A 57,671-nucleotide genomic window follows, 5' to 3' on the forward strand; every position below is an offset into this window, starting at 1 on the left:
GAGTGCAGCCAACAAAGAGGCAACTTGAAAGATGACGGATATAGATATTAGTGGTAATAATGTTCGGTTACTGGCCTTTATCAAGTTTTCAATGGAGCACCATTATATTAAACATATCGTATCTCACGCAGAATACGACAAGCTAACCAATGACTACCGGAGAAACAGAGAATGATCAATTTTTCAGTCGTTCAGGTACGGGCTCGCGCTCTGTTTTCAGAGATCCCTTGGCTGTCCTACATCGATACCTCAGAACAGTACAAAGAAGCGCTGGATTTGATTGATGAGCTTTTCAAAGACTATGACAATAACAAAGGGTTAATTGATATTCTAACTACAACAATTGAACGCTATGAAGATACCGCCCCTGAATTTGCAGAATTTAACCAAGCTATTGAAAATATCCCTACGGGGGTTGCAGTCCTACGAGTTCTGATGGATCAATACGGTCTTACACAAGCCGACCTCAAAAACGAAATCGGAGAAGCTTCTCTGGTATCACAAATTCTGAATGGAACAAAGTCACTAACAGTAACCCATATAAAAGCCTTGAGTACACGTTTCAAAGTTTCTAGTACAGTTTTTATCGATTAACTTTATCTATTTCTACAACTGATTGAGTAAAAAAAGATTTTTTAAGATCTTTCATATTGCTGTCTTAGGCTGGGTTTAATACCGACCTATCCGACTCTAAGACTAATACGCCATAGAGAGTTTTTTACTATACCCTATGAATTTAAAGATGAATCACGACGGCAAGGGAGCGAATCCCCGGGAACATAGAGAACTATGTGACCGGGTGAGTGAGTACAGCCAACAAAGAGGCAACTTGAAAGATAACGGGTATATATCAAGCCCGATGTTCCCTGCGCCTACGAAGTGCTTCTTCGGGGACCATTTTTCTACCTTCTATAATGTCTTTCTTAGACAGCATAGCGATTTTAAACAACGCTATCGCCTGTTGTTCTGCGTTTATATCTGCTTGATCTTTCCCACGTTCCAATTTAGATATCCCATTTTTCACAATAAACATCCTACACTCCAAATACTCTGAATTACCAAGCAGATCTCTGACTTTCTTCTGAGAAATAGTATTTTCTGAAAAATAGTATTTATGGCCTTTTTTCTCTACTTCTGCACGTTTGTGTTTATATTATCAAAATTAAAAGGGAGACAATTCACACTCAATAGTCTCCCTCCAGATTATTGCTAATAACCAAACAACTAAATAGCAACCGGTGCCTTTATTCCCGGGTACGGGTCATAATCGACTATTTCAAAGTCATCAAATTTATAATCAAAAAGTGATGCCGGTTTACGTTTTATCACCAGTTTTGGCAATGAACGCGGTTCACGGCTGAGTTGTAATTTTGTCTGTTCCATATGGTTGCTATAAAGATGGGTGTCGCCACCGGTCCAGACAAAATCGCCCACTTCCAAATCACATTGCTGCGCCATCATATAAACTAGCAACGCATAGCTCGCAATATTGAACGGTAAGCCAAGGAATACGTCACAAGAGCGCTGGTAAAGCTGACAGGAAAGTTTGCCATCCGCGACATAAAACTGGAAGAAAGCGTGGCATGGCGCTAATGCCATGTTATCCAATTCACCAACGTTCCAAGCCGAAACAATGATCCTACGTGAATCTGGATCGCTTTTAAGCTGTTCCAGTACGGTTTTCAATTGGTCAATCTGGCGGCCATCTGCGGTGCCCCATGCACGCCATTGCTTACCATACACAGGCCCCAAATCACCATTGTCATCCGCCCATTCATCCCAAATGGTCACCCCATTTTCATGCAGGTATTTAATATTCGTATCACCATTCAGAAACCAAAGAAGTTCATGAATAATTGAACGGATATGGCAACGTTTAGTTGTCACTAGCGGAAAGCCATCCTGCAAATTGAAACGCATCTGATGCCCGAAAATGGAGAGAGTTCCCGTCCCGGTGCGGTCTGCCTTCGGAGTGCCCTCTGCAAGCACTCTTGTCATTAAATCCAGATACTGTTTCATTTTACCTCTTGTACCTTATTACCTTGGTGTTTATATGCCCATATCACCATTAAAATTCCCGCCAGGATCATGGGCATAGAAAGAATTTGTCCCATGCTGATCCCGTCGAATAAACCCAATTGTGCATCCGGTTGACGGAAAAATTCGACTATTACCCGGAAAATACCGTAACCAATTAAGAATAAACCAGATACACTGCCCATCGGCCGAGGTTTACGGATATATAAATTCAAAATAATGAACAGAACGATCCCTTCTAACGCCATTTCATAAAGCTGCGAAGGGTGACGCGGCAGAACACCATATTGTTCAAGTACCGATAGCAATGAAGGCTCCGTTGCAGCCAGTGCAATATCTTCACTGCGGGAGCTTGGGAACAGCATCGCCCACGGCGTATCCAATGTGACACGTCCCCACAACTCGCCGTTAATAAAATTACCAATTCTCCCCATGCCTAAGCCAAAAGGGACTAACGGTGCAATGAAGTCAGCAACTTGTAAGAAATGGCGTTTCGTTCTGCGACCAAACAACCACATTGCGCAGATAACCCCCACCAAACCACCGTGGAAAGACATTCCACCGTCCCAAACTTTAAACAAATAAAGCGGGTTGTCGAGAAAGGCAGGGAAGTTATAAAACAGGACATAGCCCAGACGGCCACCAACAAATACGCCAGCAAAACCTGCATAAAGCAAGTTCTCTACTTCGTTTTTTGTCCAACCACTATTGGGTTTCGCTGCCCTGCGTGTTGCTAGCCACATGGCGAATACAAACCCAACCAAGTACATGAAACCATACCAATGGAGGGCTATTGGACCTATTGAAAAAATAACCGGGTCAATATTAGGAAATGCCAGATAGCTGTTACTCATCTTTCCCCACTTAATATTTAGCGTTAATGCCCTAAGGCAAGTGATTGAGAATCATAGCACAGGCCGTTAAACGGATTAAATGCCGCCTCTGACCAAACCGCCAACCCCATGCTGTTCCATAAACGTTGCTGACAGCTCCTTTACTCTTAGGCTGGTTTCAGCTTGTAGTATTTCGGCCATTAATTTTTCAACCTGAGCCATCTCCAGATGGCGCAATAAATACTTAATCCTTGGCACACTACAACCACTCATACTCAGATTACGATAGCCAAGACCAATCAATAATAACGCACCCATCGGGGTTCCTGCCATTTCACCACAAATACTGACGGTAAGACCTGCTCGTTGGCTATTTTCAAATACCAGTTTTAATGCCCGAATTACCGCCGGATGCAAGCAATCATAAAGAGAAGCGACGTGAGTATTATTCCGATCCACAGCCAATAGATATTGTGTTAGGTCATTGGTGCCAATAGACACAAAATCGACTCTCTTTTTGAGTTGTAGCAACAAGAAAATCATCGAAGGAACTTCAATCATTACACCAAGTTGAGGCATAGGTATTTGACGCGCCAACATTTGCTCGACTTCCTCTTTCGCCCTGTCTACTAATCGTTTAGCTTCATCAATTTCTTCTACACTCGTTACCATTGGCAGCAAGATTTTCAGATTACCCGTCTCAGCGTTAGCTCTGAGCATTGCCCTAAGCTGAATAAGAAAAATCTCCGGTTGATCCAACATCACCCGTATACCACGCCATCCCAAGCAAGGGTTCTCTTCGCTAATCGGCATATAAGGCAGTTGTTTGTCTGCACCGATATCAAGTGTACGTAGTACCACCGGTTTATCGGGAAATAATTGCAACATCTCCTGATAACGCGCTTTTTGTTCATCTTCTGATGGGAAACCACAGTGCAGCATAAAGGGTATTTCAGTGCGATAGAGTCCAACACCATCAATACTATTACTGATCTGCAACTCATATTTCAGGCTCAAACCTGCATTAAGCTGAACCAGAATGCGTTCACCACTTTTGAGCCGTGCTTCCTGATCAACATCCCCCTCAGCCAGTTTACTAAGCGCTTTTTCTTCTTCGATAATCTGTTTATATTCCTGCGAAATCAGTGGTTCAGGTTCAATAAATACTTCTCCACGGAAACCATCAAGAATCAGCATACGATTGTGCAGAAGTTCCGGCTGGATATCTGCTCCCATAATAGCCGGGATACCCATTGCACGTACCAATATGGCAGAGTGTGAATGGGTAGCGCCATCACGAACAATAACTCCTGCTAATCTTTCTTGCGGCACTTCTGCCAATAGGTTGGCACTCAGTTCATCTGCAACCAGAATAAACCATTCAGGCCATTGATGGCTGGCAGTCAGTGAATCATCAAGATGAAATAGTAATCGCTGCCCAAGCGCCCGTAGATCTGATGCCCTTTCCCGCATATAAGCATCCTGCAAGCTGGCAAATTGTTCTGCGTATTTCTCAATAACTTGTTTAACCGCCCATTGCGCAACAGATCCCTGTTCAACACAGGAGAACAGATCTTGTTTCAATTGAGGATCATTCAAAAGGTAGGAATAAAGATTAAAAATTGCAGCACTCTCTTTTTGAGAGCCAGCGGTAAAACGTTTACTGAGCCGACGACATTCTGCTGTTGCATCTTCAAGCGCCTGAATCAAACGAGAACGTTCTGCTGCATGATCAAGGGTTGAAGCTTCAAAAATTTGGTCAAGTGAGGGTTGGGAACAATCTTGCCATCCCTGAGCCATCACGATGCCATTGGAAATTGCCAGCGCTTTAATTCTGGTTTGCCGATACTGACCAAACAATCCCTTAGTCTGAGCTTGAACAAGGATCACCGCCAGTTGTGTCGCAAGCGTCACCATAAAGGACTCTTCGGTTTCATTAAACAGGCGTTGTTCCTGCTGCTGAACGACTAAAACACCTTGCAACTGGCGGCGATAGACCACCGGAACGCCCAAAAACGCGCGGAAGCTATCCTCTTTCACTTGAGGCAAATATTTGAAACTTGGATGGCTGCGAATATCAGCCAGATTAATCAGTTCAGACAATTGACCAACTTGTCCGACGACTCCCTCACCAAAAGCCAAACTGACAGCCCTTCCCCGGGGTTTCCTCAACCCTCGGGTTGCCATCAGGTAATAACACCGCCGTTGATGATCAGCAAGATAGATAGAACAGACATCCGTGTTCATCGCCAGACAGGTCTCGTTCACCAATAGCTCAAGCGCTTCGGCCAGATTGGTTGCCATAGCAACTTTTTCAACAATTTCCCGTAAGCGCATGAGCATAGAACTCACCTAACTTCTTTTGCGACGATAAGAATACGAAGAACGTGGCAGGGATGAGCTTTCCTGCATTGGCATGACAACCGAAGCAAACTCTTTCATCACGCGCCGATAAACATCACGTTTAAAAGAGACAACCTGCCGGACAGGATACCAATAGCTGACCCAACGCCAACCATCGAACTCCGGGGTATTACTGTGTTGCACATTAATATCTTCTTCATTACAGAGCAGTTGTAATAAAAACCACCGCTGTTTTTGACCGATACAGACAGGTCGAGTATCCCAACGCACCAAACGCTTGGGTAATTTGTAACGCAACCAATTACGAGTAGAAGCCAGAACGCGTACATCTTTCCGACCTAACCCCACTTCTTCATACAGTTCCCGGTACATAGCCTGTTCTGGTGATTCCCCCGGATTAATGCCCCCTTGAGGAAATTGCCAGGAATGCTGCCCATAACGCCGCGCCCACAAAACCTGGCCTTGCCGATTACAAATTACAATTCCTACATTCGGGCGGTAGCCATCATCATCGATCACCAGACTACCTCGATAAACTAAATTTGAAAGATGACTAATTGTTTCACACTACCCTCAAGTGGTAAACCTCTATCATTGGACTTTGCAGTCGCTAGCTAAATCTCTACAATAGCGCCATCTCAACGGGGTGCTGGCTGTTTAAAACAGCCTTGCTGAGAGTAAACCCGCCGAACCTGATCCGGCTAATACCGGCGTAGGGATTTGAGCTGCTAACTATTTCACAGACATTATCTTGCCGTTTAGCGCCACCTCAAATCCTTTGCCAATCCTCTTAATGTAAGGAGAGCAAAGTGTTTAAGACGTTATTTTCCAAATTAATCGCACTGACGGCCCTATCAGCTTCTACGTTGCTATTGAGTCAGGTTGTACAAGCTAAACCGGTATTAACGGTTTATACCTATGATTCTTTTGCCGCAGAATGGGGACCCGGGCCAGCAATTAAAAAAGCCTTCGAAGCTGAATGTGACTGTGAACTGAAACTGGTTGCTCTGGAAGATGGTGTTTCTTTGCTCAATCGCCTAAGAATGGAAGGCAAACGCACTGCTGCCGATATTATTCTTGGGTTGGATAACAACTTGATTCAAGCAGCTCAACAAACGGGGTTGTTCACTGAAAGTCAAGTGGATATCAGCAAGCTGGCACTGCCGGTGTCATGGCATAACCAGATATTTATTCCTTATGACTATGGCTATTTTGCCTTCATTTACAACAAAAAGAGTTTGCCAAACCCACCCAAAAGCATGGATGAGCTAATTAATAGCCCCAATAACTGGAAAGTGATCTATCAAGATCCTCGCACCAGCACACCGGGGCAAGGTTTGCTGCTATGGATGCAGAAAATTTATGGTGATGATGCCCCACAAGCCTGGAAAAAACTGGCAAAGAAAACACTAACTGTTACCAAAGGCTGGAGTGAAGCTTACGGTCTGTTCCTGAAAGGAGAAGGCGATCTGGTACTAAGCTATACCTCTTCACCGGGCTACCACCTCTTATCTGAGAAGACAGACGATTATGCTGCCGCTACCTTTAATGAAGGTCATTACCTGCAAATCGAAGTGGCCGCACAACTGGCCTCCAGTAAGCAACCAGAGCTTGCCCAGAAATTTATGCAGTTTATGCTGACCCCAGCTTTCCAACAGGAAATTCCAACCACTAACTGGATGTATCCGGTCATTGATATCCCACTCCCGGAAGTGTATTCACAACTTTCAATACCTGAAAAATCGCTGCAATATCCCGCAGAAGAAGTCGCAAAATACCGTAACCAATGGATTCGTGCATGGCAAAGCGCTGTCAGCCGCTGATGGCCGGATGGCTGTTACCGGGGGCCATTGCCTCCGGTCTTTTACTATTGGTCGCCTTACTAGCGTTCGGTGCACTTTGGTTTAATGCACCTGAACGTAATTGGTCTTTACTGGCGGAAGATAGCTATCTGTGGCATGTGGTGCGTTTTACATTCTGGCAGGCTTTTTTATCGGCGCTGTTTTCTGTTATCCCGGCTATTTTTCTTTCCAGAGCCCTCTATCGCCGTCATTTTCCAGGCCGAACTCTATTTCTCCGCCTATGTGCTATGACGCTGGTTTTGCCTGTATTGGTCGCTCTATTCGGCATTCTGACGGTCTATGGCAGAGCCGGCTGGCTGGCTCAGTTCTGTGAATGGATCAGCATCGATTACCATTTCACCCCTTATGGTCTACCAGGAATTTTGCTGGCACATATCTTCTTTAATATGCCACTAGCGACACGGCTTTTACTGCAATCACTGGAAAACATCGCGGTGGAACAACGGCAATTAGCGGCTCAGCTAGGTATGAATGAATGGCAACATTTCCGTTTTGTTGAATGGCCTTATCTACGCCGCCAAATCCTGCCCACTGGCGCACTGATTTTTATGCTCTGTTTCGCCAGTTTTGCTACCGTGCTGGCGTTAGGTGGCGGACCTGCTGCAACAACTGTCGAACTGGCAATCTATCAGGCGTTAAGCTATGACTACGATCTCAACCGCGCCGCATTACTGGCGTTGATTCAGATCACCTGCTGCCTTGGCCTTGTGCTCCTCAGCCAGAAGCTTAACAGTGCTCTATCTGTCGGCTACAGCAACCAACAGCAATGGCGTAATCCACAGGACACTTTGTTGAGAAAAATCTGCGACAGCCTGTTAATTATCGCAGCATTATTACTGCTCGTGCCGCCATTATTGGCGGTTATCTTGGATGGACTGAACAGCGGGTTGCTTAACGTATTGCGCCAGCCTGCATTGTGGCAGGCATTTATCACCTCAGTGGTGATTGCTTTAGGCGCGGGGTTATTATGTGTTTTATTCACTATGATGCTGCTGTGGAGCAGCCGTGAGTTGTACCTGCGTCATTCCCCCCATTGGGGACAAGCAATGGAAATGAGTGGTTTGTTGATCCTTTCTATGCCGGGCATTGTATTGGCAACAGGATTCTTTCTGTTGCTCAACGATACCGTCGGCCTGCCCCGTTCACCCTATGGTCTGGTAATTTTAACCAACGCACTGATGGCAATTCCCTATGCGCTGAAAGTTCTGGATAATCCAATGAAAGATCTGGCGGCCCGCTATAATCCACTGTGTCGCTCCCTGAATATTCAAGGTATTAACCGACTGCGCTGGATTGAACTAAAAGCACTGAAAGTTCCGCTGGCACAAGCGCTGGCCTTTGCGTGTGTTCTCTCTATTGGAGATTTTGGCGTTGTCGCGCTATTTGGCAATGAAGATTTCCGTACTCTGCCCTTCTATCTCTACCAGCAAATCGGAGCTTACCGGAGTCAGGATGGCGCTATCACTGCTTTATTGCTGTTATTGTTATGTTTTATGCTGTTTAGTTTACTTGAACGCTTACCGAGACCACGTAATGCTTAAACTTGAAAATCTGACTTACCGCTATGAACATCTGGTGATGCGCTTTGACTTGCAAATTAAAGCCGGAGAACGTATCGCAATCCTAGGCCCTAGCGGGGCGGGTAAAAGTACACTCCTAAGCCTGATCGCCGGTTTTCAAACAGCAGAACGAGGTTCCCTATGGCTGAATGGGAAAAATCATACCAGCACGTCACCTGCTCAACGCCCAGTCTCCATGCTGTTTCAAGAAAATAATCTCTTCTCTCATTTGACAATTGAGCAAAATATTGGGCTAGGCTTACACCCCGGATTACACCTTAATAGCACGCAGAAACAGATATTACAGCAAATAGTCTCTCAAGTTTCGTTGGAAGATTGCCTGACCCGTCTGCCCGCTCAACTTTCTGGTGGACAACGGCAGCGGGCAGCATTAGCCCGTTGCCTAGTACGCCAACAGCCAATTTTATTACTTGACGAGCCATTTTCTGCCCTAGATCCGGCACTGCGTAATGAAATGCTGGTATTACTGGAACAAATTTGCCACGAACGCCAGCTTACATTACTGATGGTTTCCCATAATCTGGATGATGCCGCTCGTATAGCTGATCGCGCTTTATTAATCGTTGATGGCAATATCCATTATGACGGCTTAACAAATACACTGGTTGCCGGCACTGTTCCTGAAGCAGCTATTTTGGGGAAGAAGGTCGCTTCCATTTAGGCGTTATTAATGTCATTGCTATCAGAATAAACGGGAACAGGATATAGCTTAGTATTTAGATTATTTCCTTCTGTGACCAAAGTCTATATTTTAAAAATAAAACTGGGCAATATAAATCTTTTTTGTTATAAGTGTTTTTTATGTGTTAATTTTTCATAAAGGATTTAATAATGTCTAATTTGATTTATGCGACCATAAAAGGAAAGAACCAAGGGTTAATTTCAGCAGGCTGTTCTACTTTTGATTCTATTGGTAATAAATATCAAGAAAACCACCGGGATCAAATACTAGTTTACTCCGCTACCCATTCTTTAACGCGAGTACAACACGTAAGCCATCACCCTTTTAATATCATAAAACCCATCGATAAATCCTCTCCTTTACTTGGACTAGCAATTTCAAACAACGAAGAACTTCATATCCTGTTAGATTTTTATAGAACTTCATCAGAAGGTGCTCAAGAAAAGTTTTATTCAATAGAATTAACAAAAGCAAAAATAAATGCTTTTAATACTAATTACCCCCACTCTTTAACTCATGCAGAAAATCAACCAGAAGAGAGTATCTCTGTCATTTATCAAAATATAACGTGGAGTCATCACATTGCTGGTACTTCTGCTTATAGCATCAGAGATGATGAGGTTTATTAAGAATGAATCAATTGCGTGACAGGGTATTAAGTAATAATTTTTGTACATATAACCCAAATTCCAGGCCATCTTTTAGGCGATGGGATGAAATAGATGCTTCAATTTATCTTCTTAATCAATTTATTCCAGGCTCAGTAAATTATCTGGATGGTTATAAAGATGCATATGTGAAATATAACAGAAACCTAATTTTAAAATATGCCCATATAGAACAAATCCCGCCAAATCTTTTGGCTGGTGTTGCCAGAATAGAAGCGGGCGGTAAACCAGATATGTGGAAGTTAAACACTATTGCAATGAGGCAATGGCGTGAACAGGCTTTTAATCTTGATAAAACTCGCTCAAAAGGCTCAAATGAAACTTCTACGGGTATAGTTGCAATACAGATAAGACATGTAGCAGATATGATGGGTTTCGACTCAAATACATTAACAACAACAGACCAGTTAGAAATTGCAACTTGCCTTCAAATTGATGAATTTAATATTAAAATGGTTGCTCGTCATTTAAGAGATTTAATTCTCTATGATTATCCTAATGCAGATACCAAGAATTTAACAAAAGAACAATATATCATGGCTGGTTCTAGATATAACCGTGGTATAACAAGAAAAAAGGGAGATTTCATAAGAATAATGAACACTCCGCCTGAATTAAGCACTACTGATGAAAAAAAATGGATTTCTTACGGAGTAAGTATATATAAGCGGCTAGATTATTTAGATAATTTACTTAAAGGATAAAAAATGAAAACATCAGATATATTTACATTTTTTATGTTAAGTTTTTTATCCTTTGGATTAATTAACTCATTCGCTTTTCCTAGGGTTACAGACTTTTTTGACTTCAACTCAATTGATTGTGATATATGGCAATATGAAGATGGAGGCATTGATATAATCACTTCCATATTTATATTAATCCCACTTAGTCCTTTTTATATAGCCTGTTTTTACAAGTCATATGTTTTATTTAAAAGCAATAAAATTAGATCAATAAGCTATTTTATTTTTGCCTCCATTTTTATTCTTTATTGGTTCTATACTTACTACGTTAGATTTATGTTTTATTGCTAGATAAGATAAGAAAAATAGCTCTGGTTAAGTTATGAAATATAAAAATCTATCTCAATAGCAATTATCCATAGTAGATTATCATCCATAACTCATCTCTGGCGAATTTTTGTAAAATGGAACAATTTATTATTCCTACCCATAAAGCCAGCCGCTCTCTCAAACGTTACCGGATGGGTTACTCGTCAGATAAAATCTAAATATTCTCAAACAATTTTTTCTACTAATAATAACCAAATTTTAATAACCATGATTTTTAACAATTTAAATAAATAGTTATTTAGAGTATTAAATATTTAGGTTCGTCAGGCGTGCCTGCGAATATTGCTATTCTATATTCCGCCGTACCTTGTGCCGGAAATTATTATATATTAGCCAGACAAATGGGTGGTGATTATGAGGCAATGGTATCTATTATACCCTATGGATTTCAAGATGCATCGCGACGGCAAGGGAGTGAATCCCCGGGAGCATAGATAACTATGTGACCGGGGTGAGCGAGTGCAGCCAACAAAGAGGCAACTTGAAAGATAACGGGTATATCACATGGAATACGTTATTATCCATCATTACTGTAACTTTAATTATTGGTAGTATTGGATTATATAAATACACTTAAGAATAAAGCTAGATAATATTAAAATAGCAATACTAATAACGAATACAATACGTTTTATACGACTATATTCTTATAGATATATTCAATAATACCTGCCTATCTCACTTAATTTTCCATTCTTTGCAATAAAGAGATAGTTTCGGCAATGTTTCGATTATCATTTATGCACCACATCACAATATAGTGAGATTAGGCAACTGTATAAATAACCATGACTCAATGCTATAATTGTAGTTATTTTCAACAAATATAAGCGCCTGCCTCTATATGCAACAGAATCATGCTGAACAAGGTTTTATACTGACACGCCATTGGCGGGATACTCCCTCAGGTATTGAGGTGGAATACTGGCTGGCGACAGATCAGGGGCCACGTCATATAAAAATTCTTCACCAACAAGCTGTTGCTTTTATCTTGCAAGCTAATATGCCGCAGGTGGAAAAAATTCTGGCGCAAGAGCGCAACTACCATCTCCGCCCACTGTCATTGAAAGATTTCAATCGCCAGCCTGTCGCCGCGCTTTATTGCCAGCAATATCGCCAATTACAACGGATTGAGAAAGTGCTACAGCAACAGGAAATTCAAGTTTATGAAGCAGATATCCGTCCACCAGACAGGTTTATGATGGAACGTTTTATCACTGCTCCCATCTGGTTCAGTCAGGCGCCTAATGGTAGCTATCAGATGAAGCCTAACCCGGCTTATCGCCCAACATTGAAATGGGTATCCCTGGATATTGAAACCAGTCGGCATGGAGAACTCTATTCCATTGGATTAGCAGGATGTGATCAGCAAAAAGTATTTATGCTTGGCCCTGCTAACAGTAATGAGCACCCGGTAAATTTTGATTTGGAATATGTAGCAAGTCGTCCGCAAATGCTGGAAAGACTCAACGAGTGGCTGGAAAAATATGACCCTGACGCCATTATTGGCTGGAACCTGATTCAGTTCGATCTGCGGATTTTACAAAAACATGCTGAGCGCTACGGTGTTCCACTGAAATTTGGACGGGCTGGAGGGTCACTGGAGTGGCGGGAGCACGGCTTTAAACCGGGGCACTTTTTCGCTTCTACGGCCGGTCGGTTGATTATTGATGGTATTGAAGCACTGAAAACCGCTACCTGGAATTTTCCTTCTTTCAGTCTGGAATATGTCTCGCAAGAGCTATTGGGCGAAGGCAAAGCCATTGATACACCCTATCAGCGTATGGATGAGATTGACCGCCGTTTCCAGCAAGATAAGCCCGCACTGGCACAATATAATCTGCAAGACTGTATTCTGGTAAACCAGATTTTCGATAAAACCCACTTAATGAAGTTCCTGTTGGAAAGGGCAACAGTTACCGGTCTCGCCGTAGATCGCAGCGGCGGTTCAGTCACCGCTTTCACCCATCTTTACATGCCCAAAATGCACCGCATCGGTTATGTCGCCCCAAATCCAGGCGGGAAGCCTGAAGATAGCAGCCCCGGTGGTTTCGTGATGGATTCTCGCCCCGGCTTGTATGATTCAGTGCTAGTGTTGGATTATAAAAGTCTGTATCCCTCGATTATCCGCACTTTTCTTATCGATCCTGTCGGTATGGTGGAAGGTCTGGCACAGCCGGACAGCAAGCATGCGGTTCCCGGTTTTCGCAATGCCTTCTTTTCCCGTACTCAGCACTGTCTGCCTGATATCGTGACGCAAATCTGGCATGAACGTGACGCAGCAAAAAAACAGCATAACGCCCCATTATCACAAGCATTGAAGATCATCATGAACGCTTTCTACGGTGTTCTTGGGGCGGAAGGCTGTCGTTTCTTCGACCCGCGCCTAACGTCTTCCATTACTATGCGAGGCCACGAAATTATGCTCCAGACCAGAAAGCTGATTGAATCTCAAAACTATCAAGTTATCTACGGTGATACAGATTCTATCTTTATTTGGCTGAAACAGGCGCATGAAGAAGAATTGGCTCTCAGTATCGGCAAAGAACTTGCACGATTCGTTAACCAATGGTGGCAAAAACACCTGCAAGAACATTTTGGGCTTAAAAGCACCCTTGAGTTGGAATTTGAAACTCACTATCGCCGTTTTCTGATGCCAACCATCCGTGGGACTGAACAAGGCAGTAAAAAACGTTATGCCGGTCTGAGTGGCGACCGCATGGTCTATAAAGGTCTGGAAACGGTACGCACTGACTGGACGCCTCTGGCGCAAAATTTCCAGAAGCAACTGTATTCACTGATTTTTCATGAACAGCCTTATCAAGAGTTTATCCGTGGTTATGTTACCAGTACCCTAAAAGGAAAATTTGATGATAAACTAATCTACCGTAAAAGGTTGGGCCGGAAGTTGTCTGACTATCAGCGCAATGTACCACCCCATGTAAGGGCAGCAAGGCTGGCAGATGAATACAATCTGCAACATAACCGGCCCTTGCAGTACCAAAATGGGGGTTGGATAAGCTATGTCATGACACAATCCGGGCCGGAACCACTGGAAAATCTGCATTCATCACCAGACTATGATCACTATATCAATAAGCAACTTCAGCCTATCGCTGATGCTATCCTGCCGTTTTTACGGGATGATTTTATAACTTTACTCACCGGACAGATGGTAATGCCTTTTGACTGATTACTATTTTTTGCAGGTGACGACCGGCTTTGCTTCCATTAACATATCGCCCCTTTGACGAGTGATAAGGGAATTAACGGGGTGTTTTGCTGTTGCCCATTATCTCCGTTAGACCAAATAAAAAGCTGTCGTCCTCCACCTATGAATAACATTATCTAACAGAAACTGAGTTAAAATTTATGCCATTTACCCTCGGTCAACGCTGGATCAGCGATACAGAAAGCGAACTTGGATTAGGAACCGTTGTTGCACTGGACGCACGAATGGTCACTTTGCTCTTTCCTGCCAGCGGCGAAAACCGCCTCTATGCACGCAATGATTCCCCTATTACCCGTGTTATGTTTAACTCGGGGGATGTTGTCACCAGCCATGAAGGCTGGCAACTCAAAGTGGATGAAGTCCAACTAGAAAATGGCCTGCTGATTTATACAGGCACACGACTTGATACTCTGGAAGAGAATATCAGTCTGCGCGAAGTGCTCCTTGACAGTAAACTTACCTTCAACAAACCACAGGATCGCCTGTTTGCTGGTCAGATTGACCGTATGGACCGCTTTGCCTTGCGTTTTCGCGCCCGTAAATATCAAAGCGAACAATTTAAACTGGCTGAAAGCGGCTTGCGGGGTATCCGCGCCAGCCTGATCCCTCATCAACTTCATATCGCTAATGAAGTCGGCAAACGCTACGCGCCAAGGGTTCTATTGGCCGATGAAGTCGGTTTAGGTAAAACCATCGAAGCCGGGATGATCATCCACCAGCAATTGCTGGCCGGTCGTGCTGAACGCGTTCTGGTGATTGTGCCGGAGAGCCTTCAACATCAATGGCTGGTAGAAATGCTACGCCGTTTCAATCTGCGTTTTGCCCTGTTTGACGATAGCCGCTATACCGAAGCACGACACGACAGTGATAATCCATTTGAAACAGAACAATTGATACTCTGTTCACTGGATTTTGTCCGCCGTAATAAACAGCGTTTTGAGCATATGCTTGAAGCTAGCTGGGATTTGATGGTAGTGGATGAAGCTCACCATCTGGCCTGGAGCGAGGATGCTCCTAGCCGTGAATATCAGGTTGTCGAACAGTTATCTGAACAGATCCCCAGTGTATTGCTATTGACTGCAACACCAGAACAGCTAGGGCAGGAAAGCCATTTTGCTCGTCTACGCCTACTTGATCCAAACCGCTTCCACGATTATCAAGCTTTTATTGACGAACAACAAAAATACCGTCCAGTTGCCGATGCTGTCACACTGCTATTATCCGGTGAACAGCTTAATAATAATCAATTAAACCTAATGGGTGAGTTGATTAGTGAGCAGGATATTGAGCCTCTGCTGAAAGCCGCCAATAGTAACAGTGATGAAAGTGAAACTGCACGCCGTGAACTGATTTCCATGCTGATGGATCGTCATGGCACCAGCCGTATTCTGTTCCGTAATACCCGTAATGGCGTAAAAGGCTTCCCCCGTCGCGAACTGCACCAGATCAAGTTGCCTCTGCCATCCCAATATCAGACCGCTATTAAAGTCTCCGATATTATGGGTGCTAAAAAATCACTGGAAGCTCGCGCATGGGATATGCTCTACCCAGAACAAATTTATCAGGAGTTTGAAGGCGAAAACGCTACCTGGTGGAACTTTGATCCCCGCGTAGAGTGGCTACTTGGTTTTCTGATGGCAAATCGTCATGAGAAAGTGCTGGTAATTTGTGCTAAAGCAACCACTGCTCTGCAACTGGAACAGGTACTACGTGAGCGCGAAGGGATTCGTGGCGCTGTTTTCCATGAAGGTCTATCACTGATTGAACGTGATCGCGCCGCAGCCTATTTTGCTTCCGAAGAAGAAGGAGCTCAGGTATTACTGTGTTCCGAAATTGGCTCAGAAGGCCGCAACTTCCAGTTCGCTAACCAATTAGTGATGTTTGATTTACCATTCAATCCAGATTTACTAGAACAACGTATCGGACGCCTGGATCGTATCGGCCAAAGCCGTGATATCCAGATTAGTGTGCCTTATCTGGAAAATACCGCCCAAGCTGTCCTGATTCGTTGGTATCACGAAGGTTTGGATGCATTCGAGTATACCTGCCCAACCGGTCGTACTATTTATGATCACTATTATGAAACTCTGCTGAACTATCTTGCCAAACCCAATAGTCAGGAAAAATTTGGTGAATTTATTGATCAGTGCCGCCAGCAACATGAGCAACTCAAACAGCAACTGGAGCAAGGCCGTGACCGGCTGCTGGAAATGAACTCCAACGGTGGCGAACATGGTTTGCAACTGGCAGAAAAAATTTCAGAGTATGATAATGATACTGATTTGGTGAACTTCTCACTCAACTTATTTGATATCGTTGGTATTAATCAGGAAGATCGCAATGACAACATGATAGTGCTGACACCATCCGATCATATGCTGGTCCCAGATTTCCCTGGGTTACCCAAAGATGGTTGTACTATCACCTTTAATCGTGAACAGTCCCTGTCTCGTGAAGATGCTCAGTTTATCAGTTGGGAGCACCCAATTATCCGTAATGGATTGGATCTGATCCTTTCCGGCGATACGGGTAGCTGTGCGGTATCCCTTTTGAAAAATAAAGCATTACCTGTTGGAACCCTGCTGGTAGAACTGATCTACGTAGTTGAAGCTCAAGCTCCGAAACACCTGCAATTGACCCGTTTCCTTCCACCAACGCCATTGCGGATACTGATGGACCTGAAAGGCAATAATCTGGCTGGTCAGGTGGAGTTTGAAAGCTTTAACCGCCAACTTAATGCAGTGAATCGTCATACTGCAAGTAAACTAGTCAATGCGGTACAAAAAGAAGTTCACGCTATTTTGCAACAGGCCGAAGGTTTAGTAGAAACTCAGGCTCAATCATTGATTGAACAAGCGAAACAGCAAGCAGATGAAAATCTCACTGCTGAACTTTCCCGTTTGGAAGCATTGAAGGCCGTCAATCCAAATATTCGTGATGATGAATTGGAAGCCATTGAATCCAATCGCCAACAGTTGCTGCTTAACTTAAATCAGGCAGGCTGGCGTCTGGATGCTATTCGCCTTGTTGTCGTTACGCATCAGTAAATATTAGCAATACCCGGAGGCTAAACCGGAATGGGGTAAACTTTACTAAGCACCCTATTCCATGCCTCCCCTAATATTCAGCTACCGGAGCCTCAATGGAAGCTTATAACCCTCCTACCGATCCTTGGTTACATGTGCTTTATCAGGATCAACATATCATCGTAGTCAATAAACCCAGCGGGTTACTTTCTGTTCCCGGTCGGGCAGAAGAACATAAAGACAGTATTATGACGCGGATACAACTACAGTTTCCCACAGCAGAATCTGTTCACCGGCTAGATATGGCAACCAGCGGCGTGATGGTAGTTGCATTAACCAAAAACGCAGAGCGTGAATTGAAACGCCAATTCCGTGAACGAGAACCGGAAAAAACCTATATTGCGCGGGTTTGGGGACGTCTGGAACCAAAAACTGGTCTTGTCGATTTACCGCTGATTTGTGACTGGCCGAACCGACCAAAGCAGAAAGTGTGTTTTGAAACCGGGAAATCGGCTCAAACTGAATACGAAGTACTCGCTTACGAAGATGAGGCAACTCGAGTAAAACTCTCACCGATAACCGGTCGTTCACATCAGCTCAGAGTACATATGCTAGCACTTGAACATCCGATTCTGGGAGATCGGTTTTATGCTCACCAGCAGGCAAGAGCAATGGCGCCTCGCCTGCAATTACATGCACAAGAGTTATATATCACACATCCGGCCTATGGAACGCCAATGCATTTTCAGTGTAAAGCCGATTTTTGATTAATAGACAAATACAGTAACCGAATCCAATGAAGCCAATATCAAACATAAGGCCAAGCCACAACAAGCCAAAAGAACACGGATATTTGCCATTTTTTGCCTTCCTCCTAAATTAAAACAAAATAAAACATAAAATATTCTAATATTTTAGAGAAATAAAAAATAAACTCAACAGCCGTAGGGGATGTTATTCCCCTATATATTTAGTGGCATGTTTTTAAAGATAAAAAAATAGCCTATTTAAAACCCTTCTCTTTTTTAATGAGATCATAGGCAGCCTGAATTGATTGGGCCTTTTGTTTAGCAATCTCCATCATTTCCGGTGGTAAACCTTTTGCCACCAGCTTATCCGGATGGTGTTCACTCATCAATCTACGATAGGCACGTTTAATTGTCGTCGCGTCATCCTTTTCACGCACACCTAACACCTTACAAGCGTCCGCAAGTGTTGGCCCCTGTGCGGCCCTCTGATAACCGCCATACTGCCGTTGCCGCCACTCTCCTCCATCACCGAAATTGCGGCCACCTTCCATCATGGCAAGGAATTGTTCAAATTGGTTACGAGAGATCCCAAGTTCATCAGCAATAATAAACAGCACCTTCCTCTCATTCGGATGCAATTGCCCATCAGAAAATGCAGCCTGTAATTGGATCTCCAAAAACATGCGAACTAAGTCAGACCGGCCAAAACAGGCACGACGCAATTGTCTTAGTGTCTCACGCAAAGGAAAATTGGGCTCTTTACCTTCACGAAAAGCCTGCTGTGCTGCTATCCTGGCTTGTCCGTGAAGTTGCATGCGATCCATTAACTGGCTCGCAAGACGAATATCTGTTTCAGTCACCCGCCCTTTTGATTTAGTAATATGCCCCAGCACCTGAAAAGTACTACTGAAAAATAGCAATTGACGAGACTGATTATTTGCAAAAAAACCTTGGTTTCTCCGTGCACTCGCCCTATCAAGCATATGACCAATAAACAGACCAATGACAATACCCCAAAAGCCGGCCCCAGACACAACACCAAAAATCAGCCCAAGCAATTTTCCCCAATAATGCATATACTCCTCAATTCACCAATGCTCTGAGTGTAGTTTTGCATTATCATACTATTCATTCAGCTCCGTGCCTAACGGCAAGATAAGTAAAGGCATGACTTTACACTGGCGCATATTCATCGAGTGCGCTAGTCTCTTGAGGTTTGCCCGGCATAATGCCACTGATGATGGAACCGCATAAATATCTATGAAGAAATGTTATCCAACTTTGCTGGCCACAACGGTATGGGCCGCACTTTATGGTCAGCATGCGCATGCTGATCTCGCAGCACAGTGTATGCTGGGTATACCTGTTTATGATCAGCCAATAATTAATGGCGATCTCAATCAACTTCCTATCAATATTCTGGCAGATGATTCACACGCAGATTATCCACGTTCTGCTAAATTTATCGGTAATGTTAATATTAAACAGGGTAATAAGACCCTAACCGCAGATAAAGTACAACTTGATCAAACAGAAGATGAAGTTCCGTTAAGAACCGTGACTGCAACGGGTAATGTTCATTATGATGACCCTCTGATTATTCTAAAAGGGCCACGTGCCTGGTCTAATTTAAATAATAAAGATACCGATATGTATCAGGGTGATTATCAGATGGTCGGGCGTCAAGGACGCGGCACCGCAGACAAAATGAAACTGCGTGGTGAAAACCGTTATGCCATTCTGGATAATGGTACCTTTACTTCCTGCCTGCCGGGTAATGATAGCTGGAGCGTTGTCGGTTCCGAAGTCATTCTCGATCGCGAAGAAGAAGTGGCCGAAATATGGAATGCCCGTTTCAGAATGGCTAACATTCCCGTATTTTATAGCCCGTATCTTCAATTACCGATCGGTAATAAACGCCGTTCAGGGTTTCTTATTCCTAACGCCAGCTATTCCAAAAAAGCCGGCTTTGAATTTCAGCTGCCTTATTACTGGAATATCGCACCGAATTATGATGCGACGATTACACCGCACTATCTCAGTAATCGTGGTTTAAAACTGGATAATGAATTCCGCTACTTAACCAAAGCTGGCACCGGTACCCTTGCTCTCGACTGGCTGAATAACGATGAGCAATATGTCAAAGACAAAAAGACAAACACACGTACCGCCAGAGAGAGTGATAATCGCTGGTTATTCTACTGGAGACACAGTGGTGTGATGGATAGAGTATGGCGTTTTAATATCGACTATACCAAAGTCAGTGATCCCGAATATTTTTCTGATTTCAGCTCTCAATATGGTTCCACCACCGATGGCTACGCTACGCAAAAATTCAGTCTGGGCTATGCTCAACAGAACTGGAATGCCACGCTATCAACTAAACAATTCCAGATTTTTTCTAAAGATACCAGTAGAAAAGCCTACAGAGCTGAACCACAGTTAGATTTGAACTATTACAAAAACGATCTGGGGCCATTTGACCTGAAAGTCTATGGTCAGGCGGCAAAATTCACCAGTGTAGGTAAAAACAACCCGGAAACAACCCGCTGGCATCTGGAACCCTCCATTAACCTGCCACTCTCCAATGGCTGGGCCAGTATGAATAATGAAGTTAAGCTGATGGCGACTCACTATCAGCAGGATATTCCCAAGGCTCTTGAGAATGCTGAATATAAAGAATCTGTTAACCGGGTTCTGCCACAGTTCAAAAGCGAAGCCAAAATGGTGTTTGAGCGTTCAACATACCTGAACAGCAATTACACTCAAACGCTAGAACCGCAGGTTCAGTATCTGTATGTGCCATACAAAGACCAAGATAATATCAACAACTTCGACTCATCTTTACTACAAACCGACTATACCGGCCTGTTCCGTGACCGCTTTTATGGTGGCCTGGACCGTATTTCATCTGCCAATCAAGTGACTACCGGTCTCACTACCCGCCTTTATGATGAAGGTTTAGTTGAACGTTTTAACCTGTCATTAGGTCAAATCTATTACTTTGAACGTCCACGCACCGGTAAAGAAACCATCATCAACAGTAAAGATAATACAGGTATGATGACCTGGGCAGGTGATACTTACTGGAAAATTAATGATTCCTGGGGCTTGAAAGGTGGCATGCAATACGATACTCGCCTAGGTAGCGTAACGATGGGAAATGCAGTGCTAGAATATCGCCGTGATGAAGACCGACTTGTGCAATTGAACTATCGTTTTGTTGACAGAGATTATATCCAAGCTACAGCTAAGAGCGCTCCGGCTTTCCAGCAAGGGATTTCTCAAGTCGGTCTGGTTACAAGTTGGCCGTTAAGTGATCGCTGGGGTTTCGTAGGCGCTTACTACTACGATACTAAAGAACAGCAACCGGCAAGTCAGTTAGTGGGTTTGCAGTACAACACTTGTTGCTGGGCAATCAACGTTGGCTATGAACGCAAGATCATTGGTTGGAAAGACAGCGATAGCGAATATGACAACAAATGGTCATTTAACTTTGAACTTCGTGGCTTAAGTAACAATCATAGTTTGGGTAGCCAGAAAATGTTGAAGTCTGGCATCATGCCATACCAACGAGCATTCTGACGCCAAGAACATTTTGATATTAAACACGATAAATCCGCTATTGCGGAACCTACATATGATGGGAAAAGTATGAAGAACTGGAGAACTCTCATTTTCGGATTGATGTTTTCAGTGAGTACTGCCTTCGCTGCACCTCAGCAAATGGATAAAATTGCTGCGGTCGTTAATAACGGAGTGGTACTGGAAAGCGACATCAACAACCGCTTACAATCTGTCAAACTGGATGCGCAACATGCCGGCCAGCAAATACCGGATGAACAAACGCTACGTCATCAGATCCTTGAACGTCTGATTATGGATAATATCCTGCTACAAATGGCAAAACAGATGGGAATCACCATTCCTGATCAAGCATTGGATTCTACAATTGCCAATATTGCAGCTCAGAACCACATCACTGTGGAACAAATGAAACATCGCATTACTGCTGACGGAATGAGTTTCGATACTTACCGTGATCAAATCCGTAAAGAGATGATGATAGCAGAGGTGCGCAATAATGAAGTTCGCCGTCGTGTCACCATTTTGCCTCAAGAGATCGACGCCTTAGTTAAACAAATTAGCAACCAGAATACTAACGATACAGAACTGAATATCAGCCATATTCTGATCCCATTGCCAGAAAACCCAGATCAGGCGCAAATGGAAAAAGCCATGACGGTAGTGCAGAAAATTATGTCTGAACTTAAACATGGCGTTGATTTCGGTAAATTGGCTATCGCCTACTCTGCTGATCCACAAGCGCTGAAAGGCGGCAACATGGGTTGGAGTCGGCTTGAGGAATTACCAACCCTGTTTGCTGAACAACTACAATCCGCTCCAAAAGGAGCCATCGTTGGCCCAATCCGTTCCGGTGTTGGTTTCCATATTCTCAAAGTCAATGATATCCGTGGCGGTACCCCAACTATCGCCGTCACTGAAGTTCACGCCCGCCATATTCTATTAAGAACTTCTCCTGTCATGACCGATGATCAAGCGCGCACCAAGTTGCAGCAAATCGCCAGTGATATTCGCAGCGGAAAAACTGATTTTGCCGATGCCGCAAAAGAGTTTTCAGACGACCCTGGCTCAGCCCTACGTGGTGGTGATCTCGGCTGGACTACCCCTGATATCTATGATCCTGCTTTCCGCGACGCGTTAATGCGCCTGAATAAAGGTGAAATCAGTCAACCTGTTCACTCATCTTTTGGCTGGCATCTAATCCAACTATTGGATACCCGCAAAGTTGATAAAACAGACGCCGCTCAGAAAGATCGCGCTTACCGTATGTTGTTCAACCGTAAATTCACCGAAGAAGCACAAAGCTGGATGCAGGAACAACGCGCCTCAGCTTATGTGAAAATTTTAGATGGCAGCGATGCACAACAATAAACCGATTATTATCAATAAACCAATTGTTATTACCCCCGGCGAGCCTGCCGGGGTTGGACCCGACTTAACGGTTGCTCTCGCTCAACAAAGTTGGCCAATGCAATTGGTCGCTTGCGCAGACCCCAGCCTGCTTCTCGACAGAGCCAGACAACTTAATTTACCTTTGCAATTACAAGAATACTCTGCTGACAAAATCCCCGAGCCACAGGCTGCCGGGACGTTGACAATATTGCCAGTTCCTCTTCATGCTCCCGCAATCGCCGGTGAATTGAATCAAGAAAACGGCAGATATGTCACCGAAACACTGGCGCGAGCCTGTGACGGCTGTTTAAACGGAGAATTCTCAGCATTAGTCACAGGACCGGTTCATAAAGGGAATATCAATGATGCCGGCGTGCCTTTTATCGGCCATACCGAATTCTTTGCCGATCGCAGTGGATGCCAGCGAGTCGTCATGATGCTTGCAACAGAAGAACTTCGGGTTGCCCTGGCTACGACTCATCTGCCGATTGTTGATGTACCAAAGTCCATCACTTTCGATAGTCTGCGGGAAGTGATTACTATTCTTAACCATGATTTGAAAACAAAGTTCGGCCTGGCAAAACCCTGTATTTATGTCTGTGGTCTGAATCCCCATGCGGGAGAGGGCGGCCATATGGGACGGGAAGAGATTGATGTTATTATTCCTGCGTTAGCCAGCCTGAGAGCAGAAGGCATCGTGCTGGAAGGCCCTTTACCGGCAGATACCCTGTTTCAACCTAAATATCTTCAACATGCAGACGCCGTACTCTCGATGTATCACGACCAAGGATTACCCGTGTTAAAATACCAAGGTTTTGGCAGAGCAGTGAATATTACATTAGGTCTGCCATTTATCCGTACTTCGGTCGATCATGGCACAGCACTGGAACTGGCTGGAACAGGTCAAGCTGATGTGGGAAGTTTCATCACCGCATTAAATTTAGCAATTAAAATGATACAAAACAGTAATGAATAACAGAGTCCACCAAGGGCACTTTGCCCGTAAACGTTTCGGGCAAAACTTCTTAACCGATCAATTTGTCATTGATAGTATTGTTGCCGCTATCAATCCACAACCTGGCCAGGCAGTATTGGAAATTGGCCCCGGTCTTGGAGCATTGACAGAACCGGTCGGCGAGCGCATGGATAAAATGACCGTAGTTGAACTCGACCGCGATTTAGCCGCTCGTCTACAAATTCATCCAAAATTAAAAGATAAACTTACCATTATCCAGCAAGATGCCATGACGGTTAATTTTGGCGAATTATCTCAGCAAATAGGGGAGCCGCTGCGCGTCTTTGGTAATTTACCTTATAATATTTCCACGCCGTTAATGTTCCACCTTTTCAGCTATACTAATGCTATTGCTGATATGCATTTTATGTTACAAAAAGAGGTGGTAAACCGTCTGGTAGCCGGCCCCGGAAGTAAAGCTTTCGGGCGTTTGAGCGTCATGGCCCAATATTATTGTCAGGTTATCCCTGTGCTGGAAGTACCGCCAACCGCGTTTACTCCCGCACCTAAAGTCGATTCAGCCGTTGTACGTCTGATACCGCACAAAAGCATACCTCGCCCCGTCAAAAATATTCGTATGCTGAGCCGGATCACGACTCAAGCTTTCAACCAACGGCGTAAAACCATCCGTAACAGCCTCGGTGATCTTTTTACTGTAGAACAGCTAACAGAACTTGGTATCGATCCAGGTACTCGTGCAGAAAATATTTCTGTTGAGCAGTACTGTAAAATGGCAAACTGGCTATCAGAACAACCTGAAATGCAGTCATAGCAGGAGTCAATTATGATTAATACGCCCAGGGTTTCTATTCAGGTACAAAGTGTTTATGTAGAAAGTCAATCGTGTCCCGATCAACAGCGTTTCGTTTTTGCCTATACAATCACTATCCGAAATCTTGGGCGCGAACGGGTCCAGTTAATTAATCGTTACTGGCTGATTACCAACAGTAATAACCATCAAACAGAAGTTCAGGGGGAAGGCGTTGTTGGTGAGCAACCCATAATCCAGCCAGGGACCGAATACCGTTACACCAGCGGCGCGATATTGGAAACACCGTTGGGTACTATGGAAGGCCATTATGAAATGATCGACCACAATGGTGAGCCATTTCGCGTTGCCATTCCGGTTTTCCGTCTGGCTATCCCAACGTTGATTAATTGATTATGTCTACATATCTCATTGGTGATATTCATGGCTGCTATCGTGAATTACGAGCTTTATTAACTAAAGTCGATTTTGATCCTAAAAAAGACACATTGTGGTTAACGGGAGATTTAGTTGCCCGTGGTCCGGACTCTCTTAAAGTTCTCCGGTATGTTAAACAGTTAGGTTCAGCCGCAAAAATAGTATTAGGCAATCACGATCTCCATTTATTAGGAGTTTATGCCGGGATCAGCCGTAATAAACCTAAAGATAAAATTGATACGTTACTGTCTGCGCCAGATGCCGACGAATTAATTAATTGGCTACGCAAACAACCGTTACTACAGTGCGATGATGATCTAAAACTGCTCATGACACATGCTGGTATTACGCCTCAATGGGATTTAGAAACAGCCAAAATGTGCGCCAGCGAAGTTGAAACCATGCTCAACAGTAGCAGTTACCCTCTGTTTCTCAATTCCATGTATGGCGATATGCCAAACAACTGGTCGCCAGAACTCTCTGGACTGGCACGTTTGCGTTTCAGTACTAATGCATTGACACGTATGCGTTACTGTTTTCCAAATGGTCAGTTGGACATGTTGTGCAAAGATAAGCCCGAAAACGCCTCTGCGCCGCTAAAACCCTGGTTTGAACTGCCACGCCAGATCCCATCAGAGTACGCCATCATTTTCGGTCACTGGGCATCATTAGAAGGCCAGGGAACACCCGACGGATTTTATGCATTGGATACAGGTTGTTGTTGGGGAGGACAACTGACGATGCTACGTTGGGAAGATAAACAATACTTCACACAATCATCGTTACCGCAGTAAAACAGCATTAAAGCCAGACACGCCGTGAAAAAAGCTCATCGGCGTGTTCTATCAATTAGAGGCGACGTTGTAAAATCTCAAAACAGTAGCTGTGAGAATTTAATTCATCGGCATCATGGTATTCAGTAAATTCAGAATCCCATTCATCCGGTTCATAGTCAGGAAAATGCGTATCACCGATCACTTCTGCATCAATGTGCGTCAGGTACATACGACTCGCTTGTGAAATAAATTGGTCATAAACTTTACCGCCACCCATGACCATAACCTCTTCTGCATCACCCGCCACAGCCAGTGCTTCATCAACTGAACTGACCCAAGTTACACGTTCATCATTACCCGGCTGATTACTCAATACAATATTGAGCCTTCCCGGTAACGGGCGACCTATAGATTCATAAGTGACTCGCCCCATAATAACGGGTTTATTCAATGTATTACGTTTAAACCAGGCTAAATCCCCCGGCAGATTCCACGGCATTTTACTCTCCATGCCGATAACCCGATCCATAGCTAAAGCAGCGATCAAGCTGATATTCATTAAGCCACCTTATAGGCAAATAGTATAAAAATTGATGACACTATACGGAAAGGGATGTACCCAGTCGATAGGCTCAACACCTTCTTAAGTACAAAAAATTAATTTATACTTGGTTTATTACTTAAGACATTTATTGATCAAAATAATAACAAAACTAATATTAACTATAGGGTACATTATGCTGGAAACATCACTAATCGTCATCACTATCTCAACGTTAGGTATGCTCTCTCCCGGTCCTGATTTCTTTCTGGTAGTCAAAAATGCCATACGTTACCAACGTTCTGCCGCTATGATGACAGTTATGGGCTTAATCGCCGCTATCGCTTGCCATATGGTTTACTGTGTCGCCGGGTTGGCGATTGTTATCACCACAACACCGTGGCTATTTAATCTGATGAAATATGCTGGAGCGGCTTATCTTATTTGGATTGGGATCAATAGCTTGTTTTCTCGCGGAGGGAATACTCTCACTCTCGATGCTCAACCACGACAGATCATCACTTTCAAAAAAGCGTTTATGCAGGGGTTTTTATGTAATTTGCTCAATCCCAAAGCAACGTTGTTCTTCCTGGCAATATTTACTCAGTTACTAAATATCAATTCTAGTGTTGGTGAGAAATTGTGGTATGCCTCTATTATCTGGGGACTGGCGGTTATCTATTGGCCACTGTTAGTCATATTAATTCAAAGCGCACCAGTACGCCGCGGATTAGCTAAAACTCAGAAAGTTATTGATAAACTACTAGGTATTGTTTTGATTGGCTTAGGTGTCAAAGTAGCTCTGGGATAACAGACAGTGATTCTTTCTCTTTAATTTTTCAATAAACATAAAAAGTGCGCCTAATAAAGCGCACTTTTTTATTACTTCAATTAATCAAAATACAGACTAACTTTTAATTGCCGCATGCATTTCCTGTACAGAAATCACCTGCTCAGTTGGATCTGCACTCAGTGCCATCGTTGTCGCAAATCCACCATTCAATGTGGTGTCATAATGCACTTTATATTGCAGTGCACTACGGCGAATAAGTTTGGAATCCTCAATTGCCTGACGACCGGCAGTCGTATTTACAATATAGCTATATTCACCATTTTTGATTCTATCCTGAATATGCGGACGCCCTTCGTGAACTTTGTTCACCAGACGAGGGTTAATCCCCGCTTCACCGAGCACAACCGCAGTACCATGAGTCGCATCCAGTTCAAAGCCCTGTTTCAGCAACTTAGCGGCCAAATCCACGACTCGGCCTTTATCACCTTCACGCACTGACAGAAGCGCTCTACCACTTTGTGGCATTTTGGCGCTACACCCCAATAGTGCTTTTGAGAAAGCTTCGGCAAATGTACGCCCAACGCCCATTACTTCTCCAGTTGACCGCATTTCAGGCCCAAGAATCGGATCTACACCTGGAAATTTGTTGAAAGGCAATACAACCTCTTTCACCGAATAGTATGGAGGTATGATCTCTTGAGTTGCACCTTGCTCAGCCAGAGATTGACCAACCATCACTCGAGCTGCAACTTTCGCTAGTGGTAAACCGGTCGCTTTAGAAACAAATGGCACAGTACGAGCTGCACGCGGGTTAACTTCAATCAGATAAACCTCGTCATTCTTGACGGCAAACTGGACATTCATCAAACCACGCACACCTAATTCAAATGCCAGTTTTTCTACCTGCTTACGCATAACATCCTGAATTTCCTGACTTAAGGTGTAAGCAGGCAGTGAGCAAGCTGAGTCGCCGGAATGCACACCTGCCTGCTCAATATGTTCCATAATGCCGCCGATCAAGACACGCTCACCGTCACAGATAGCGTCAACGTCCACTTCCACGGCATCATCAAGGAAACAATCAAGCAATACCGGGGCATCATTAGAGACACTAACCGCAGTCTGGAAGTAACGGCGTAAGTCAACTTCGTCATATACGATTTCCATCGCGCGGCCACCCAAAACATAAGATGGACGAACCACCAACGGATAACCGAGAATGTTTGCCTTCTCAACTGCGCGTTCTATCGTGGTTACTGTGGCATTTTCAGGCTGTTTCAGGCCAAGACGATTTACTGCCTGTTTGAAACGTTCACGATCTTCCGCACGATCAATCGCATCCGGGCTGGTACCAATAATAGGAACACCGGCGATTTCTAGTTCACGAGCCAATTTCAGCGGAGTCTGCCCACCATAATGCACAATCACCCCTTTTGGCTGTTCAACACGTACAATCTCAAGAACATCTTCCAAAGTCACCGGTTCGAAATAGAGACGGTCCGAAGTATCATAATCTGTTGAAACGGTTTCTGGGTTACAGTTCACCATGATGGTTTCATACCCATCTTCACGCAGTGCCAGGGCTGCATGAACACAACAATAGTCGAATTCAATCCCTTGCCCGATACGATTAGGGCCACCACCCAATACCATGATTTTTGGCCTATCACTATTCGGATTAGCCTCACACTCATCTTCATAAGTGGAATACATGTATGCAGTATCAGTCGCAAATTCTGCCGCACAGGTATCAACGCGCTTATAAACCGGATACAGATTATATTTGTGGCGCAGCTTGCGGATCTCTTTTTCGGCCACACCGACCAGTTTTGCCAAACGCGCATCAGCAAAACCTTTGCGTTTCAGATGACGCAGGAAGTCGGCCGTCAAGCTGTTAATGCCCTGCTCTGCCACCTGCTCTTCCAATCGCACCAGTTCTTCAATTTGTACTAAGAACCAGCGATCAATATCAGTCAGGTTAAACACACCATCAACAGACATACCCGCACGGAAAGCATCGGCGATATACCAGATACGTTCAGCACCTGCATCTTTTAATTCGCGACGAATTCTAGTCAGTGCTTCTGGATCATCTAAATTGACTTTCGGATCAAAACCGGTTGCCCCAATTTCCAAACCACGCAATGCTTTTTGCAAAGATTCTTGCTGAGTACGGCCAATCGCCATCACCTCACCAACAGATTTCATCTGGGTTGTCAGCCGATCATTAGCGCCAGCAAATTTCTCGAAATTAAAGCGAGGAACTTTAGTGACTACGTAGTCGATAGAAGGTTCAAAGGAAGCTGGCGTGCGACCACCGGTGATATCATTCATCAATTCGTCAAGGGTATAACCCACCGCCAATTTAGCGGCAATTTTAGCGATCGGGAAACCTGTCGCTTTCGAAGCCAGCGCAGAAGAGCGGGAAACACGTGGATTCATTTCGATGATAACTAAACGGCCATTTTTTGGGTTCACTGCAAACTGTACGTTAGATCCCCCAGTTTCCACACCGATTTCACGCAATACCGCCATCGAAGCGTTACGCATGATTTGATACTCTTTATCCGTCAGTGTTTGCGCCGGAGCAACCGTGATGGAATCACCGGTGTGAATCCCCATCGCATCAAAGTTTTCAATCGAGCAGACGATAATGCAGTTATCATTTTTATCCCGCACAACCTCCATTTCATACTCTTTCCAACCAATCAGAGATTCATCAATCAAGAGTTCGTTGGTTGGTGAAAGATCCAAGCCACGCTCACAAATTTCTTCGAATTCTTCACGGTTATAAGCAATACCTCCTCCGCTTCCTCCCATAGTAAAGGAAGGACGGATAATACAAGGAAAGCCAACTTTATCAGCAACCGCCAGCGCTTCTTCCATTGAATGGGCGATACCAGAACGCGGAGTTTCCAATCCAATCTTTTTCATTGCTATATCGAAACGGCGACGATCTTCTGCTTTATCAATCGCATCGGCGGTAGCTCCAATCATGGTAACGCCGAACTCTTCCAGTACTCCCTGACGCTCCAGTTCTAGCGCACAGTTGAGTGCAGTTTGTCCGCCCATTGTTGGCAGAATCGCATCAGGACGCTCTTTTTCAATGATTTTACGCACCACTTCCCAGTGGATCGGCTCAATATAAGTGGCATCGGCCATCTCTGGATCAGTCATAATGGTAGCAGGGTTCGAGTTCACCAGAACAACACGATAACCTTCTTCTCGTAACGCCTTACAGGCTTGTGCTCCTGAATAGTCGAATTCACAAGCCTGACCAATAACAATTGGGCCAGCACCCAGAATCAGGATACTTTTAATATCAGTACGTTTTGCCATTTTATTTTCTCCTGATTACTTGGTGTTATGACGATTATTTTTCTGACAATACTGTTCAATTAGGTCAATAAAGTGATCAAATAACGATGCTGTTTCATGTGGGCCAGGGCTGGCTTCTGGATGCCCCTGGAAACTGAATGCGGGTTTATCCGTGCGATGAATCCCTTGCAACGTACCGTCAAACAGAGATTTATGAGTAACGTTCAGATTTGACGGTAGTGATTCTTCATCTACAGCAAAACCGTGGTTTTGGGCAGTGATCATGACAACATTACATTCAAGATCCTTTACCGGATGGTTAGCACCATGATGGCCGAATTTCATTTTCATGGTTTCCGCGCCACTCGCTAATGCCAGCAATTGGTGTCCAAGACAGATACCAAAGATTGGAATCTCTGTCTCAAGTAGGGTTTTAATTGCTTCGATTGCATAGTCACAAGGTGCTGGATCCCCCGGTCCATTAGATAAGAAAATACCATCTGGATTCAGTTTCAGTACATCTTCAGCCGGTGTCTGGGCAGGAACAACTGTCAAGCGGCAGCCACGATCCACCAACATTCGCAAAATATTTCGTTTTGCACCAAAGTCATAAGCAACAACATGATAAGGCAGATCCTGCTCTTGCTTATCTTCCGGTAATCCCCCCGCCAGTGTCCAGCTCCCCTGTAACCACGGATAAATCTGTTTAGTCGTCACCTCTTTTGCTAAATCCATCCCCTCCAGTCCCGGAAACGCCTGCGCTTTTTCCAGTGCAACCTGAGCATCAATCTGTTTACCTGCTATAATACAACCATTCTGTGAACCCTTTTCTCTTAACAAACGCGTAAGTTTACGGGTATCAATATCTGCTATCGCAACAATATTATGGCGTTTAAGGTAATCGGAAAGCGTTTCTTCACAGCGAAAGTTACTGGTCAACAGTGGTAGATCACGAATCACCAGCCCTTGGGCCTGTACTTTGAGTGATTCTTTATCGACTGAGTTAACACCGATATTACCAATATGAGGATAAGTAAGAGTGACAATTTGGCGGGAATAGGAAGGGTCTGTGAGAATTTCTTGATATCCGGTCATCGAGGTATTGAAAACCACTTCCCCAACTGCCGCCCCTTCCGCACCGATGGCACGACCGTGGAATTGGGTTCCGTCTTCCAGAACCAATATAGCTGACTTAATCAAAACACCCTCCAAAGAATAATTACTCGCAATTAGTGCATATTAATTCAGATTTGTTCCTCAAAATCAATGCAAAAGCTGCTTTTTAGGCAAAATTTTGGCAAATTGCGCGCATTCTAATGATGAGAGGGGGAGTTGTCTACAAAAAATGTTACTTTTCTTATTTTTTTACACATTTCACTGAGTGAGTTAATGAAATAAGACTAAAAACAGCACCAAAACTAATTCAGAAAACGGTAATCAGCATAGAAAACTTGATTCTCAGATGAAAAGTTAAAAATAATCATAAAAAGGAGAAAAAAACAAAAAATCAAGGTTGGAAATAAGACAAAAATAGAAAAAATAGACCAAAAAATAATAAAATTAAATAAAGAAATTAAAAATCGCACAATGAAATTTTTAATTATGCGATATCAATAAGTTATAAAAATGTTTTTTCAAAGCAAGTCGAGATTCAGCACATCTTTCATATCAAAAAGACCACTATTTTTACCACTTAACCATAAAGCAGCCTTTACAGCGCCATTTGCAAACGTCATCCGACTGGAAGCCTTATGCGTTATCTCTACTCTCTCCCCAATATCGGCAAACATAGCGGTATGCTCACCCACAATATCCCCGGCACGGACAGTCGCAAAACCAATACTTTTCGCATCACGTTCACCGGTATAACCTTCACGGGCATAGACAGCACACGACTTAAGATCCCGCCCCAAAGCATGCGCAATAGATTCTCCCATTGCTAAAGCTGTTCCTGATGGCGCATCCACTTTATGGCGGTGATGCGCTTCGATAATTTCGATATCGCTATACTCCCCCATCACTTTCGCTGCTTTTTCTAATAACTTAAGTACCAGATTCACACCCACGCTGAAATTCGCAGCAAAAACAATCGGGATATCAGCAGAAGCCTCTTTAATTGTCTGCTTACCAGCCTCATCAAAGCCAGTTGTACCAATCACTATCGCTTTACCGTTCTGGCGACAAATTTCAAGATGAGCCAACGTTCCCTCCGGACGGGTAAAATCGATAAGGACATCAAAATTATCAATGATACTTTTCAGATCATCACAAACAGTCACACCTGTATGACCAATACCCGCCAACTCTCCGGCATCAGCGCCAATCAGAGAAGAACCTGAGCGTTCCAATGCTGCCCCAAGAGCCACACCATCTAATTGATAAATAGCCTGAATCAACTGACGTCCCATACGCCCACCAGCGCCAACAATAGCAACACGAATATCTGTATCAGCCATAAGCCCTCACTATGAAGTTAGTCCTTTTCCTGATTTAACATGATGATCAGTCAGATGAATGTTTTAAATAAAGAGTATATACACTACTTTATTATTATTTATCTTGATAAATTAGATTATTTATCTAACTTCTTTGACTTCAACACGTAACTCTTTCGGTACTTCAAACACAATATTTTCTTCCCTACCATGTAATTCCCTGACAGAATCAGCCCCAAGATTTTTCAGGCGTTCAATAACTTGCTGAACTAAAATATCCGGTGCCGAAGCGCCAGCGGTTACACCAATCAGGGAGGTACCGGTAATCCACTCTTCTTTAATATCTTCAGCAGAGTCTATCAGATAAGCAGGCTTACCAACTCGCTGAGCTAACTCAGCAAGACGATTAGAGTTAGATGAATTCTTCGAACCGACAACCAAAACAATATCGGCATCAGACGCTAGATCCCGCACCGCTTCCTGACGGTTAGTCGTCGCATAGCAGATATCATCTTTACGAGGACCAACAATGTTTGGGAATCGCGCATTAAGTGCATCAATCACTTCTGAAGTATCATCAACGGATAACGTGGTTTGAGTCATAAAACACAAGTTGTCTTCATCTTTGACTTTCAAGTTCCATACGTCTTCCGGAGATTCGACCAAATACATTCCACCTTCCGCATTGTTGTACTGCCCCATTGTACCTTCAACTTCGGGATGTCCAGCATGACCAATCAGAATAGCTTCTTTGCCCTTACGGCTGGCTCTTGCTACCTCCATATGGACTTTAGTCACTAAAGGACAAGTCGCATCGAACAACATGGTCAAATTGCGGGAACGCGCTTCTGCACGAATAGCCTGTGAAACACCGTGTGCCGAAAAAATCAGAATCGCATCATCCGGTACTTCTGAAATTTCTTCAATAAAGACAGCCCCTCGCTTGCGCAGGTTATCTACAACATAACGATTATGCACAACTTCATGACGAACATAGATCGGCGCACCATATAATTCCAGTGCGCGTTCTACGATACTGATAGCACGGTCAACGCCGGCACAAAAACCGCGAGGGTTAGCCAGCAATATCTGCATGGTTTTCCTCCAATTGTGGTTCAATTTCCAACACTTCGACTTCAAACGTAACATTCTGATCAGCTAACGGATGATTGAAATCAACAGTCACAGATTCTTCTGTTACGGCTTTGACTATGCCTGGCATTTCACTGCCATTCATCGCCGTAAATAACATTATAGTGCCAATTTCAGGCATCCCCGTTTCAGCAAAATCACGCGGAGTAAAATATTGGATTAGATCAGGATTCGGTTTACCAAATACAGCCTCACCAGCCAGAGTAAAGGTATGTTTATCTCCCTCTTTTAGCCCAGTAAGCTGCTGTTCCAAAGGTGAGGAAAGGGTTCCATCACCTAAACGAAATAATGCAGGTTTACCCTGAGTGTAAGTGGAGTCGGCAATGGAGCCATCTTGCAGTTTTAAAATGAAATGCAATAAAACTGCACTATCCTCCTGCACCTGGTTTGACATATTACTTATCCCACTTTGATTGTCTTTTCATCAGGGTTTAAAAAGCTATCAATGATAACCAATCCAGCCCCGATACATATCGCCATATCGGCGATATTAAAAGTTGGAAAGTGCCAATCACCGACATAAAAATCAATAAAATCGATGACAAAACCATGAACCAACCGGTCAAACAGATTACCCAATGCTCCACCAATAATCAGGGCATAAGCGATATTATTCAGTTTCTTCTTTGCACTGGCACGATACATCATCACCATCAATACAACTGAAATAGCAACAGCAATGAATGCAAATAGCCAACGCTGCCAACCGTCTTTCTCTGCAAGGAAACTGAAAGCCGCCCCAAAATTCTGGGCATAAGTCAGATTAAAATAAGGTATCAATGGAACGGATTTATACAGATGAAAGTGTTGCAACACTAACTGTTTACTACCCAGATCCAGAATCAATACCACAACAACTAACCAAAGCCAGCGAAGGCCGGTGGAGCAAATGGGTTTATTCATCAGGCAAACTTACGTTCTTCGCCGTTACCGGCAACATTAGTTACACAGCGGCCACAAAGTTCTGCGTGTTCCGCCACCAATCCCACATCTTTAGCGTAATGCCAGCAACGAGGGCATTTTTCGCCATCCGCTTTGCGGAAAGCAATTTTCAAACCATTGATTTCGCTTTGTTGCGCATCTTCACCAGCCTGCTCATAATCTGCAACAACAGCCTGAGATGTTAGCAGAACGAAACGCAATTCATCTCCGAGGCTATTGAGTTTGTCCGCCAGTTCATTATCGGCGTACAACGTCACTGCGGCTTCTAATGAACTACGGATATGTTTGTCTGCCCGGGCCTGCTCCAGCACTTTGTTAACTTCACCACGCACTGCCAACAAATCAGCCCAGAAAGCATCATTCATTGCTTCGCCCGCGGCCAGACCAAACAAACCGTCATACCACTCTTCGGTAAATACATATTGAGTACGTTTGCCAGGCAACTCATTCCAAACTTCATCGGCAGTAAAGGAGAGGATAGGCGCCATCCAGCGAACCAACGCTTCCGCAATATGATACAACGCAGTCTGACAACTACGACGCGCCACACTGTCGCTCTTAGCGGTGTACTGACGGTCTTTAATGATATCGAGATAGAACGATCCCATCTCCACAGAACAGAATTGCATCATACGCTGAACAACGGTATGGAAATCATATTCATCGTAGCATTTTGCAATGTCTGCCTGCGCTGCCTGAGCTCTGCCTACAGCCCAACGATCCAGCACCGCCATCTCTTCTGGTTCAACCTTATGCTGTTCAGGATCAAAACCATTCAAGTTTGCCAACAAGAAACGCGCCGTGTTACGGATACGACGATATGCATCAGCAGAGCGTTTCAAGATCTCATCAGATACCGCAATTTCACCGGTGTAATCAGTAGAAGCAACCCATAGACGCAGAATATCTGCCCCTAATTTATTTATGACATCCTGAGGACTGATGGTGTTACCGATAGATTTAGACATCTTACGGCCCTGACCATCGACAGTGAAACCATGCGTTAACACCTGACGGTAAGGCGCTTTACCTTTTATTGCCGTTGAGATCATCAGGGAAGACATAAACCAGCCACGGTGCTGATCTGAACCTTCAAGATAGATATCCGCAGCGTTACCCTGGAATTCAGGGCGAGCATCAACCACCGTTGCGTGAGTTGATCCCGAATCGAACCATACATCCAACGTATCAAAAATTTTGGCATAGTTAGCCGCGTCATCACCAAGCAGTTCGGCGGGTTCCAGATCCCACCACGCCTGAATGCCGTCAACTTCAACACGTTTCGCAACTTCTTCCATCAATTCGATAGTACGTGGATGAAGTTCTTCTGTCTCTTTATGGACAAAAAGAGACATCGGCGTGCCCCAAGTACGTTGACGTGAAATACACCAGTCAGGGCGGTTTTCAACCATTGCCTCAATACGGGCCTGACCCCAACCCGGAATCCACTGAACTCCTTTGATCTCTTGCAACGATTGTTTGCGCAGACCCTTTTGATCCATGCTGACAAACCACTGCGGCGTAGCCCGGAAAATAATAGGCGTCTTATGGCGCCAGCAACAAGGATAACTGTGCTGTAATTTTTCCAAATGCAACAAAGCATTGTTTTCACTCAGGATATTCAGCACAACATCATTCGCCTTAAAGACAAACATGCCATCCAGTGAAGGATAAGTGCCGGGCAGATAGCAACCATTAGGACCAACCGGATTTGCAACTTCCAAGCCATATTTCTGACCAAGAACAAAGTCGTCCGGGCCGTGACCTGGCGCCGTGTGCACAGCACCGGTACCTGCATCCAGAGTCACATGATCACCTAGCACAACCGGTGACTCAAAATCCATAAACGGATGTTTGAAGCGCAGCAGCTCCAGAGCGGACCCCGCACAATGCCCTAGCACTGCCCACGAAGTTATACCCGCACGCTGCATCACACTTTCTACCAAATCAGCAGCCAGAATCAGACATTCGCCCTCAATCTGCACTAATTGATAGCTAAATTCAGCATGCAAAGCGATCGCCCGGTTAGCTGGCAACGTCCACGGCGTGGTTGTCCAGATAACCAGAGAGACTGGTTGATCTGGTGCCTGCACCCCAAATTTCTCACAAACGGCGGCTGCATCAACTGCCTTAAAACGCACGTCAATCGACGGCGAAGTCTTATCGTAATACTCAACTTCCGCTTCGGCCAATGATGAACCACAATCAGCACACCAGTGAACAGGTTTAGCGCCTTTCAACAAATGACCATTAGCGATAATACGGCTCAATGCGCGAATAATGTTGGCTTCGGTCTTAAAGTCCATCGTCAGATAGGGACGTTCCCAGTCACCTAATACGCCCAGACGAATAAAGTCTTTCTTCTGACCTTCAATCTGCTCTTTGGCATATTTACGGCACTCGGCACGAAATTCAGCGGCGGAAAATTTTTCCCCGGGTTTACCAATAATCTGCTCAACCTTAAGCTCAATAGGTAAACCGTGGCAATCCCAACCAGGAATATATGGCGAGTCATATCCCGCCATCCCTTTGGATTTAATAATAATATCTTTGAGAATCTTATTGACTGAGTGACCAATATGAATATTGCCATTCGCGTAAGGAGGGCCGTCATGCAGAATAAATGTTTTTTTACCGGCTTTGGCTTTACGAATTACCTGATACAACTCATCTTTGTACCAACGTTTTAACATATCTGGTTCGCGCTTTGCTAAATCTCCACGCATTGGAAACCCTGTTTCTGGCAGATTCAGGGTATTTTTATAGTCACTCATTCGATTCTCAATTCCAATTTTCCGCTAGATACATGACACAGGCCGCTGTTTAAAAAACTCCCTCGCAGCGACCAAATCATTAGCAATTTGCTGCTTGAGTGCATCAAGAGAAGCAAACCGCTGCTCATTACGCAATTTTTTGCGTAACACCACATCAATATAACGCCCATAGAGATCCATTTGGGTATCAATTAGATGTACTTCAAGTTGTTGACCCTGACCAGAAACTGTTGGACGTGTACCAATATTGGCAACACCCGGTAAGGGCTTATCTCCTACACCATAGACTTCAACAACATAAACGCCTTGTACAGGAACCACTAATCGTTTTAACGGCAAATTAGCTGTTGGAAAACCAATAGTGCTTCCTAATCGTTTACCGTGAACGACCCGGCCGCAAATACTATATGGATGCCCCAATAATGTTTCGGCTAATACCAAATCATCATTTTGCAATGCTTGACGGATAGCTGTACTGCTGATCCGCAAACCATTATCACAAAAACTCTCACTGTTAGTCACATCAAAGCCGTATGTTTCACCGGCTCGTTGCAAAAAGGCAAAATCACCACTGCGAGCTTGACCAAAACGAAAGTCGTCTCCTACAGCGAGAAACTTAACACCCAATTTTTCCACCAGCAACCGTGAAACAAAAGCTTCTGGCGTATTTGCCGCAAAATTTCTGTCAAATTTCACGCATAATAAATAATCCACGCCACATTGGGCGAGATATTTAGCCTTATCCCTCAATCTCGTCAGACGCGCAGGAGCATTGCCCTTAGCAAAAAACTCCAAGGGTTGTGGCTCAAAAATCATGACCATTACTGGTAATCCAAGACGCTGCCCTTCGTGTTTTAAGTGTTTCAGTAGTGCCTGATGACCTCGGTGAACGCCATCAAAATTACCAATCGTCAACACGCAACCGCGGTGACATGTCCGGATATTACGTATACCGCGAATTAGCTCCATAGCTGGCTCAATACCCTGGAAATTGCCAAATTATACCTTGTACAAAGCTCAAGGTTAACCCACCATCATAAGATGATTTAAATCAATAGCCCTGATTCATACAACAAAAACGAGCAGGAATCCCGAAAAATATTCATTTTATTTCTATCTGGACTATTCAATGAGATTTTTATTGTGAAAGACTGTATTCCCGCTAAGTAAGCTGATAAAATCCTGCGCCATCACAACGAAACAAGTTGCCGCGGTACAACGGCGCTTATTTGCACAAATCCATTGACAAAAGAAGGTTGAACAGGCATATTCCTCGGCCTTTGAATTGTCCTCGATAGAATATATTTGGGAGTTGGACCTTGGCTAATATCAAATCAGCTAAGAAACGCGCCATACAGTCTGAAAAACGTCGTCAGCACAACGCTAGCCGTCGTTCTATGGTGCGTACCTTCATCAAGAAGGTATATGCTGCTATCGCTACTGGCGATAAAGAAGCTGCACAGAAAGCATTTAATGACATGCAACCTATTGTCGATCGTCACGCCTGTAAAGGTCTGATCCACAAAAACAAAGCAGCACGTCATAAATCTAATCTGACGGCTCAAATCAACGCAATGCAATAATTTGCGTTTGGATTACTGAAAAACCGGCCTGCGCCGGTTTTTTTGTGTTTGCAGTTATTATCAATTATTTTTTAAGCGCGCTTCTTAGGTGGCACATTAAACAACGCAGAAAAATCTTTATTACATACCCTTTGAACAGCCGGGTGTTGAATCATTCGTTCAGCAAAAATCACATAATACTCTTCCTGCACCGCATCCAACCGACCAATTTCAGCAATATCATTATCTGCAAAAATATCATTGGTATACAAAGATGGCGCTACAAAAATCGCATTATGATACATACCAAACGCTTTCATTAACGCGGCATCATCAAATTCACCCAATACTTCAACCTGAAGATTTTTATTACGTATCCAAGTCAACAGCTTACGCCCCAACATAGAGCGGCGTCCTGGAACCAATAAGCGACGTTCCTCCAAACATTCCGGGAAAGGTTTTCCCGGGATAGGTTGTCGGCAGAAAAAACTCACATTACATTCACCCAGTTTTACTGAAAATAGCCCTTCCTGCTGGGAAGAATCCACCGGACAATCAGACAATATCATATCGAGTTTGTGCTGGCTGAGTTGTTCCAGCAACAATTCATGAGTTGATTCAAAACAACGTAGATGGATCTGTTCATGCTCCACAACCGCCGTTTCCAATACCTGACTAACCAGACGTTTGGACAGTGCATCAGCAACACCAACATCAAATAAAAGGTTAGATTCACGGCTGTAGTTAACGATATCCAACATCTCCTGGCTCAGCATAAACATCTTATCCGCATAGCGGAAGATAAGCTGCCCTAGTTCCGATGGTACTAAACCCCGACCTTGACGTTTGAACAGCTTGCCTCCCAGACGCTCCTCCAGCGCCTTTATCTGTCCAGTAATCGTCTGAGGTGTTAGATAAAGCGCCTCTGCCGCCCCAACCACAGATCCTTCCTTGCAAACATGCCAGAAATAATAGAGATGATTAAAATTCAGATGTGACACCCGCATATATTTTTCCTTATGTATCGCTTTCGTCTAACAGACTACCTAGCCATACATCTCTAATTTACCGTTTTACGGCGATTTCCTGTTTTCCACTACATAAAATATCCGCGATACCATTTTATTATTGTACCGCGAGTACAAAAATGAGAGTCAGTTCGGAAATTCTTTCTGAAACTACCGGCTAAATTAATGAATTTACCACGGCACTGCCATCACTTTTTCTTTGGTAAGACCATTCGTAACAAGCCATAACCCATAAACGCAGCGATGGTTGAACCCATCAGAATGCCAAGACGAGAATAGATACTGAAAGATTCATCTACCCCTTCAAAGGCCAATCCTGAAATAAAGATAGACATAGTAAAACCGATTCCACAAAGAACGGAAACCGCAAATATCTGTTTAAGATTAATCTGCTGTGGCAATTTAGCAAATCCGATCTTAATAGAAATATAGCTAAACAGAAAAATTCCCAATGGCTTACCAATAAACAGAGCCACAGCAATACCTAGCGGTAATATATCGGTCAAACCACTTAACGTAACGCCATTCAGGACGACGCCTGCATTGGCAAAGGCAAATAATGGCAAAATAAGATACGCCACCCAAGGGTGCAAACCATGCTCAAGTGATTCAGATGGTGAATGACCATTCTGGCTACGCAGAGGAATCAGAAAACCAATGATGACGCCAGCCAGTGTTGCATGAACACCTGATTTCAGGATGCAAACCCAAAGAATAGCGCCAACAACCAGATAAGCCGATGTTTTTTCGACACCACGCCAATTCATCCAAACCAGCAAAGCAATCATCGCGGCTGACAATCCAAGCGCCACAAAAGAAACTGTTTTGGTATAAAACAGAGCGATAATCACGATAACGCCCAGATCATCAATAATCGCTAGCGCCAACAAGAAAACTTTGAGTTCTGTTGGTACTCGTTTAGACAATAGCGCCATCACACCCAAGGCAAAAGCAATATCGGTTGCCGCAGGAATAGCCCACCCCTGACGGGTAAACTCATCATTACCATTAAATAACAGATATATTAGTGCCGGAGCGACCATACCACCTATCGCCGCTATCACCGGAAATACTGCCTTATCACGCCCTGCCAAAGAGCCTTCCAGAAGTTCCCGCTTTACTTCCAGACCAACAATCAAGAAAAAGACCGCCATTAAGCCGTCATTAATCCACAACAATAAGGGCTTATTGATCTCCAGTGCAGCGAATTGCACTACCACCGGAAGATTAAGAAATTGCTGATAAATATCTTGTAGTGGTGAGTTTGCCATTATCAGCGCAATAATGGCAGCAATGATAAGAAGGAGCCCTCCAGCCGCTTCTAATTTCAGGAATTGACGAATAATTGCTGTCACGATGATTAACCTCTGAAATTGATCGGACTTAAATGGTACTCTAGCGATGGTTTCGAAAAAAATCGATTTTATAACCAGAATGATTCGCTATAACCGATCTATTCATGATCTACATCTCAATAAAATAGATTATCAATCAGAGGAAATCGTTAAGTGGGAGAGGCCCTATTTATCTTACATTAGCACCAATTTCCCGCATTTTAACCAAAATGCGGTTTAAATCATCTTCTGATAGCGTTAACTGTGTTGCTATATAGAATAGAATATGCGAAGAAATAACGCGTGGCATTTTCCCACCCGTGTATTTTCTCCATTGGTTGTTACCGGAAACTCCCGCTAAATCGGCCATTTGTTCTCCGGTGAAGCCTAATTCTTCTTTGAGTTTAATGAGATCTTCTGTAGTAGGAGGAGAATAATTGCCGATCAGTCGCATAAGTATTCCAGAACAAAGCCCCTTACGGGGCCAATTAATTAAATGAATTTGAGCAATAGAGTTGTGATGGTAGCTACCGCACCAATAAGGCTAGAAGCCACAACAATCGGATACCATGTAGCCTCACGATTTATCTTTGTCGTTTCTGCCATTAATTTTGCTATTTCAGCGTGGATTTTTTCGAGTTCAGCAGTAGTCATTTCAGTAGTACTCATCGTTCTTCCTTTTTAGGGATGCCAGGCTGCGGCCATTCCGCTACCTTATATTATTACACAATAAAAAGTAGCCCTTTTAGGGCTAATTGTCAATGTAGATGGTTTAATTTTTCATCTCAAAATATTAGTATTCAATATGACTTCATATTATGAAAAATATATTTTTTCATAATTTATATAACGAGATAATATCTAAAAATTCAGCAGATAAAATAAAAAATACAATAACAACGAGAAAACAGAACAAATAATTAACGGATATAAAAACTGGTTATATGCAATCTTTAAATACAAAAGATAAACATCAAGAATATTATCAAGATACACTAATTACTTGAAAAATAAATTAACATCGATTAATAACCAACAAATTATCTTTACATCCAATAACTTCTTTTCTTTTAGTAGGAATTATTGAGTGATATTCCTCACTATTAGTTACAATAATTGGCGATATAATCTGGATTTCATTCTCTTGAAGAAATTCCAGATCAAAATTAACTAATACCTCACCAGCAACCACTTTCTGTCCTTCTGTAATTTGCAAATTAAATCCTGCGCCTTGCAAACCTACTGTTTCAATACCAATATGAATTAATAATTCCACTCCTTGATCAGAAATTAAACCAATAGCATGCCCAGTCGGAGTAATCATTGAAACCTTACCATTAAAAGGCGATTTAACCACACCTTCGGTAGGAATAATAGCGATACCATCACCAATAATTTTTTCAGAAAAAGTATCATCGGGTACATTTGAGAGAGATGCTATTGTACCGGTCATCGGAGAACGTAATGTGATTTTATTCTTTTTTGAAAATTTTGACTTTATTAATACTATAGAATCAACATTAGATTCTAATTTCATTAATAAGGTGGATATAAACGCCACTAAGTAACTACTAACAATACCAAGCAAAATAAAAATAAAGTTATTGCTACCTTTTTGCATATAAAAAGGTAATGACACCAATCCCGGTACACTAAAAGCAAATATTTTCACCGAGAAAATACCCACAATAGCGCCGCCAACTGCGCCCCCCATTAATGCAGCATAAAAAGGCTTCCTTAATTTAAGCGTAACACCATACATTGCGGGTTCAGTTACGCCTAAAAAAGCAGAGAATGAAGATGAATAAGCTAATGATTTCATTTGGCTATCTTTAGTTTTAATTGCAACTGCTAATGTCGCGCCAGCTTGTGCAATATTACTAACAAAACTGATAGGTAATAACATAAAATCGTATCCGAGAGATTTAAAATTAGCAAAAACACTCGGCAAAAAGGCATAATGCCCCCCTGCAATGACTAAAATAGGGACTAATCCACCTAACAATAATCCCGCAAATGGTCCAGCCACGGAAAATAATATTAAAAGCCACTGTTCAAGATACAAACCAATTGTATTTCCCAACGGTGCAGCAATAATCAATAAAATAGGGACAGAAATTAATAAGACCAATAATGGTGTAAATATTATTTTTAATATCGATGGAATAAACCTATCTACCCATCGATGAATATAACTGAGCAACCAAACACCTAAAATAATTGGAATGGTAGTATAACTATAATGAACAGCCGGAACAGTAATACCAAATGCACTGAAATATCCACCACCAGAACTGCTCACAAGGTCAGATAATGTTGGATAAATTAAAATACATGCTAACGTAGCTGCAATAAATTCATTTGTTTTAAATTTTCTTGCCGCTGAAAAAGCCAAAAGAACGGGCAAAAAATAGAGAGGGGCATCAGAAAGAATATATAATATTTTATACTCATTACTCTTCTCTGAAACCCAATCCATCATATATAAAAAAATTAATCCGCCTTTCAGTAAACCCGCGCCTATAATTACCGGCAATACGGGAATAAATATGCCTGAAATAATATCAAGAATATGACTAATGAAACCCTTTTTGGCGCCATCATCATTTTCTTGATTTTCTTTTAATTGCTTAATGATTTCACTAAATATTTCAACAACTCTATTACCAATAATTATTTGTAATTGCCCGCTGTGAAAACGTACTCCCATAACCCCCTGCATTTTTTTGATCGCTGCAATATCTACTTGACTATCATCTATAATATTAAAACGCAATCTAGTCACACAATGCCAACTTTTATTTATATTTGCTCCTCCACCAAGAAACACAATAATCTCTTTTGCAAAATCTTCACCATTCATTTTATCCCCCACCTCTAATCTATGACTAAAAAATCTAAATCACACAAATATACTCATCTCATACTCTTAGCTTGGCTTGGCAATTGACACTCGTTTGACGATCCACTCATTAAAAATCTCTGCCCTTGTAACTATCATTAACCACTCGTTCTATATGAATCACTAAATAAATCAATTCATCATCAGGCACTTTCCATTGGTATTTCTCCCTCAGATATTTAATTAGCTTAACTGCGCAGTTGTAACTTTTGAAATATTTTTCTTCTATCAATTCTTGCAATGAAAAATCCATCTCAATAGCAGAAGAATGCTCATTTTTATTTTGTCTAATCAGGAAGTATCGCAGATGTGTAATAAAACGAGAGTAATTTACAGACGTTGTATCAAGGTTAACATGGAAATAGTAGTGAATAAGCTTAACAGTTTTATTAATTAGATTCGTTAATTTTAATGTGTCTCCCATCGTTTGCCCCTCATATTGAGCATTAACAAAATGCAAGGCAATCAATGAAGCTTCTATCGGCGGTAATGGCTTTTCAAGCTGGCTATTAATATGGATAAGAGCCTGTTTGCCAACTTCATATTCCAACGAATATAGATGAGGGATCTCCCATTGCAAGACATTACTAATCTGATATCCTTTACTCACACGCTCAAATGCAAAGTTTAAATGTTCTGATAAAGTAATGAGTAATGAATCGTTGAGAGATTTGCCAAGAATATCTTCCCCTAATGAGATAATCTTCTCGGTTAGCTCTATAACTGAAGCTGGAATAGTGGCAAAGATCTGATTAATCTTATCGTTCTTTTCAACAGTAAAGACTTTTGCAACATCCTGAATATTAAGTTTATCCCCCTTTTTTCTATTAAAGCCTACGCCCTTATCCATTAGAATAATTTCATTATTGTTCTCATCAATGGCAAGAACGACATTATTATTTATGAGTTTTACTATCGTTAACAAAATAGATACCTTACAGGATAAACCATTATATGCACTAACCTAAATCTATAAAATGGGTGAAATATATTTGTGACCTGGTTGTGCCTGATCTTATCAGTAACACTCCTGTACACTATATTCATTATGTTATCTTTCAGGCTAAGGCATTATTTTTACAAAGTCAACGACACAGCAACATACCCAACTTACCCAAGGTATTTATGATAAGTATCACATTTTTACCAAAATTAAATTTAATAACTTGCAAGTATCACAAGGAGTAATTAGTTTTTAACCAATTGATATAGGCTTGTTACCGACTTAGTTGCGACTAACGTCGGGCAAAACCTAATCCATCACGTCACGATCCCCTTATTCCAAGGCGATTGTAGATGATGGGTTAGGTTTTTTTTTGCCTTAAATTCGGTCTTTCGCTGTTTTCAGCGTATTAAATGAAGGGGAAGTCCAATGAGATACGAAAGTCTGGCAGAGAAAATAGTCAGCGCAATAGGTGGGAAAGAGAATATATCTAGCCTGGTCCATTGTGCTACTCGTTTACGATTTAAACTTAAAGACAGCAGTCTGGCCAATAGCGAATTACTCAAACAGACTAAGGGAATTATTACCGTAGTAGAGAGTGGTGGGCAATATCAGGTAGTCATCGGTAGTCACGTAGGGGATGTTTACGACGATATTAATCAATACTTACAAGATAATACAGAAAAAACTGAGGTTAAACAAAGTGTAACGTCGCCGCAAGGGATAAAACAAGATAATGCGAAAGGTTTAAAACGTATTTTTGATGTCACCATTGATATTATTTCCAGTATTTTTACTCCGCTATTAGGTGTATTGGTCGCAGCCGGATTAATTAAAGGTATTCTCGCTTTATCCGACGTGTTCAATTGGATGAGCATAGACAGCGGAACCTATAAAATTTTATACGCTACCGGCGATGCCATGCTCTATTTCATGCCTATTTTATTAGGATATACCGCAGGTAAACGGTTCGGAGGCAACCCTTTTATTACTATGGTGATCGGGGCCGCCTTAACCTATCCCACCATGACCGAGGCATTTAAACTTTCTCAAACGACTTCTGCCGTTCACCTCAATTTCCTTGGTATTCCTATCTCTTTCATTAATTACAGCTCAACCGTTATTCCCATTATCTTATCAGCATGGTTTAGCTGCTTGCTGGAAAAGAAGTTTAATAGCTGGTTTCATTCCTCCGTCAAACTGTTTGCCACACCTTTCCTGTGCCTATTAATTACCGTTCCTTTAACGTTTCTCGTTATTGGCCCTGTAGCAACAGAGCTTAGTAATGGCCTGGCTGCCGGATATCTCTTCTTCTATCAATTAAACCCGGTCATTGCCGGACTCCTAATGGGCGCAGTGTGGCAAGTTTGTGTTATTTTCGGTCTGCATTGGGGGCTTATCCCAATAATGATCAATAACATGATGACCCAGAAAAAAGATATGCTCTCTCCACTGCTCCAGCCAGCAATATTTGGTCAAGCAGGTGCAACTCTGGGGGTATTTTTACGTACACGTGATAAGAATATGAAAACATTATCAGGTACTGCACTGATATCAAGTCTCTTTGGCATCACCGAACCTGCTATTTATGGTGTCACACTACCACTAAAACGTCCATTTATTATCGGTTGTATTGGTGGGGCGCTTGGCGGAGCAATTGTCGGTTTTTACTCAGGAACAGCATATAACGTTAGTGGCATGGGTATCTTTGCGTTTACCTCATTTATTTCTCCCGCCGGCATAGATAGTGCTTTCTGGAGTGTCATATTAGGTTCGTTAGGTTCATTTATCTTCTCTTGTATCGCAACCTATTTATTCGGTTTGCCATCAGAAGTAAAAGTTCCACTAATAACATCCCGTGCAAACAATTAATTTAAAGAATCATATTAAGAGAATATCTTCCAAGTTTAACGAGCAATTAACAAGAGGACAAACCATGAAAAAACAATTTCCAAATAACTTCCTTTGGGGAGGAGCACTGGCTGCAAATCAGGCTGAAGGAGCCCATCAAATAGATGGAAAAGGGTTATCAACCTCAGATATGCAACCCCACGGCGTTATTGGTCACAGCATAGAACGCAATTTAGGTGATTTTCATATTAAGGATATTGGTATCGATTTTTATCATCGTTATCCTGAGGATATTGCGCTATTTGCTGAAATGGGATTTAAATGCCTGAGAACCTCCATCGCCTGGACACGTATATTTCCTGAGGGAGATGAAGAAATACCGAACGAAAACGGCCTGGCTTTTTATGATCGCCTGTTTGATGAAATGATAAAATATAATATTCAACCACTCATTACGCTTTCTCATTTTGAAATGCCTTATGGCTTAGTAAAAAAATATGGTGGTTGGGGAAATCGGAAAACAATTGCATTTTTTGACCATTACGCCAGAATTGTTTTTGAACGTTATCAACATAAAGTAAAATATTGGCTGACATTCAATGAAATTAACATGTCTTTATTCTCCTGTTTTACCGGTGCAGGACTACCAGAAAACAGTAAAATTCAAGATATTTATCAGGCGCTACATTATCAATTAGTTGCCAGCGCCAACGCAGTTAAAGCCTGCCATGAAATTATTCCTGATGCAAAAATAGGTAATATGGTGGCAGCGGCCCCTTATTATCCATTAACTTGTCATCCCGATGATATATTAGAATCATTGAAAAAGAATCGTGAATGGCTATTCTTCTTTGATGTACAAGCTCGTGGATATTATCCATCTTATATGACCCGTCTATTTAAAGAAAAAAATATCACACTTGATATCACAAATGAAGATAAAATAGCACTCAAAGAAACGATTGATTTCCTCTCTTTCAGTTACTACATGAGTAGCTGCGCAACAGCAAACCTTGAGATTATCAAGACGTCAGGGAATATCATTAATCCGGTGAAAAATCCTTATCTGTCCAGCTCAGAATGGGGATGGCAAATCGATCCTAAAGGCATTCGCTATCTTCTCAATATGTTATATGACCGTTACCAAAAACCCCTGTTTATTGTAGAAAACGGTTTGGGCGCCAGAGATGTTATTCAAGACGATGGCTCTATTATTGATGATTATCGTATTAAATATCTTAACGATCATTTATTTCAGATACGGGAAGCCATTGAAGATGGAGTTCAGTTATTAGGATATACCTCATGGGGGCCAATAGATTTAGTCAGCGCTTCTACCGCAGAAATGTCAAAACGGTATGGGTTTATTTATGTTGATCGTGATGACCAAGGCAATGGAACATTAGAACGGCGGCGTAAAAAAAGTTTTAGTTGGTATAAAGAGGTGATCAGCAGTCACGGTAATACCCTTCAAGCCCCGGAGGTAGAAAATGAAAATAACCAATAAATTTCTTTTACTCACGATTCCACTTATTTTACTTTATAACAATGTCACTGTAGCAGCGGAAAATAACTGTCATTCGTATGATACGCTTTTACCAAGAGGACCAGAAACACCTTCGGTTTCATCTGCATGCGATACGGTATTTCCTGAATGGGGCGGCCTTAGAAAAGAGATGGCAGATCGTGGCTTTTATGCAAATTTTCAACTGCTTACTAATCTAACCTACGATATATCAAGAAGCTGGAAAAATACGCCTAATCCCAATTATATGGGACAGCGCTTAACTACCGGTAATATCGCCGCGACAGAACTCACTTATGATTTATCACGGATTGGTTTCACTGATAAAGCACAACTGCGTTTAGGTTTGACCTATGCTTATAATAACTTCAAAAATAATGGTCAAGATGGGCATCCTTTTGTCTCAGCCTTTTCCATTAATCAACCCTTATTGAATGATCGAGTCATATTAAATTATGGCTATACGACACTACTCTCCCATTTTTATGGCTTATTTTTGGGTAGCAGTACAGCATCATCAGCGCTAGGGCCAACTAGTGTGATGTTGTCCCAGGCTGGACTAACCATTAGCAAACCAAGTCCATCGATAGATATCCGGTTTTTATCGGAAAATAAACGTTGGTATGACCACATTGGCGTTGCCAGAAGTCAAAGTTCAGAAGGTTTAAAAGTCGATTCAAAATATAATACTTATGGTCTGCGCTGGAAACTTCCCAGTGCGGGAACTTTAGTCATCAACGAATTAGGTTATCGTGTTAATGCTAATGAAACTGAAAATATGATCTGGCTTCGGGGTGGATCGGTGTTCAATAAAACCCCTTATTTTAACTATAACAATTCAGAGTATGAAGATTACACTTACTCTCATTATATCGCCGCTACCCACCAAATAACCAAGCCGGATACGTCAATGCCTTTCCGTGGCTGGTATATTGACGGTAAAGCCAACTATGCGCCAAAGGATCGTAACCTGTTTAATGCCGATATTTCATTATCACTGTTCAGCATTGGTCCATTTGATTCGCGTCCAAACGATATGGTTACTTTTGGTCTGGCCTATAATAAGTTCAGTGACGATGCAAAAAATTATTTTGCCCGCAATGGTCAACTTGCTGAAAGTTATAGTGCAACCGCTTCTGTAGCATATAGCTATCGTGTTTACAACGGCATCTATTGGACTAATAGCTTATCGTATACTCATCACCCATCAGTGACACCGAAAGAGGATGATGCCTATAATTTGCTCACACAAATCACGTTTAGTTTATAATTCTCAATCAAAACAAAAAGTCCTCATCTAAAACGAGGACTTTTTACCCATAATTCGAGCTTTATTTAGCAATCCAGCTCTATTATGTGAAGATATTTACTTGGTCAAATCATCAAAGAATTTCTTTACGCCATCGAAGAAACTTTTAGAACGTGGGCTATTCGTTTCTTCGCCGGTCCCACCGAAAGATTCACCCAATTCGCGCAGTAATTCTTTCTGTCTTTCATTTAATTTAACCGGCGTTTCTACCACTACCCGGCACAATAAATCACCCTGAACACCACCGCGGACAGATTTAACACCTTTACCTTTCATGCGGAACATTTTACCTGTCTGGGTTTCCGCAGGTATTTTCAGTTTCACACGGCCATCGAGGGTTGGAACTTCAATTTCTCCGCCCAGTGCCGCCATTGCAAAGTTAACCGGCACTTCACAATAGAGATTACTCTCTTGACGCTCAAAAATATGGTGCGATTTCACCTGTACCTGAACATACAGATCACCTGCTGGTGCGCCTTTTGCTCCAGCTTCACCCTCGCCACTTAAACGAATGCGGTCGCCGGTATCCACACCTGCCGGGATTTTAACAGACAGGGTTTTGTATCTTTCAACTCGCCCATGACCATGACATTTATGGCAAGAATCTTTAATGATCTGACCACGGCCATGACAGTGTGGACAAGGTTGCTGAACGGTGAAGAACCCTTGACGCATATGAACCTGACCAGCACCTTGACAGGTTGAGCAGGTTACAGGGCTGGTTCCTGCTTTAGCGCCGCTGCCATGACAGGTATCACAAGTTTCCAGTGTCGGGATGCGGATCTCTTTGGTCACACCACGAACCGCTTCTTCCAGCGTCAACTCCATGCTGTAACGCAAATCAGCCCCGCGACTTGGACGCTGCTGACGACGACCACCGCCGAAGATATCACCGAAAACATCACCAAAGATATCACTAAAATCAGCGCCGCCGCCGCTACCCATGCCACCCTGTTCAAAAGCAGCATGACCATATTGGTCATAAGCAGCTCGTTTCTGATCATCCGTCAGAATTTCATAGGCTTCTTTAACTTCTTTGAATTTGCTTTCCGCATCTTTATCGCCCTGATTACGATCAGGGTGATATTTCATTGCCAGCCGCTTATAGGCTTTTTTAATCTCTTTTTCGTCCGCTGTTTTGGAAACACCCAAAACTTCGTAACAGTCTCTCTTTGCCATCTCTTATTTTACCCTTAACATACGCGCACGGGCGCAGAGTTCCCTCAACGCCCGTGCCGGTTAATCAGCAACAATTGTCATAACTGTCGCCGCGCCCGCTAAGGGCAATTATTTTTTATCTTTAACTTCTTCGAATTCAGCGTCTACAACGTCGTCATCTTTCTTCGCACTGTCGCCAGCGTCTGCGGTCGCACCAGCTTGAGCCTGCTGCTGGGCAATTTCCAACAACTTAGCGGAAGCCTGAACCAAAGCCTGAATTTTCGCTTCGATATCCGCTTTGTCTTCGCCTTTAGCAACTTTTTCCAACTCAGCCACAGCGCTTTCAATCGCGGTTTTATCTTCTGCCGGCAGTTTGTCACCAGCTTCTTCTACTTGCTTACGCGTGCCGTGAACCAGTTGATCTGCCTGGTTACGGACCTGTACCAACTCTTCAAACTTACGATCGGATTCCGCGTTCGCTTCTGCATCACGAACCATCCGTTGAATTTCTTCTTCATTCAGACCGGAAGAAGCCTTAATAGTGATCTGCTGTTCGCGGCCACTATTTTTGTCTTTAGCAGACACATGCAGAATACCGTCAGCATCGATATCAAAAGTCACTTCAATCTGAGGCATACCACGAGGAGCTGCCTGAATACCATCCAAATTGAACTGGCCCAGAGATTTGTTATCACCGGCACGTTTACGCTCACCCTGCAACACATGGATAGTTACCGCAGACTGATTATCTTCCGCCGTAGAGAACACCTGGCTGTGTTTGGTTGGAATCGTAGTGTTTTTCGCAATGAGGGAAGTCATTACGCCACCCATTGTTTCGATACCCAGAGACAGTGGTGTAACATCCAGCAACAAGACATCTTTCACATCACCGGCCAAAACACCGCCCTGTACCGCAGCCCCCATTGCTACCGCTTCGTCAGGGTTCACATCTTTACGTGGCTCTTTACCGAAGAAGTCAGCGACGACTTTCTGTACCATTGGCATACGGGTCTGGCCACCCACCAGAATGACATCGTTCACATCAGAAACTGACAGGCCAGCATCTTGCAATGCAACTCGTACAGGCTCCATAGAACGTTTAACCAGATCTTCTACCAGTGATTCCAGTTTCGCACGGGTCACTTTGATGTTCATGTGCTTAGGACCGGTTGCATCTGCGGTGATATATGGCAGGTTAACATCTGTCTGTTGTGCAGAAGAAAGTTCAATTTTTGCTTTCTCTGCTGCTTCTTTCAGACGTTGCATTGCCAGTGGGTCATTACGCAGATCAATACCCTGATCTTTCTTAAATTCGTCAACCAGATAGTTGATCATACGGCTGTCGAAGTCTTCGCCGCCCAAGTGAGTATCACCGTTGGTTGCCAGCACTTCATAGGTTTTTTCGCCGTCAACTTCATCGATTTCGATAATAGAGATATCGAAAGTACCACCACCGAGGTCATAAACCGCGATAGTACGGTTACCCACTTCTCTGTCCAAGCCATAAGCCAGCGCAGCGGCCGTTGGTTCGTTGATAATACGTTTTACTTCCAAACCTGCGATACGGCCAGCATCTTTGGTTGCCTGACGCTGAGCATCGTTAAAATATGCAGGTACAGTGATTACCGCTTCAGTCACTGGCTCACCCAGATAATCTTCCGCTGTTTTCTTCATTTTCTTCAAAACTTCAGCAGAAACCTGAGGAGGAGCCATTTTCTGGTCTTTCACTTCCAGCCATGCGTCGCCATTATCTGCCGCAATAATTTTGTATGGCATGATAGCTACGTCGCGTTGCGCTTCTTCGTCTTGGAAACGACGTCCAATCAGACGCTTAATAGCAAACAACGTATTTTGCGGGTTAGTAACAGCCTGACGTTTAGCCGGTTGACCAACCAGAGTTTCACCATCCTGGGTATAAGCAATGATGGAAGGAGTTGTGCGATCACCTTCGCTGTTTTCCAGCACACGAGCTGTCGTGCCATCCATAATAGCTACACAAGAGTTGGTAGTTCCCAGGTCGATACCAATAATTTTACCCATCTAAACGCCTCCAAAGAAATTCGTAATCAGTCAAGTTGCTAATCAATATGAGGATAACTTTCTGCTTTTCAATGGCACCCATTTTTATGCCTCTACGCGATTCCTCACCTTTGCTTATATATACCGGCTGTATAGGACAGCGATTAGCAACTGCGGTTGATTATAAGATGGGGTCGTTAAAACCATCATCAAGGGGGGATGTGAAAAAAAAACCTTTTTATTATTTCAAAGGTCATTGTTTCCTTGCTGACAGATCATTATGATTCGCCACCTTTGCTATTTATACCCTATGGATTTCAAGATGCATCGCGACGGCAAGGGAGCGAATCCCCGGGAGCATAGAAAACTATGTGACCGGGGTGAGTGAGTGCAGCCAACAAAGAGGCAACTTGAAAGATGACGGGTATATGACTTTCTTTCAGAGGACTTATGAACGCGAATCAACTGGCTAATCCCGGCCCCTTAGGTTTAATGGGCTTCGGCATGACAACCATTCTTCTGAATCTGCATAACGCAGGTTTCTTTCCACTGGCATCCGTTATCCTGAGTATGGGCATTTTCTACGGCGGTCTGGCCCAAGTATTGGCAGGGCTTTTTGAATATAAGAAAGGCAATACCTTTGCCGCAACCGCGTTCACCTCTTATGGGTTGTTTTGGCTCAGTCTGGTTGGACTATTATTTCTCCCCAAAATGGGATTGGCAGAAGCCACCAGCAGCCAATATTTAGCGGTGTATCTTGGCCTGTGGGGCGTGTTTACTCTATTTATGTTCTTTGGCACCTTCAAGGCTAACCGCGTGCTACAGTTTATCTTTGGTGGTCTGACTCTGTTGTTCGCTATGTTAGCCATTGGCAACTTTACCGGAAATACCACTCTTCTGACGATTGCTGGCTATGAAGGGATAATTTGTGGTGCCAGCGCATTTTATCTGGCAATGGCAGAAGTGCTAAATGAACAGTATGGACGCACTATTCTGCCCATTGGCGAGATAAAAGCGTAATAAACCAAGGGTTGGAAGAAGGTAGATTTTTCCCCCTCTTCCAGTCCGTTATGAACGTATTGCTATCCTATTTCTTCCAATGTTTAATGCTCGTTGAACTCGCTTGAAGTTTAATAAGCATTGTGGATTTCGAACTGATAGCAAGTGCGGCATGAATTCATTGATCTTTATAAATAGTATTTTCAATGGCTTTATTCTTCATAAATTTCACAAGAAGAACACCAGAAAGTAACGCGATAAATACAGAAAGTGTCATCAAATAATAAACAATATTCTTATGCCCTCCAAAGAAAAACAAGAGAATACCAACAATGGGGAGTACTGACTGACAAAGCAATACTATGATTGATGATGTACTAGCCAATATAGCCGTTGGGATAATTTCGATTCTTACTATTCTGTTTACATTACCAGTGATCACCTTACCAATAATAGTCAAGGCATAACATATAATGAATACCCAGATAGAATTAGGATTTAAAATTAAAACAAACGATGGTATGGCAATAATAAATAATCCAAGAAATAGAAGGGAACTTCTTGAAATTCTTTTCAATGCCATTCCATAAATATATGTTCCCAGAACACCACAAATACCGGCAGCAACATCTATAAATCCGAAATATTTAACTGGCAGTTCCATATTCTTATCTATAAGCGCTGCTCCTGATGATTCCACCAATCCATCGAACATATTGTTTCCAATAGCAAGTCCTATCACAACAAGAATAATGGGGGTAGACATAATAAAAATCAATGAATTAAAGTGAGATTTTTTATCTGTATCAAGATTATTTTTTGATATTTCATTCGCTTCTTTATTACCTAAGTTAGCATTGGTGAAAATAAAATAACCAGCATTAAAGAAATAAAATAAGCAAGGTATCAAAAGGATATACTTATACCCCATATCTATAAATAACATTCCAACAATCGGGCCTATTATCATACCTAAGAAGTCCATCCTAGCCATCAAATTGACATGATGTTCTTTATGTATGCTTAATATGGCAATTATTTTCTCATAGGAAATCATTGTCTGAGAGTTACCAATTGATATTAAACTCCCCACAATGCCAAATGCAATAGATATAATTAATGGATCATGAAAATTACAAATCACAAGAAATAAACACCCTGCAATCTTAATACAATCTGAAATTATGGATAACGGCCTCACTCCTATATTATCTATAAATCTTCCAATTAAAGGAATAAGTACAAGTCGTGGTAACCACCATATGGCATATGACAATCCCGAATATTCTATACTACCCGTTAGCATGTAAACCACAACAGGTGTTATAAATACCATGAGTCCATCAGCAGTCAGAACTAAAAATAAAAAATAAAAAAACAGAGTGCTCATTTCAATTCCTTACAAGTTACTTTTTTCTTTTAAAATAACCTTGACATACTTTCCTGTATTTTCGTCATAGACTACAACAGATTTTGGCGTATTATGAGTCGGAGGTTCCTTTATAACTTCACGCTGTTTGGATACCATATCAGTATAAAAATCATAATCAGCTTCAATCTGATTCGTCTTATAACTCATATAATTGGTGTTTTCAATTGGCCAATCAATAACATCGTGACCAGGCAGATATTCCCGTTGGCTATCAAGGTAAAGAACCGGACGGTTTACCGTGATAATATTAGCCATATTCGTAAGAGCGTGAGCAACACCACAAGGAATAATTAGCTCAAAATTCGGAGACGGATAAAATATTATTTCATCCTCAACAAAAATGGTATTTGAGCCTTCCCGCATATCAACCAGTTTTAACGTTAATTTCTGTGTGGAACTGCCAAGAAATATGAGATGATCTTCTTGACCAAGATGTAAACCATATGAGTCGAAATCGTAGTGTTTTATTCCATGTTCCACAAGATATAATGGTGATTTTCGCGTTAGAGGAACAATACAGCTTTCTTTTCCCGTCTTTATAGACGGCAGTTCTCTGAATAAGACACCATTAATCTTTGATGTAGGAAGCACAGGCTTGGTTTCATCATCAATCTTTTCTCACAACCTTAAATTGACTATTTTTCCATCATCAAGGACAAACTTTCTCGTTTCCGCATGTTGATATTTATAGCTCTTCAAGTTCTCAGCCTGAAACTCACCTATCCGATGGTAAACCAGATCCGACGCTTCTTCAGTCATTGGTGCATAACCTACAATATCATCTGCCGAGATATCTTCAGGTATATTTATTATGTCATTCTCTGGAGACCACTGCATATTGCCATGATAAATTTGTTCCAACGGAGGCAAAAGAAGCTTATAAGAATTCAATGTGAAAACATTTTCAAGATTATGGAATGTATGGGCAACACCAGGAGGAATAATCAGTGTTTTTTCAAATGATGGAGTAATGTAAAACTCCAGTTTGTTTTTAAATGTTGGAGATCCACTTCGGCAATCGATAAATTTTGCTAGTATTAATTGTCTCTCATCTCCAAGAAATGTTAATGTATCTTGCTGGCCAAGATGTATTCCGTATTGACCATATTTAAATTCACTTTCGCCATGATAAACAATGTTTACTGGATAGGTTGTAGGAAAAGGTATAACAAAAGAATCCTTCTGACCGTTGTTAATTCTCCAACGGGGTATCCAATGCAGGCCATCAATCGTTATTTCGCTATTCAATTTATCTATTTCTCTGTCCATGCGTCACCCCAAAAGACGAAAGGCAGCTTAAAGGCCGCCTTTTTATAATTAAATATTCACAATTTCAATGTCATAACCTGCTTTTTTCGCACTACTCAACAGTTCACTAAGGCTACTAGTATTCAACTGAGCATACTTGTCATCAGCGGGCGCATTCTTAATGCCAGCCAGATAAGCGAGTTTATCGAAGGCGGCCGTAGCGGCATTTTTTGTTTGAAGGATCATGTCGGTAAAACTGTTACCTTCAACATTTTTTTCTTCCACTACTACAGGAGCTTGTTTATACAGACTTGCGATTTCAGATAGGTTGCTCATAAAACAC

49 protein-coding genes and 1 riboswitch are annotated in these 57,671 nt (G+C 42.7%); of the genes, 22 read left to right on the plus strand and 27 right to left on the minus strand.

The window, feature by feature from the left end; genetic code table 11:
* The first annotated feature begins 31 nt into the window (after positions 1–31).
* Entirely contained in the window at positions 32–175 is a 144-nt protein-coding gene (locus BA1DRAFT_RS05705) for a type II toxin-antitoxin system HigB family toxin (protein ID WP_082303642.1), read from the plus strand.
* Positions 172–594 carry a helix-turn-helix domain-containing protein gene (locus BA1DRAFT_RS05710; RefSeq protein WP_036776948.1) on the plus strand — a complete coding sequence of 141 codons (423 nt, stop codon included), beginning with the start codon at positions 172–174 and terminating at the stop codon, positions 592–594. The genes BA1DRAFT_RS05705 and BA1DRAFT_RS05710 overlap by 4 nt, the downstream gene beginning before the upstream one ends.
* 256 nt (positions 595–850) lie before the next feature.
* Here the strand turns inward: BA1DRAFT_RS05710 and BA1DRAFT_RS05715 are convergent, their stop codons facing one another.
* The 5 genes from BA1DRAFT_RS05715 to rppH form a co-directional block, all read right to left on the minus strand.
* Positions 851–1,024, minus strand: a complete 174-nt coding sequence (locus BA1DRAFT_RS05715) for a hypothetical protein (RefSeq protein WP_235200980.1) — start codon at positions 1,022–1,024, stop codon at positions 851–853.
* Between the two features lie 200 nt (positions 1,025–1,224).
* Positions 1,225–2,019, minus strand: a complete 795-nt coding sequence (thyA, locus tag BA1DRAFT_RS05720) for a thymidylate synthase (RefSeq protein ID WP_036776950.1) — start codon at positions 2,017–2,019, stop codon at positions 1,225–1,227.
* A complete protein-coding gene (lgt, locus tag BA1DRAFT_RS05725; protein ID WP_036776952.1) occupies positions 2,016–2,891 on the minus strand; it encodes a prolipoprotein diacylglyceryl transferase in 876 nt (291 codons plus the stop codon). The genes thyA and lgt overlap by 4 nt, the downstream gene beginning before the upstream one ends.
* Positions 2,892–2,966: 75 nt before the next feature.
* On the minus strand, positions 2,967–5,213 hold the full coding sequence (gene ptsP, locus BA1DRAFT_RS05730; protein ID WP_036776953.1) for a phosphoenolpyruvate--protein phosphotransferase: 2,247 nt from the start codon (positions 5,211–5,213) through the stop codon (positions 2,967–2,969).
* A gap of 9 nt (positions 5,214–5,222) precedes the next feature.
* Positions 5,223–5,753, minus strand: a complete 531-nt coding sequence (rppH, locus tag BA1DRAFT_RS05735; protein WP_036776955.1) for an RNA pyrophosphohydrolase — start codon at positions 5,751–5,753, stop codon at positions 5,223–5,225.
* A 113-nt stretch (positions 5,754–5,866) separates the two neighbouring features.
* A riboswitch (TPP riboswitch) is annotated at positions 5,867–5,971 on the plus strand.
* Positions 5,972–6,043: 72 nt separating this feature from the next.
* On the opposite strand from rppH, the gene thiB reads away from it, so the two are divergent.
* The 8 genes from thiB (at position 6,044) to rluA (ending at position 18,127) form a co-directional block, all read left to right on the plus strand.
* Positions 6,044–7,057 carry a thiamine ABC transporter substrate binding subunit gene (gene thiB, locus BA1DRAFT_RS05740; protein WP_036776957.1) on the plus strand — a complete coding sequence of 338 codons (1,014 nt, stop codon included), beginning with the start codon at positions 6,044–6,046 and terminating at the stop codon, positions 7,055–7,057.
* Positions 7,033–8,637 carry a thiamine/thiamine pyrophosphate ABC transporter permease ThiP gene (gene thiP, locus BA1DRAFT_RS05745; RefSeq protein ID WP_036776959.1) on the plus strand — a complete coding sequence of 535 codons (1,605 nt, stop codon included), beginning with the start codon at positions 7,033–7,035 and terminating at the stop codon, positions 8,635–8,637. Before thiB ends, thiP begins: the two co-directional genes overlap by 25 nt.
* Positions 8,630–9,337, plus strand: coding sequence for a thiamine ABC transporter ATP-binding protein ThiQ (gene thiQ, locus BA1DRAFT_RS05750; protein ID WP_036776962.1), 708 nt, complete (start codon positions 8,630–8,632; stop codon positions 9,335–9,337). The genes thiP and thiQ overlap by 8 nt, the downstream gene beginning before the upstream one ends.
* A gap of 170 nt (positions 9,338–9,507) precedes the next feature.
* On the plus strand, positions 9,508–9,987 hold the full coding sequence (locus BA1DRAFT_RS05755; RefSeq protein WP_036776964.1) for an Hcp family type VI secretion system effector: 480 nt from the start codon (positions 9,508–9,510) through the stop codon (positions 9,985–9,987).
* A gap of 2 nt (positions 9,988–9,989) precedes the next feature.
* Positions 9,990–10,730, plus strand: coding sequence for a hypothetical protein (locus BA1DRAFT_RS05760; RefSeq protein ID WP_036776965.1), 741 nt, complete (start codon positions 9,990–9,992; stop codon positions 10,728–10,730).
* A 1,216-nt stretch (positions 10,731–11,946) separates the two neighbouring features.
* Positions 11,947–14,295: a DNA polymerase II gene (locus BA1DRAFT_RS05770; protein WP_036776969.1), complete on the plus strand. Its 2,349-nt coding sequence runs from the start codon at positions 11,947–11,949 to the stop codon at positions 14,293–14,295.
* A 179-nt stretch (positions 14,296–14,474) separates the two neighbouring features.
* Entirely contained in the window at positions 14,475–17,381 is a 2,907-nt protein-coding gene (gene rapA, locus BA1DRAFT_RS05775) for an RNA polymerase-associated protein RapA (RefSeq protein WP_036776970.1), read from the plus strand.
* Between the two features lie 95 nt (positions 17,382–17,476).
* Entirely contained in the window at positions 17,477–18,127 is a 651-nt protein-coding gene (rluA, locus tag BA1DRAFT_RS05780; protein ID WP_036776973.1) for a bifunctional tRNA pseudouridine(32) synthase/23S rRNA pseudouridine(746) synthase RluA, read from the plus strand.
* A 236-nt stretch (positions 18,128–18,363) separates the two neighbouring features.
* Here rluA and djlA read toward each other — a convergent pair whose 3' ends face one another.
* Positions 18,364–19,185, minus strand: coding sequence for a co-chaperone DjlA (djlA, locus tag BA1DRAFT_RS05785; protein ID WP_036776975.1), 822 nt, complete (start codon positions 19,183–19,185; stop codon positions 18,364–18,366).
* Between the two features lie 184 nt (positions 19,186–19,369).
* Between djlA and lptD the strand changes: the two genes are divergently transcribed.
* From lptD to apaH, 6 genes are all read left to right on the plus strand, one after another.
* Positions 19,370–21,694: an LPS assembly protein LptD gene (lptD, locus tag BA1DRAFT_RS05790; RefSeq protein WP_036776984.1), complete on the plus strand. Its 2,325-nt coding sequence runs from the start codon at positions 19,370–19,372 to the stop codon at positions 21,692–21,694.
* 69 nt (positions 21,695–21,763) lie between these two features.
* Positions 21,764–23,065 (plus strand): peptidylprolyl isomerase SurA, encoded by a 1,302-nt coding sequence (surA, locus tag BA1DRAFT_RS05795; protein WP_036776987.1) that lies wholly within the window; start codon positions 21,764–21,766, stop codon positions 23,063–23,065.
* Positions 23,043–24,062, plus strand: coding sequence for a 4-hydroxythreonine-4-phosphate dehydrogenase PdxA (pdxA, locus tag BA1DRAFT_RS05800; protein WP_036776989.1), 1,020 nt, complete (start codon positions 23,043–23,045; stop codon positions 24,060–24,062). The genes surA and pdxA overlap by 23 nt, the downstream gene beginning before the upstream one ends.
* A complete protein-coding gene (rsmA, locus tag BA1DRAFT_RS05805) occupies positions 24,055–24,873 on the plus strand; it encodes a 16S rRNA (adenine(1518)-N(6)/adenine(1519)-N(6))-dimethyltransferase RsmA (RefSeq protein ID WP_036776990.1) in 819 nt (272 codons plus the stop codon). Before pdxA ends, rsmA begins: the two co-directional genes overlap by 8 nt.
* A gap of 12 nt (positions 24,874–24,885) precedes the next feature.
* Positions 24,886–25,263 carry a Co2+/Mg2+ efflux protein ApaG gene (gene apaG / locus BA1DRAFT_RS05810; RefSeq protein WP_036776992.1) on the plus strand — a complete coding sequence of 126 codons (378 nt, stop codon included), beginning with the start codon at positions 24,886–24,888 and terminating at the stop codon, positions 25,261–25,263.
* Positions 25,264–25,265: 2 nt separating this feature from the next.
* Positions 25,266–26,081, plus strand: a complete 816-nt coding sequence (apaH, locus tag BA1DRAFT_RS05815; protein WP_036776993.1) for a bis(5'-nucleosyl)-tetraphosphatase (symmetrical) ApaH — start codon at positions 25,266–25,268, stop codon at positions 26,079–26,081.
* Positions 26,082–26,136: 55 nt separating this feature from the next.
* On the opposite strand, the gene folA is transcribed toward apaH, so the two are convergent.
* Positions 26,137–26,622: a type 3 dihydrofolate reductase gene (gene folA / locus BA1DRAFT_RS05820; RefSeq protein ID WP_036776994.1), complete on the minus strand. Its 486-nt coding sequence runs from the start codon at positions 26,620–26,622 to the stop codon at positions 26,137–26,139.
* A gap of 178 nt (positions 26,623–26,800) precedes the next feature.
* On the opposite strand from folA, the gene BA1DRAFT_RS05825 reads away from it, so the two are divergent.
* Positions 26,801–27,415: a LysE family transporter gene (locus BA1DRAFT_RS05825; RefSeq protein WP_036776995.1), complete on the plus strand. Its 615-nt coding sequence runs from the start codon at positions 26,801–26,803 to the stop codon at positions 27,413–27,415.
* Between the two features lie 96 nt (positions 27,416–27,511).
* Here the strand turns inward: BA1DRAFT_RS05825 and carB are convergent, their stop codons facing one another.
* From carB to ribF, 8 genes are all read right to left on the minus strand, one after another.
* Complete coding sequence (carB, locus tag BA1DRAFT_RS05830; RefSeq protein ID WP_036776996.1) at positions 27,512–30,736, minus strand: carbamoyl-phosphate synthase large subunit; 3,225 nt, start codon at positions 30,734–30,736, stop codon at positions 27,512–27,514.
* 15 nt (positions 30,737–30,751) lie between these two features.
* Positions 30,752–31,915, minus strand: coding sequence for a glutamine-hydrolyzing carbamoyl-phosphate synthase small subunit (carA, locus tag BA1DRAFT_RS05835; RefSeq protein WP_036776997.1), 1,164 nt, complete (start codon positions 31,913–31,915; stop codon positions 30,752–30,754).
* Between the two features lie 434 nt (positions 31,916–32,349).
* Positions 32,350–33,171: a 4-hydroxy-tetrahydrodipicolinate reductase gene (gene dapB / locus BA1DRAFT_RS05840; RefSeq protein WP_036776998.1), complete on the minus strand. Its 822-nt coding sequence runs from the start codon at positions 33,169–33,171 to the stop codon at positions 32,350–32,352.
* 120 nt (positions 33,172–33,291) lie between these two features.
* The gene (gene ispH / locus BA1DRAFT_RS05845; protein ID WP_036776999.1) at positions 33,292–34,245 is read right to left on the minus strand and encodes a 4-hydroxy-3-methylbut-2-enyl diphosphate reductase; all 954 of its coding nucleotides are present in this window, start codon (positions 34,243–34,245) and stop codon (positions 33,292–33,294) included.
* The gene (gene fkpB, locus BA1DRAFT_RS05850; RefSeq protein WP_036777002.1) at positions 34,226–34,696 is read right to left on the minus strand and encodes an FKBP-type peptidyl-prolyl cis-trans isomerase; all 471 of its coding nucleotides are present in this window, start codon (positions 34,694–34,696) and stop codon (positions 34,226–34,228) included. Before fkpB ends, ispH begins: the two co-directional genes overlap by 20 nt.
* Positions 34,697–34,701: 5 nt before the next feature.
* Positions 34,702–35,205 carry a signal peptidase II gene (lspA, locus tag BA1DRAFT_RS05855; RefSeq protein ID WP_036777004.1) on the minus strand — a complete coding sequence of 168 codons (504 nt, stop codon included), beginning with the start codon at positions 35,203–35,205 and terminating at the stop codon, positions 34,702–34,704.
* Positions 35,205–38,018, minus strand: coding sequence for an isoleucine--tRNA ligase (gene ileS / locus BA1DRAFT_RS05860; protein ID WP_036777006.1), 2,814 nt, complete (start codon positions 38,016–38,018; stop codon positions 35,205–35,207). The genes lspA and ileS overlap by 1 nt, the downstream gene beginning before the upstream one ends.
* Before the next feature lie 24 nt (positions 38,019–38,042).
* Positions 38,043–38,987, minus strand: coding sequence for a bifunctional riboflavin kinase/FAD synthetase (ribF, locus tag BA1DRAFT_RS05865; protein ID WP_036777009.1), 945 nt, complete (start codon positions 38,985–38,987; stop codon positions 38,043–38,045).
* A 350-nt stretch (positions 38,988–39,337) separates the two neighbouring features.
* Between ribF and rpsT the strand changes: the two genes are divergently transcribed.
* On the plus strand, positions 39,338–39,601 hold the full coding sequence (rpsT, locus tag BA1DRAFT_RS05870; protein WP_036777011.1) for a 30S ribosomal protein S20: 264 nt from the start codon (positions 39,338–39,340) through the stop codon (positions 39,599–39,601).
* 71 nt (positions 39,602–39,672) lie between these two features.
* Here the strand turns inward: rpsT and nhaR are convergent, their stop codons facing one another.
* The 6 genes from nhaR to BA1DRAFT_RS05895 all read right to left on the minus strand — a co-directional run bounded on the left by nhaR (position 39,673) and on the right by BA1DRAFT_RS05895 (position 45,769).
* Positions 39,673–40,587, minus strand: coding sequence for a transcriptional activator NhaR (nhaR, locus tag BA1DRAFT_RS05875; RefSeq protein WP_036777013.1), 915 nt, complete (start codon positions 40,585–40,587; stop codon positions 39,673–39,675).
* Positions 40,588–40,796: 209 nt separating this feature from the next.
* Complete coding sequence (gene nhaA, locus BA1DRAFT_RS05880; RefSeq protein WP_036777016.1) at positions 40,797–41,963, minus strand: Na+/H+ antiporter NhaA; 1,167 nt, start codon at positions 41,961–41,963, stop codon at positions 40,797–40,799.
* 169 nt (positions 41,964–42,132) lie between these two features.
* Complete coding sequence (locus tag BA1DRAFT_RS05885; RefSeq protein WP_036777018.1) at positions 42,133–42,396, minus strand: helix-turn-helix domain-containing protein; 264 nt, start codon at positions 42,394–42,396, stop codon at positions 42,133–42,135.
* Positions 42,397–42,434: 38 nt separating this feature from the next.
* Positions 42,435–42,611 (minus strand): hypothetical protein, encoded by a 177-nt coding sequence (locus tag BA1DRAFT_RS23475; RefSeq protein WP_160169991.1) that lies wholly within the window; start codon positions 42,609–42,611, stop codon positions 42,435–42,437.
* A 346-nt stretch (positions 42,612–42,957) separates the two neighbouring features.
* Positions 42,958–44,805, minus strand: coding sequence for a beta-glucoside-specific PTS transporter subunit IIABC (locus tag BA1DRAFT_RS05890; RefSeq protein ID WP_036777019.1), 1,848 nt, complete (start codon positions 44,803–44,805; stop codon positions 42,958–42,960).
* 109 nt (positions 44,806–44,914) lie between these two features.
* Positions 44,915–45,769, minus strand: coding sequence for a PRD domain-containing protein (locus tag BA1DRAFT_RS05895; RefSeq protein WP_036777021.1), 855 nt, complete (start codon positions 45,767–45,769; stop codon positions 44,915–44,917).
* Between the two features lie 447 nt (positions 45,770–46,216).
* Here BA1DRAFT_RS05895 and BA1DRAFT_RS05900 point away from each other — a divergent pair, with 447 nt between their 5' ends.
* From BA1DRAFT_RS05900 to BA1DRAFT_RS05910, 3 genes are all read left to right on the plus strand, one after another.
* Positions 46,217–47,659 (plus strand): PTS transporter subunit EIIC, encoded by a 1,443-nt coding sequence (locus BA1DRAFT_RS05900; RefSeq protein ID WP_051560680.1) that lies wholly within the window; start codon positions 46,217–46,219, stop codon positions 47,657–47,659.
* A 64-nt stretch (positions 47,660–47,723) separates the two neighbouring features.
* Positions 47,724–49,145, plus strand: a complete 1,422-nt coding sequence (gene ascB, locus BA1DRAFT_RS05905) for a 6-phospho-beta-glucosidase (RefSeq protein ID WP_036777023.1) — start codon at positions 47,724–47,726, stop codon at positions 49,143–49,145.
* Complete coding sequence (locus tag BA1DRAFT_RS05910; RefSeq protein WP_082303643.1) at positions 49,129–50,433, plus strand: carbohydrate porin; 1,305 nt, start codon at positions 49,129–49,131, stop codon at positions 50,431–50,433. Before ascB ends, BA1DRAFT_RS05910 begins: the two co-directional genes overlap by 17 nt.
* A gap of 96 nt (positions 50,434–50,529) precedes the next feature.
* On the opposite strand, the gene dnaJ is transcribed toward BA1DRAFT_RS05910, so the two are convergent.
* On the minus strand, positions 50,530–51,651 hold the full coding sequence (dnaJ, locus tag BA1DRAFT_RS05915; RefSeq protein WP_036777025.1) for a molecular chaperone DnaJ: 1,122 nt from the start codon (positions 51,649–51,651) through the stop codon (positions 50,530–50,532).
* A 108-nt stretch (positions 51,652–51,759) separates the two neighbouring features.
* A complete protein-coding gene (dnaK, locus tag BA1DRAFT_RS05920; RefSeq protein ID WP_036777027.1) occupies positions 51,760–53,670 on the minus strand; it encodes a molecular chaperone DnaK in 1,911 nt (636 codons plus the stop codon).
* A gap of 429 nt (positions 53,671–54,099) precedes the next feature.
* Between dnaK and satP the strand changes: the two genes are divergently transcribed.
* On the plus strand, positions 54,100–54,669 hold the full coding sequence (gene satP / locus BA1DRAFT_RS05925) for an acetate uptake transporter (RefSeq protein ID WP_036777030.1): 570 nt from the start codon (positions 54,100–54,102) through the stop codon (positions 54,667–54,669).
* Positions 54,670–54,826: 157 nt separating this feature from the next.
* Here satP and BA1DRAFT_RS05930 read toward each other — a convergent pair whose 3' ends face one another.
* From BA1DRAFT_RS05930 to BA1DRAFT_RS05940, 4 genes are read right to left on the minus strand one after another with little or no spacing between them, the layout of a single operon-like run.
* On the minus strand, positions 54,827–56,038 hold the full coding sequence (locus BA1DRAFT_RS05930) for an MFS transporter (RefSeq protein ID WP_036777032.1): 1,212 nt from the start codon (positions 56,036–56,038) through the stop codon (positions 54,827–54,829).
* A gap of 9 nt (positions 56,039–56,047) precedes the next feature.
* A complete protein-coding gene (locus BA1DRAFT_RS23930; RefSeq protein ID WP_235200981.1) occupies positions 56,048–56,671 on the minus strand; it encodes a hypothetical protein in 624 nt (207 codons plus the stop codon).
* Between the two features lie 27 nt (positions 56,672–56,698).
* A complete protein-coding gene (locus BA1DRAFT_RS23935) occupies positions 56,699–57,349 on the minus strand; it encodes a dTDP-4-dehydrorhamnose 3,5-epimerase family protein (protein WP_235200982.1) in 651 nt (216 codons plus the stop codon).
* A 48-nt stretch (positions 57,350–57,397) separates the two neighbouring features.
* A complete protein-coding gene (locus tag BA1DRAFT_RS05940) occupies positions 57,398–57,664 on the minus strand; it encodes a hypothetical protein (RefSeq protein ID WP_036777035.1) in 267 nt (88 codons plus the stop codon).
* Positions 57,665–57,671: the final 7 nt, after the last annotated feature.

This window comes from Photorhabdus aegyptia (assembly GCF_000612035.1).
Classification (GTDB): Bacteria; Pseudomonadota; Gammaproteobacteria; order Enterobacterales; family Enterobacteriaceae; genus Photorhabdus; species Photorhabdus akhurstii.

Bases quoted from the DNA above. Each gene is read 5' to 3' on its own strand.
- dapB (WP_036776998.1), bottom strand. From the start codon at position 33,171: ATGGCTGATACAGATATTCGTGTTGCTATTGTTGGCGCTGGTGGGCGT.
- apaG (WP_036776992.1), top strand. From the start codon at position 24,886: ATGATTAATACGCCCAGGGTTTCTATTCAGGTACAAAGTGTTTATGTA.
- BA1DRAFT_RS05885 (WP_036777018.1), bottom strand. From the start codon at position 42,396: ATGCGACTGATCGGCAATTATTCTCCTCCTACTACAGAAGATCTCATT.
- ascB (WP_036777023.1), top strand. From the start codon at position 47,724: ATGAAAAAACAATTTCCAAATAACTTCCTTTGGGGAGGAGCACTGGCT.
- ribF (WP_036777009.1), bottom strand. From the start codon at position 38,987: ATGGAGCTAATTCGCGGTATACGTAATATCCGGACATGTCACCGCGGT.
- djlA (WP_036776975.1), bottom strand. From the start codon at position 19,185: ATGCATTATTGGGGAAAATTGCTTGGGCTGATTTTTGGTGTTGTGTCT.
- BA1DRAFT_RS05825 (WP_036776995.1), top strand. From the start codon at position 26,801: ATGCTGGAAACATCACTAATCGTCATCACTATCTCAACGTTAGGTATG.
- lspA (WP_036777004.1), bottom strand. From the start codon at position 35,205: ATGAATAAACCCATTTGCTCCACCGGCCTTCGCTGGCTTTGGTTAGTT.
- satP (WP_036777030.1), top strand. From the start codon at position 54,100: ATGAACGCGAATCAACTGGCTAATCCCGGCCCCTTAGGTTTAATGGGC.
- dnaK (WP_036777027.1), bottom strand. From the start codon at position 53,670: ATGGGTAAAATTATTGGTATCGACCTGGGAACTACCAACTCTTGTGTA.
- BA1DRAFT_RS05900 (WP_051560680.1), top strand. From the start codon at position 46,217: ATGAGATACGAAAGTCTGGCAGAGAAAATAGTCAGCGCAATAGGTGGG.
- apaH (WP_036776993.1), top strand. From the start codon at position 25,266: ATGTCTACATATCTCATTGGTGATATTCATGGCTGCTATCGTGAATTA.
- rapA (WP_036776970.1), top strand. From the start codon at position 14,475: ATGCCATTTACCCTCGGTCAACGCTGGATCAGCGATACAGAAAGCGAA.
- BA1DRAFT_RS05930 (WP_036777032.1), bottom strand. From the start codon at position 56,038: ATGAGCACTCTGTTTTTTTATTTTTTATTTTTAGTTCTGACTGCTGAT.
- rluA (WP_036776973.1), top strand. From the start codon at position 17,477: ATGGAAGCTTATAACCCTCCTACCGATCCTTGGTTACATGTGCTTTAT.
- BA1DRAFT_RS05910 (WP_082303643.1), top strand. From the start codon at position 49,129: ATGAAAATAACCAATAAATTTCTTTTACTCACGATTCCACTTATTTTA.
- thyA (WP_036776950.1), bottom strand. From the start codon at position 2,019: ATGAAACAGTATCTGGATTTAATGACAAGAGTGCTTGCAGAGGGCACT.
- pdxA (WP_036776989.1), top strand. From the start codon at position 23,043: ATGGCAGCGATGCACAACAATAAACCGATTATTATCAATAAACCAATT.
- rsmA (WP_036776990.1), top strand. From the start codon at position 24,055: ATGAATAACAGAGTCCACCAAGGGCACTTTGCCCGTAAACGTTTCGGG.
- ispH (WP_036776999.1), bottom strand. From the start codon at position 34,245: ATGCAGATATTGCTGGCTAACCCTCGCGGTTTTTGTGCCGGCGTTGAC.
- lptD (WP_036776984.1), top strand. From the start codon at position 19,370: ATGAAGAAATGTTATCCAACTTTGCTGGCCACAACGGTATGGGCCGCA.
- ptsP (WP_036776953.1), bottom strand. From the start codon at position 5,213: ATGCTCATGCGCTTACGGGAAATTGTTGAAAAAGTTGCTATGGCAACC.
- surA (WP_036776987.1), top strand. From the start codon at position 21,764: ATGAAGAACTGGAGAACTCTCATTTTCGGATTGATGTTTTCAGTGAGT.
- BA1DRAFT_RS23475 (WP_160169991.1), bottom strand. From the start codon at position 42,611: ATGAGTACTACTGAAATGACTACTGCTGAACTCGAAAAAATCCACGCT.
- BA1DRAFT_RS23935 (WP_235200982.1), bottom strand. From the start codon at position 57,349: ATGGACAGAGAAATAGATAAATTGAATAGCGAAATAACGATTGATGGC.
- BA1DRAFT_RS05755 (WP_036776964.1), top strand. From the start codon at position 9,508: ATGTCTAATTTGATTTATGCGACCATAAAAGGAAAGAACCAAGGGTTA.
- BA1DRAFT_RS05770 (WP_036776969.1), top strand. From the start codon at position 11,947: ATGCAACAGAATCATGCTGAACAAGGTTTTATACTGACACGCCATTGG.
- BA1DRAFT_RS05710 (WP_036776948.1), top strand. From the start codon at position 172: ATGATCAATTTTTCAGTCGTTCAGGTACGGGCTCGCGCTCTGTTTTCA.
- BA1DRAFT_RS05940 (WP_036777035.1), bottom strand. From the start codon at position 57,664: ATGAGCAACCTATCTGAAATCGCAAGTCTGTATAAACAAGCTCCTGTA.
- folA (WP_036776994.1), bottom strand. From the start codon at position 26,622: ATGAATATCAGCTTGATCGCTGCTTTAGCTATGGATCGGGTTATCGGC.
- carB (WP_036776996.1), bottom strand. From the start codon at position 30,736: ATGGCAAAACGTACTGATATTAAAAGTATCCTGATTCTGGGTGCTGGC.
- fkpB (WP_036777002.1), bottom strand. From the start codon at position 34,696: ATGTCAAACCAGGTGCAGGAGGATAGTGCAGTTTTATTGCATTTCATT.
- thiQ (WP_036776962.1), top strand. From the start codon at position 8,630: ATGCTTAAACTTGAAAATCTGACTTACCGCTATGAACATCTGGTGATG.
- thiP (WP_036776959.1), top strand. From the start codon at position 7,033: ATGGCAAAGCGCTGTCAGCCGCTGATGGCCGGATGGCTGTTACCGGGG.
- dnaJ (WP_036777025.1), bottom strand. From the start codon at position 51,651: ATGGCAAAGAGAGACTGTTACGAAGTTTTGGGTGTTTCCAAAACAGCG.
- BA1DRAFT_RS05760 (WP_036776965.1), top strand. From the start codon at position 9,990: ATGAATCAATTGCGTGACAGGGTATTAAGTAATAATTTTTGTACATAT.
- BA1DRAFT_RS05890 (WP_036777019.1), bottom strand. From the start codon at position 44,805: ATGAATGGTGAAGATTTTGCAAAAGAGATTATTGTGTTTCTTGGTGGA.
- nhaR (WP_036777013.1), bottom strand. From the start codon at position 40,587: ATGCGGGTGTCACATCTGAATTTTAATCATCTCTATTATTTCTGGCAT.
- ileS (WP_036777006.1), bottom strand. From the start codon at position 38,018: ATGAGTGACTATAAAAATACCCTGAATCTGCCAGAAACAGGGTTTCCA.
- BA1DRAFT_RS05705 (WP_082303642.1), top strand. From the start codon at position 32: ATGACGGATATAGATATTAGTGGTAATAATGTTCGGTTACTGGCCTTT.
- lgt (WP_036776952.1), bottom strand. From the start codon at position 2,891: ATGAGTAACAGCTATCTGGCATTTCCTAATATTGACCCGGTTATTTTT.